The following is a 56,782-nucleotide window of genomic DNA, read 5'->3' on the forward strand; positions in this document are numbered from 1 at the left end:
TTATCCCTAAATTATACGCATCATATACAGCAAAGCCGTTGTCTAGTGAATCGTCAATTGAATGGTGATAAGCAAGTGACCAAGGAGGAATATGATATCCGAAGCTATTGAATACGTCCATCAAATATGCAATTGTCATTGAGGTTCCAGTGTCTGATCCTGTAGCAATGAATGCAGCAACTTTTCCGTCGACTAGGCTTTTACCAGTGTGGAAAAGCATGTTTTCTAAGCTTGTGAGCCTGTCTATAAAATTCTTCATTATGCCTGATACCATGTACCAATAAACAGGTGTTGCTATTACGACTCCATCACTCTCAATCAGTTTCCTTGCTAAAGAATTAAAGTCGTCATCGTCTATAACACAGGGGAACTTGCATGCCATTATATCATCTGATACGCATCCTGCACATGGCTTTATCTTATGATCTTTAAGGTAAATTATCTCAGTCTCGCATCCTCTTTTCCTTGCCCCAAGCTCTGCTACATACATAAGCTTCGTGCTATTTCCCCCCTTTCTAGCTGATGCATCAATAAATAGTATCTTCGCACTCATATTTTTCACCAAATGGATCAAAAATCAATAAAAACGATAAAGCAAAATCCCTTAATTTTATTTTTCATTTTGAAAATTCAAAAATGAGTATTATTCGAACAGAGGCTCAAGTATTGGCCTCATTTTCTGATATAACAGTGAAGTCCTCTCTTCTCCCAGTAATGCTCTCGATATCTCCTTAAGATCCTCTTTGGTGACTATCTTCTCTTTTATGTAAATTAAGTAGGAAGATGCCATAATTAGCATGCCAAGATACCAAGATAACCTTACAAAAAACAGTAGTACCGAAAAGATGAGAGGCACGCTTATTAGAATAGCTATTTCTTTTTTCTTAAACTGAACTTGAAGCTTGTATGCAATGTACAATAAATATAAAGCACCTAAGTAGGAGCCTGTAGTAAAGCTTATAGCAGCTCCTATTCCACTCATTTTTGGAACTAGGATAAAATAAAGGATTACTCTAGGCACGTTTGTTATTAGTCCGCTTTTTAAAATTGTGAGATAGTCACCATAAGCATACACAAGGCTTGAAACGAATCCGGAAAAAGCTACAGGTATACTTCCAAAGAGAAGAATTACCAGCGGAATCGAACCTGAGGACAGCTCTTTTCCAAATATATCCAAAAGCAGAGTTGGGTAGACCATTATATAAAAGCTCACTGGTAGCATTAGGGCAAGACTTATCCTGAAAACTCTAGAACCTACCCTTTTTCTCCCATCGCTCAGTCCTGAAAGTACAGGGAGGAGAAGGCCATTTAAAATATTTGATATGTTTAATACTACATTTGCTAGCTGAGATGCGATGAAGTATGAACCTGTCTCAAGACTTCCTATGGTTCCATAAAGCAATATTACACCGAACCACTGACCAATTGTGGAAATAACACCCGGAAGCCAGCTCGGAATGCCTGCCCTCAACAGCTCTTTGAGCTTATCCTTGCTGAAGTATATTTTAAATCCTGTGATTTTTAAAGAATGATAAGAATTTATTACGAATTGAACTACAGTGCTGACAAAGTATCCTAATGCCGCACCGACCCATCCGTAACCAAAATACACAAGCAGTACGCCCAATGTAAACTTGAAAATTGCAGCTGCAACTACAGATATAAAAATGTACTTTGTCAGCAGTAAGCTTTGAAGAAATGAGGTGAAGGATCCGGCGAAACCCACAAATACAAGCAAAGCTGCTATTGTTAACTCTTCAGTACTATAAGAACCTGCCCCTCCGAAGAACTTGCTGTAGATAAAAACGAGGATCCCGCCTATTATGTAAATTAAAAGGGAAAAGTAAACAGAAGTCCATAAATATTCACTTGCACATTCATTGCTTTTCTTTATCCCTATACACAGACCTGTATATCTTGATAACCCAGTAGTAATGCCTAAACTAATAAGCCCTGAAATTAGGCTTGATAGACCAACTATTGCTGAAACTGTTCCAACAACGCTTCCTCCTGCAATCCTTGAGATGATCAACCAATAGAAAAATCCCTGAAGATTACTAATTATGGTTGAAAGATATAGCCAAAAGCCACTTGAAATTACCTTACCGACATGACTTTCTCTGCTCAATTATTACCATCTTCTTTATTTTTAAGCTGAATTCTATTCTTTCCAAATAATTTTATATATAATTTATCTAGTTGTGGGGATAAAATCTCGACTAACAAAGAGGACTCTATTCCTAAAAATATTCCAAAAACTACATCGCTGAACCAGTGGACTCCCAGCATTATTCTAGATATAGCGATCAAAATTGTGTATATCCAACTTAGAATGCTGGCTATTTTCCCTTTTTTGCTTAAATAATAGCTTGCCACGGACGCTCTTGTAGAGTGTCCGGAAGGGAAGCTATAATAGTCACTTAAGAGCGATAAGAATCCAGCGGGAGGAGGGACAGTTGCATTTGGCCGCGGAACTTTAGTTACATCCTTCAAAATTAGTACAAGAACCGAACTTATAATAAACGCAGAAGCAAAATCCAATAGGTTTTTAGAGAACTTTTTTTTACGCGTGATTTGATAGATCGCAATTAAGCCTCCTATTATGACAAATGAATATATGCTCGCCGTTTCAGAAAAAATTTCAACAAATGAATTGTATTTTCCTCCATAAGAGCTATTAATGCTAATATCTAGAAAAGAAAAAAAGCCATAAATTCGTAAAATTAATAGCGCTAGAATTACAGCTGTATTAATAATCAGTGATACTTTAATTTTCTTATTTATATTTCTTCACCACACTATTAGAACTTAAAAATAATAATTCATTTTTTGTTAAAATTTTTTCTTATTAGTAATCAAAAAAGTGAACATTCTGATCATAACATGCATATGGTACGACTGCTTATAATAATTAATTTTAAGCATGAAAACTATTAATATTACTTTCAAATCAAAATAACTTCATTGAACAAACTGAAAGAGGTGCCTGCCATTAAGCTCATTCCGACTTGGGCATTTAAGGATGTCATTGGAGATGAAATGGGGAGAACACGGAATCTAGAATACATAAACACGATAAAAGAAAGATTGAAAAAGTTTGGACTGGAATTTGCTTTATTTCACGAAGTCCCTCTAACAAGCATTGCGATATCTTCAGATTCGGATTGCATTCAAACTTTTTCCCCCACTACAGGAGAGGAGGATTTAAGTCTAATAGCTACTTTTACGGGAAAAAGGATTATATTCTCTAATCCTTATTATTTTAACGGTAATTCAATCGTCTTTAAAGAAGATGAGCTTAAAGAAGAGGGATGCATGAGCTACGCTTCTAATCCTAACATACCCCTTGGTTTTTTCATGAATGAAGAGAAAATTGTAGAAATTGCAAAGAAACTAAACGGATTAGTTGTCGTAGATTCAACATATGATTTCCTTTTTGATAATGATCTCAATCAAATTATAATAAATGAAAAGCTTGCAAGATTACTAGACCAATTCAGAGAAGCTGAAGTTCTAGTAATTAAAAAACTTCATAAGATATTTGGTCTTTATGAGAACCCATTGATTTTATTGTACACTAATTCTCACAGAGTTTTTGAGACATTGAGCTTAATAACTAACAACGAAGAAAGACTATGCATTGATTGTCTTTCACTTTACGGAAGGATACTTTCAGATAATGAATTGCTAAACAGAATCAATATAATTAAAGAAAAGCTAGAAGAAAAGAAGAAAGAGCTTATTAACGTGATAAGATCGAATGGGGGAATAGTATTTGAATCACTAGCTCCGTATTTTGTCGCCAGTTCGTTAAATGAAAAGGTTTTAAAAGAGCTTTCAAAGAAAGCAGAGCTCGAAAAAGCTGGAGAGTACTTGTTTCTAGGAGAAAAGTATTATGTAATTTTTCCAAAATTATAATTTATCAACTTTTCTTGCTTTTTCTCGATTTTCTTATATGACCCTTTTCTTTTTTAACCACTTCACCGACGGCGTCCTCATTACCTTTTCCGCTATTGCTATCTTTTTCTTCATCTTTAAGTAGTGAAGAGACTTCTTTTTGTTCAACCGCTTTGGCTGTCTGATCACTATAATTGCCAACAATGTTTTCTTTCTTCTCTCCCTGTGCATTACCTTCGCTCCGCGTTTTCTGCTCCACATTCTGCTCCTGCTCTAATTTCTTAAGCTCCTCATCTATCTCCTTCTCTATCTCCTCTATAGGCTTTGGAGGAGGAGTTGTTGCGAGAGTGTATCCTATCCATCCAACGATTCCGAATATCCCTAATATAGCTATGAATGCCGTCAGCTCAATAAGTATTCCTGAGTAGCTCGTTAAAAATAGTATGTACCCGTAGAGAACTATTACTATTGCGGAAACCGCGATAAGTAGAATGCCTATATACTTGTCCTTTGACATGATAGCTTTACCATCTTAAAAATTATTTTAATACAATTTGTTATTTCTGGTAATATTAAGTATTTAAGCAAAATCGCGCGTTTAAACATAATTGATCTTTTGGAGATGTTTCGAAATAAAAAGATATTTAAAAAAGCGATTTATAATTATAAAATGCGATACGAATAAGCAAGGGAATCTATAATGAATAAATTGAACAAAATTTTTGAAAAATGGTACGAACTTGCAAAAATCGGGCTTGAAAAAGGACTTAACGAAGAATGCATAGATTTTTCGCCTAGGGAAATAGTGATTGTTGGAATGGGAGGCTCGGGAATAGTAGGGAATACTTTAGAAGATATTTCACATTTTTACGGTATGAATGCTAAAGTTACTACAGTAAAATCGAATGTTATACCATTCAAACCAGATGAAAGGTCATTATTTATTGTGATATCTTATTCAGGCAATACAATTGAAACTCTTTCTGCCTACAAGCAATTATTAGAAGAAAACGCTAAAACTCTTGTTATCACAAGCGGAGGCCTACTTGAGAAATTTGCAATAGAAAACAAAAGCTGTATGATAAAACTAACTCCCAAACTCCTTCCAAGGGGCGATTTTCCTGAGATCTTCTATAGCATCCTTGGGTTATTAGTGAAAAATAACGTTCTAAGAGCAATTAATAACGAAAAACTTCATTCTTCGATAGAAGTATTAAAGGAAGACCTTGAAAATTACGCTAAAAATATTGCTAACGAAGCAAAGGACAAAATCGTTATATTTATATCTTCTAAACCATACTTATCCGTAGCTATTAGGTTCAAAAACGATTTCGCTGAAAATTCAAAATCAATCTCCTTTGTCGAAGAGATCCCGGAGTTCTTGCATAATTCTATTGAAGGCATTAATAGGCTTCTGATGTTCTACAAAGATAGAATAAAAATTTTAAGCATAGGAGGAAAAATGCTTTTCAATAACATATTCTACGAGTCTTTTAAAGAGGCTTTAAATTTAAAAATAACTGAGGTAGACTTAGGAAGTGATGGTGTTTTAAATGAAATCGTGAGAGGATTTAAATTGTCTGGATTGGTAAGCTTAAAATTAGCATCAATTTATGACATAGATCCGGATGAAACCTCTTCTATAGATGTTTACAAGGAAAAACTTAGCTCTGTTTTAGGTAATAGAAGCTTCTAATATCTCCTTATAAAAATTTTATTCACTTTTTAAAAATGATTATTGCATATCCTTTCTTTTTTTCTATAATCTCAACGGATTTGTAAATTTTCTTTCCGACTTCTAATGCTCTTTCGTGCCCAACAGAAAGAACCATCTGGAGAACCCCTTTCTCCTGTAAATATTTAATCCCATCTGTAATTATTTTCTCAATTGTTTCCCAGCCGGCAGAGATAGGTGGGTTTGTGTAAATAGCAACAAAGAAATTCTCCTTAAACTTTTCGTATAAGTTACATTCAACAACTACAGTATTTTTCTCTACGTTATTTTCCTTTATGTTTTTCTTTGAAAGCTTAATTGCGATGGGATTGACATCGCTCATATATACGTGGAGTTTTGGGTTGGCTTTTGCTAAGTATATACCGATAATTCCTATGCCTGTGCCTAAATCCAGCACATTTCCTTTTTCAGGAATAATCAAATTTTTAAGCAGAAGGTCAGTTCCTGGATCTATTTCATCACTTGAAAAGACAGAAGGCGAAGAATAAAGTTTTAGCTGAATATTATTCAATGTATATGTAATCATATAATCTATGTAGGTGTATTTTTGCTTTTTTGAAAAATAATGAGGACTCAAATTTTTTTACCCCAGTTCTTAGGATATGAGTTTCTTTCCATAATTACTGCGAGAGGTCTTCCAACTACTTTTCCGTTTTTGTTCTTTTTTGGATTGTTTAAAATTTCATATATACCGATCAGCTCAATTTTTGAGGTAAATACTGCTGCAATTTTGTTTGTCTGCAGATCCTCGCTATAAGCTGCAACACCTCCTTTAGCGAGGGGCGCTCCATACAAAAGGGAAGAAATTGCGCTGTCCTTAACTAATATTTTTGGCAATATACATGTGCTTAATTCTACTGGTAAAATCATTTTCCTCAAAGCGCTGTCATTACCGTAGTTTTTCCACAAATAAATAGCCTCACTCAACTCCTGCATTCTTACTGCGTGATCTTCCGTAAAAGGTCCACTTACGGTTCTTCTGAGCTCTCTCATATGTGCTCCAACTCCTAAAAGCAACCCAATATCATGGCAAAGCTTTCTCATATATGTACCCGCATCGCATTTAATTCTCATCAGCACATGATTGCCTTTTCTTTCTAATAATTCTATATCATGAATCTTTCTAATTCTTATCCTTCTTTTAACGTTTGACCTCACCGGGGGTCTCTGATAAATTCTTCCCTTAAACATTTCAATTACTCTTTTTAGCTCCTCATTATTAACTTCATCATGAAGCTCCATAACGCATACATACTCTTTAACAGAATGAACCACATATGGCATTACTTTTGCTGACTTTTCTAATCCAACAGGCAGGACACCTGTGACTTTGGGGTTTCCCCGGGATCTCCATCGAGGAGCCCCTCTAGAGTACCCCCGTGCCCTACCTTTTTTACTCCAAGCATTCTTTTTACCCATGCAACAACCTCATGGCTAGTTGGACCGGGTGGTTTGTCAATAACTATAATTCCTCTTTCAATTAAAGAATTAATGTCCCTCTCAAAAGGATTAGAGGCTTTTCCCTCAATCTCAACAATTTCCTCTGCTAAGATGTTCCACCACTCGCTCTTTCCACAGAATTCCGAGATCCTATTTTCAATTTCATTTATTACATCTGCCGTCTTCAAATCTTACACCTTTATAAAATTTAAAAAATCAGCTAATTTAATGTTTTATTAAATTAAAAAGCAGAAATTTTCCCAAAAAATTTTCTTGAAACAAAGAAATCTTTATGTTAAGATGTCAGATAACCGCAGGAAGTTTAGAAATTTTAATCCTCTCTCTCATGAACTGAGTAAGTCCAGCAGCATTTATTGCCTTCTCTACTTCTTCATCGCTTGCACCTTTGTTTATCGGAACCTTGGCATCTAAAACTTCTATATGATTAATGTTGACTTTTCTTCTCCTAACTCCACTTATGTTCTTTGGACCAGTTACCAGAACAAAATTTTCGTCAACTATATCTATTATTACACATTTTCTACCAGCTTCTCTACCATACGTCTTTACACAAACCCTACCAATTTCTATAGCAGGCACCCTACACACCTCTTTGTAAAAAATTTTTGTATTATGTTCTTAAAGCCTACAAAATCTAATAAATATATTTTCAAACAAATTAATTTAAAAAACAGTTTAATATTTTTATTTTAAATGCTTGCAGGCTGTATTTTTTTATTCTCTATTGCATATTCAATAATTTGATCGACAATAAATTTTACCTGTTCTATTGTCAGTTTTTCTGTGCTTACAATGAAGTCGAAAATACTTAGATCTAGCACATCTATGCCATACATTTTTTTAAACCTCATTGCCTGGCTGTACTCTCTCTTTGCAGTTTCAATCAAAACGTCCTTCCAATTCCTCTTCTCCCTCTCAGCTATTCTCATAACCCTAGTTTTCAAAGAAGCATTGAAGTAAATTTTCAAGTCAGCTATATTTGAAACAATCCAGGGAGCTAAATGACCCTCTAAAACCACATTGCCCTTCATCGCTTCTTCCAAAGTCCTTCTGTCAATATAATAATCAATGCTACTATCCTTTTCAGCGAGTTCATTAAGCTCAGAAATGCTCAAGCCCCTTTCTTTAGCAATACTTCTAAATATCATTCCAGAACTAACATAGGAAAAACCCAGCTTTTTAGCTATATAAGTTGAATAAGTAGTCTTTCCGCTTCCAGCTGGACCACCTATAACAATGACGTTGTTAGGCAATTGCATCAACCTTTTAAAAATTAATAAAAGACAGCTTATTAAAAAATATATTTAAGGCCTCAACTGGTTGCGACTAACTTTCTTGCTTCATTTTTAATTATTTTTGCCAAGCATTCGGGACAGACCACACCGCCGAAAATTCTATTAGGTCTTTTCTTAGTTTTGCTTAATCTTTTAATCTCTACATAGCTACCATTTGGAGTACCGCCAAGCGGTCTTCCACAGTACATACATCTATGCAAAGACCTTTTCCTTTCCTTGTAATGGATTTTGTTTATTCCTCCTGGAGTTCTTATTTTAACTTTTGCTTTACTATTTGTCCTTTGAGATGGGCGAGGCAAAAAACCCACCTCTACGATTAAAAATTAACTTTTATGAAAATTTTGCAGAAAAGATTAAAAAATTTTGATCATAGATTCATAGCTAGCTCAAGTATTTTTTGTGCCGCTTCATTTGCTTTCCCCTGGGGATTTTCAACAATAAAAACGCTAGCGCCAACCAAGGTTGCACTGCTCATAGCAGCAATTCTGGCCATATTCATTAGCTCTACTAGATCTTGAATTCCTTTTCCTGAAATATCCTTTCTTTCCCTTGTTGTATCTTTAGCTTGCCTATCAATTATTTCCCTCGGTTCTGCTTCAATAAGAACTATTGAATCTGGATAGAGCTGTGTTATAACGTGTTGCGGCAGACCAGGCCAAAAACCAGTTTTAGTCTTTACTACAGCATGTGTATCTATTATAAGCACATCATTTGCTTTAAGCGAAACATTAGCTTCATCGATTATTTTCCGAGCTGCTACCTCTTGAAGTTGAAGTTGGACTCTATGTGGTAATTTTCTCAGCTCATCTCTGTTATTTACAAGCTTGCTTTTTTGCGCTTCAAAAAACATGTAATCTCCAAAGTTCAGTACTTTTATATAAATGCTTTTCTTTGATGCTTCTAATTTTAATTCATTCAATACTGTTGTTTTTCCTACACCAGGAACTCCGGTTACAATTATTGTTTTGAATGCATTTCTGGTAACCAATTAAAACACCTACTTAGTTATTAACCTGTTTTAACTTTGATTCCCAACTCAATCAAGCATGAGTTATGTTGAAAAAAGAAAAATTACTCTCCCATTATTCTCTTTAATAACGGATATGCTTCTAATGCCCTCTCTCTCGCTATCATCATATAGTATTGATTAATAATTCCAACTGCCAGGAGTATACCTGTTCCTGAGCCGTATGCTCCAAATATATCAGCTACTATTGCTATGAAAGCGACTATTAAACTGCTGAGAACAGTCAACGGATATATGTACTTTGCTAACATCTTCTCAAAGAATTTTGGGTTTCTTCTCACACCGGGGATGTCAAGCTCTCCCTTTATTAATCTATCTGCTTGCTCCTTAGGCCCTAGTCCTGCTATTTCGACCCACATATATCCAAATAATACGCTTAAAACCACCCAGCTTATAATGAAAATGAAAAGCTTTGTTAAGTCAGCAGTAGCAGAATATAAGCCTCTTGGAGGGCTAAGATAGTAAGATAGTTCATATAAAATTCTATATCCTAAATTCTGCGTTCCAGAAATCGAAGCAAAAGCGTTAGCAAACAGCTGGAAATCCGATACTATTATCCCCACAAGAAGTATAGGTATATTAGTAACGTACAAGAATTGCAATGGGATTTTGCTCCTTATCCCTCCGTATTTTTGGCTGGTAACAGGTATTTCCACTCTCATTCCTTGCAAATAGACCAACCCAATAATTGCTATAATAGTCGCCAATAATCCTACTACATCTGGAAGACCTTGCCTTACAACTATGCTGGTAAGATTGTTTGCTTCTGTAGCCTGAACAATATACGGTATGAGACCTATTTGCTGTGCATATTGTGGAGTATAACCGAAAAGATCCCAAAACATTGTCTTAGCTACTCCAGCAAGAATAAACAATGATATTGCACTTCCGATTCCCCAACCCTTTTGAAGCATCTCATCGAAAACCATAACAAGATAAGTAGCAAAAGTAAGTTGCAATAATACACCTATCCTTATTGCCCAGCTAGCCTGAGAACCGGTTATTGGATTACCTACGTATGGCCAATACCTGCTAGCAAGCACATATGCTAGCGCTTCAAAAATACCAAATAGAAATGAAAGAGTTTTTTGAGCCTCAGTAAACTTTCTCCTATCGTCAACATCTGAAAGGTCTAAGTCTATGAGTTTTGCTCCAACCAATATCTGGAGTATCAAACCGCCTGTGACGATAGGTCCGATTCCTAGCTCCATTAATGTACCTGTATTCGCAGCAAACAAAATCTGAAAAAGAGAAATCTGAGACTGAGAAGTATATGGCACACCGTATAATGGCGTGTCAGCCATAATTAAATATAGAACTAAAACTAAACCAGTAATTCCTAATCTTCTATACAATGACAACTTTCTTGAGGGTTTTTTCACAGTTGGAAGAATATAAGAAAATTTTGCTAAAGCATCTAGAAAACCCAAGTAATTGCTCACTCTCCAAAAATTTTCTAGCCTTCTGTTATAACCTCTCCGCCAACACTTTTGACCTTTTCAATTGCCTTCTCACTAGCCTCTTTTACCACTACTTTAATAGGCCTACTAATTCTTCCTGTTCCAAGAAGCTTCGTAAACCCCAGCTTATCTAGTTCAATAATCGGTTTCCCTGAATCTTCCTTTAGTACTCCCTTTGACGCCAATTCTTCTACTAGCTCGTCTAATTGTAACAGATTTATTTCATAAACCTTTTCTTTCTTTTCGTATGGACTTGTAAATCCATGCTTGCCAATCCATCCAGGAGCGTATTTCCTCATCCAGCTTTCTTTATGCTTCAGCATTCCAGCAGCTCCTCTTCCTCCTTTACTTCCTGTTTTTCTATGCTGTCCAATTCTTCCCCAACCCATCGTTCTGGTTCTTCCTCTAAGCTTCCTAACTTTTCTCCTAAATCTAACAACCATATTCTGCACCTCAGATCATTTTTTTCAAAAGTTCGTTGATTTCATTGCCTCTATAACCTAACTCTCCTCCTTCACTAAAAGTCTTCCTAGTGCTCCTCTTAAATCCCTTCTTTGGAGGTCTTAATCTAAATACAGGCTTTATCAATTCCTGTTCATGCAATATTATTTCTCCGTTAATAATTTTATCAGCCAACTCTTCTATGCTTTTAACATTCAATTTTTCGGAAAGAATTGACTGCGTGAACTTCTCTCCGCCTACTATTCTTCCTCTCTTTTTCAAAAGCTCTATTAGCATCTCTCTGCTGATCTCTCCCCATGTAGCGTAATTCTTTATTTTGTTCAGCATTCCGCTTAATCCTGGAAAATTTGATGGATAAATTGAAGCGTGATATTTTCTATATAGCCTGAAGAGCCTAAGAGTGTATTCTGCATCATGTCTAATATTTGTCCTTCCCTTCATCCGAATAATGACAATAAGACTATTCTTATTATTATCTATATTTTGGTTAACAGCTTGTATCTGCATCTTTAATTCACCTTTTATGCCTTCCAATCATCTTGTGTTACAAATGAATACGTATTCTTCAGAGCATTATACGTTGCCTTTGCAAAGTTATATGTTGACCTCGTTTCACCAAAACTCTTTGACCATACGTCCTTTATTCCAGCTAACCTCAAAACTATCTTAGCAATATCGCCAGCAACTAATCCTGTACCTTTCGGAGCAGGATAGAGAACGATCTCTACGCTACCACTTTTTCCTCTTGTTATAAATGGAACGCTGTGGGGGGAGCCACACATACACTCCCAGCTTCCGCAACCCCTCCTTATTGGAACGATATTCAGTTTTGCATTAGTAATTGCCTTTTCGATTGAATATCTTAGCTGTTTAGCCTTTCCAGTTCCTATTCCAATAAATCCATTTCCGTTTCCTATCACTACTACTGTTTTAAATCTAGAAAGCTCACCTGCGTCGGTCTGCTTTTGTACAATGCCTACATCAATTACTTCATGCTGAAGGTTTGGAAGAAGAAAATCAACAATTTCAGGTTCTAGTATAGGAAGGTTCATTTCAAATAGCTCATTAATGCTAGTAATTTTTCCCTCCTTTACCATCTTCCCTACTTTGGTTCTAGGAACCCATTCTTCTAAAGATACGCCTTGAGCTTCGAAAGCCATCCGTTTTCACCCCTTCTTTTCATTTTTTATTGCATTTAATACTGATTCGAAATGTGCTACATATTCTTCGGGCAATAGCCCACTATTTATAATCTTTGAAAATTGCCTATTATAGCGTTCAGGATTGCTTTCTTTAAGCATTTTTGCATAATTTGCTATATGCTCTCCTCTTATTCTTCCTTCCGAAGGAAGCATTTCCTCGGAAACTGGCACTTTTAAGCCTGCATCAATTGCACCCTTTACGACCGCAAAAAGCTTTGACTGCTTTACCACTCTATATAATCCGATGTCTAATACAGCATCTTTCAAGCCTTTCTCAATTGCCCTCTTTCCAATGAGATACCCTAGCAAGTAAGCGGCTGGTGTTGATTTACCTGAACCCTTCCACCCGTATTTTTTTATAAGTTCTATGCTATGAGCAGATACTTTCACTAAATCTCCTTTAGGATCGCAATCAACTATTTTCGCTTCGATATACTTATTCGTCTTTCTTACAACTAACCTTATCCTTCCAGAGAAAACATAAGTATACCTTTTTCTATAATTCGTTTTTCCCTCTCTTCTCCTCCGCCTAGCTACTTTGTATCTAGGTCCTCCTACTACCATATCACAATCACCTCTTCTGACCTATTTCCTTTTCTATATGCATTCTCAATACTGACAATGAAGAGAATGCTCCACCTTTCGCCAGCTTGTAGTATCTCCTGTACTGTTGCGTTGTTATAATTTTTTTGTCTCTAAGGTATTTCAGATATCTTCTCATCTTCCTAATGCTACTTATCCACCTTCTCTTAGGATCGATCCTTGCAGATGCCACACCTTTTCTTTTTCCAGGTCCCCTCCTCTGCCCTTTGCTTCTCTTCTCCTTTAGCTCTCTCCACCTTCCTCTGCTATTGCTTTTTTCAGGCTCTTCAGTGATTACCCCTCTTTTTATAAGCTTTTTGATATCTTCAGCAGTTATTGCATTTTCCAGATCCTCTCTATCGTCATCGCTTTTAATATATATCCTCACCCTGCTTTCGCCAATGCCCAAAATCTTCGAAGCAAGCCTTTTTTGCAGTGTATAATCACTCAATAACTTTCACCTCATTCGCAATCCTTAATCCCTTTTCTCTAGCCAATTTCATAAGCTCAATTTTTTTCTTTAATCCAAGCTTTGAAGATAAATAAACTATATGAATTTTTGGATCTAAATTTTCGAGCTGAGATCTGCTCTCAATGACAACTGGCCTCAAGCCAGAAGGATGTACTCCTCTTACTATTTCAGGATTCTTATATCCTATTTCCACTGGTTTCGCATAACCTTTATATTTTAGCCTCATTTTGTTATCAATTCCTTTTGGCTTTCTCCAGCTGTCTTGGTTTCTAAATTTTATAAACATGTGGAACAGATGCCTTTTGAATTCTGGCTTACTTTTTTTCAATTTCAATAGCAACTTTTTCATCTCCTTGCTCATTTAGCCTCACCTTTCTCGTAGATATATATACCATCCATGAACACTCTTCTATCGTATTCTTTAACTTTTGTAGCCTGTTCTAAATTAGCTGCAGTCTGACCAACAGCTTCAATATCTAATCCTTCAACAATTACGTCTTCCTTTTCAATCTTCACTTTAACCCCAGGCATGATTCTTGCTTTCCTGGGAGATTTTTCCCCTAAGAAATTTTTTACTAGGATCACATCTCCTTTCTGTTCAAGCGAGATAGGGAAGTGTGAAGATATGATCTTAAGTTTATATCTATATCCTTTCTGCACCCCTGTTATCATGTTTCTTATATGGGCTGCTATTGTTCCAACCAAAGCTTTTTGCTCCCTTCTAGCAAAATAACTTTCAACAACCACCTTTCCATCACTTAATGATATGGCTACATTCCTTGTATGTGAAAAATCTTTCTCGATTTTCCCCTTTGGACCCTCGACCACGACTTTCATTCCCTCAATACTAATTTTTACTCCCTCAGGAATCTCAACTTCCTCAACTACATGTACGCTCTTAACCAAGGACTCCACCTCTTCTTAGTAAACATATCCTAACAATATACCTCCAATGTTCTCTTTTATTGTCTGATGGTGTGACATGATCCCTTTCGATGTTGAAATTATTAGGATTCCGATCTCTCTAGAGGGTAATTTCTTCTTCAGCCATTCCGGCAAAGCGCTTAGTTCACTTACCTTCAAACTATACCTCGGCTTTATTGCAGCAGCTTTATTGATTCTTCCTAGAAGCTGTATCTTCAGCTTTCCCTGCCTGCCATCATCTATATATTCGATCTCTCCTATGTATCCTTCACTCTGCAGAAGCCTCATAGTTTGAATTATAAGCCTTGAAGCAGGTGATATGATTACCTCTTTTTTAGCTCTTCTGTCTGCATTGGTCAATTCATTCAAAGCATTTGACAGCGTATCTAACATTACCAATGAGGATCACCTCAACTATACTTCTTAAACCCCATTTCATAGGCCAATTCTCTAAAGCACTGCCTGCAGAGATAGAGGTTATATCTCCTAATAACCCCCTTCCTAGATCCACATCTTTGGCATTTAATTACTGCTTTTCCATATTTTCTTTCCCTCGGTTGAACATATTTTGTCAAGTATAAACACCTCATACAATTCTTACATTAAATTCATTTGAAAGAAGAGCTATTGCTTCTTCCTTTTTTACTCTATGCCTTCTTGGAATCCTTTTCGCTTTTTTAACCCTCCTTCTTTTTATCCTATATCCAGGTCTCTCTATTGTTATGCAGACGTCCATTCCAAAAACTCCTATCTCTGGATCATACTTAACTCCTGGAATGCTAATATGTTCTTTTATTCCAAATGAAACATTCCCGTTATCATCAAAGCTATCCTTATTAATTTTATTCCCTACAGCTTCAAGAGCCTTTTTTAAAAATTTTGTAGCTTTTTCTCCCCTAAGTGTCACCGCTACTGCGATATTTTCACCTTTTCTTATGCCGAAATCTCTTATTGTTCTCTTTGCTTTTCTAAGTTTTGGCTCCTGGTTGGTTATTTCCTTAAGAACTTCAGCAATTTTAGCAAGCCTCTCTCCTCCCTGACCTAAAGAAACGTTTACCGTTACTTTTGTTATTCTCGGCTTTAGCATAGGATTCTCGTTCCAAGCTTCTATGAATTTATTGACTTCCTCTGTGACTGTACTCAAACTTATCACCCTACATCAATTTTATAATGGGTTTTTCTCTTCCAATAGCTAGGACATAGTCTAAACTTGTTTGAGCGATAGAGCCGTCATCTGTTTCAATAACTACCAAGCTCCTATATCTTTTCATACCTTTTCTTATCTCCTTCACTTTTCCCATAATCCCCGTGTTCTTTCCACCGAATATAATTGCATATACTCCTTCTTCCAAAGGAATATAATCGATTATTTCCCTTTCTGGAATTTTCACTATAACAGTTGAAAGAGTTCTGTATGGAACTTCTGTTGGGTTCTTTGGATCTGAAACTTTTATCAATATATTGCTTCCATCGAACAAATTCAGCTGTATATGTCCATGATTTACCGTTGTCTTGTTCTCAATTCTCAATGGTTTTATCGAGGCCTCTTCCTTCGGGATCTCTACAAAGCTGATAAACTTATCCATGTTGGGGACTGCCCTAAAGAAGAGGGAAGACGGGACAATTTCGATTACGTCCATAGCTCCTACTGGGTACTTATAGTCCTTTCTTACTTTTCCATCAACCTTTACAAGTCCCATCGATAATGCTCTAATAACTTCCCTTTTTGTTCTAGCATATTTGAGATAATCTCTTAATACTATTCCTAACGGTATTGAGGATGAAAGGCTATGTGGGCCTGGGCTTGGTTTTATGGCCCAGAATCGCTCCTTTGTACTAATTGGCCAAAAATCTGGCGCAGAGTAACTTCTTAAATGTTTACTTCCTCCCATTCTAGCCATTACTTTCCAACCTCCTCAGATTTCTCAACTTTACTCTCTTCTTTTTCTTCTTTTGCTTCAGCTGTTTCGGTTTCCTTCTTTTCTTCCTCCTTCTCCTCTATTACTTTTCTACCAGTCTTTCTCTCAATTATTTGCTTTCTCTCTTTATCGCTAAGATCTAGCTTAGTAATCATAACCTTACTCGCATGAATTGGAATGAAAACAGGCGTTCCGTCTGCTCTATCTCTAGTAACTTTTTCAATATGCACTCTTCCAGTTTTTCTGTTTACTTTCACAACTTTGCCTTCTAAGCCTGCATTATTTCCTCTCATTATTTTTACTGTATCCCCACTTCTGACAGGAAGCCTTTTTATTCCATATTTGTTTCTTAGCTCCTTTGAAAGCGGTGATGTAACGAGTTTCTCTCTGATATGGAGTGGAGCATTAAATAAAATCTTCCTCTGTTTCTTAGGTTTTATGCTTTTTGTGAGCGACATCCTATATACACCTCCTAAATTATAATTGAAGCCATATTTGCCAAGCTTGGCCACCTTTCAGCAGCTTCCTTAGCGACAGGACCTCTAATCTCGCTCCCTTTTAGAGTCCCCTCAGGGGTGATTATTACTACAGCATTGTCCTCAAATGCTACCCAAGTTCCATCGCTTCTTCTATATGGTCTTCTCTGCCTTATCACAACAGCAGGAAGTACCTGCTTTCTGATTTCAGGTATTCCTTTTTTTACCGAAACAATTACCTTATCTCCAATTCCAGCCTTCGGTATCCTCCTCAACCTTCCCCTATAACCAGGAACTCCTATTATCATTGCTTCTCTAGCACCACTGTTGTCGGAAACAACTACTCTGGTTCCTACTTGAACACCATACGTGGTTTTTCTTCTGCTAAATGCTGTACCAGTTCTTTTTGCCATTTATTTCTCACCCTTGAGCAGTTGGCTTCCCTAAAACTACAAAGGAGACAGTCTTGCTTATAGGCCTGGTCTCTCCTATTATTACGGTGTCTCCAATTTTAACGTCTAGGCAAGGTGAAACATGTGCGTGTATCTTACTCTTTCTTTTTTCGTATCTTTTATATTTTTTGTCGTAATAGAGATAATCGTGTACTACAACTACTGTTCCATCCATCTTATCTGAGACTACTTTTCCAGTAATAAGCATACCTCTTACCTTTATAGTTCCATGAAAAGGGCAATTAGGATCATTACACTTTTTTTCCGGTATGGAAACGCCTGGAATACCTGGGTTCTTTACTTCTTTCTTAACACCCATTAGTTGCTCACCTCAAACCTATTTTTTTCTTTATTACTTCCTTTGTTCTATCTTCAGGTCTACCAACGATTTCATTCCCATATATTACTGTTTCGGAATTTTTTGACCTAATTTTAAAAACAATATAATCTTTAAAAAGTGTAATAGTTTTTTCATTTCTATAAATAGAAATTGTTTTTTGAGTTTCATTTTCAACTATACCAATTAAACCAATCACATTCCTATCTGGATACATTAAAACTTCAACCTCTGAACCAAACAAGTCTCCAAATGTTATATTTGATTTTTTCATTTGCCGCTACCCTTTTTTTCTCTTTTCTTCGTTTTCTATAGTCAAAATTCTGGCTATCGTCTTCCTAAGCACCTTTATCTTTCCAGGATTGTCAACTGTCCCAACATGTGCTTGCATTTGAAGTTTTGAAAGCTCAAGCCTAAGTTCATTGAGCTTTTCCTTTCTTTGTTCAGGAGTAAGCTTTCTAATTTCATCTGCATTCATGCTCATTGAGTTTCACCTTCTCCTTCTTCTTCTGTGCTTTCCTCTTGCGGCTGTAATACCTGTTGTGAACTAGATTCTTGCGCTTGAGTGCTAATCTGTTCACCCATTTCCTCCTTTTGTTCCTTTTCTTTTGCAGTGCTTTCTTTGTTTATCCCAATTTCCTCAGGCGACTTTATTATTATAGAATCCTTTGTTCTCTCCGGTTTTACGATAATGACTTTTACACCATAGATTCCAGGCTTAAGAAGTGCATGAGCTACTGCTTTATCAACTATATAAGTGGCTTGCTCTCCAGTCTTGTAGATCTTTCCTGCCCTAAACTTCTCATACCTTGCTCTTTCGCTTGTAATTTTCCCGCTTATTATTATTTCTGCACCTGCAGCACCTGCGGCCATAATTCTTCTTAAAGCCGCAAATGCGAGCTTTCTAAAGTGGAAACCTCTTTCAAGAGAGACAGCCAACCTGAATGCAACTACTCTTGCGTTCAGATCGGGATTTTCTACTGGCATAACTGTAATTTGAGGATTTTCAAGACCGAAATAATTTTCAAATACGTTGGAAAGAGTCTTTATTGTCTGACCTCTCCTTCCTATTATAAATGCTGGTCTTTCTGCACGAATAACTACTCTAGTGCCTAGCGGAGTCCTATATACATCAACACCAGCATAGCCAGCTCTATAGAACTGCTTAGCTAAGTACTCATCAACCTTCACAACGGACATGTTTTTTTCGATAAAATACCTTTTTATATTAACCATAATATCACCGTTTAAACCTCCTTTACTATTACTTCGATGTTAGAATATCTCTTAAATTTAGGTGTTGATCTTCCAAATGCTCTTGGCATATACCTCTTTAATGTATACCCCTGCTGAACGCTTAAGTGAATTATTTTCAGCTTTTCGGCATCCAACTCTTTGCTTTCCGCATTTGCTTCAACATTGTTCAATGCTTTCAGCAAAAACTTTGCTGCCTTTACTGGATACTTGCCCACAGGTATCCCCCATCTTTCACTTAACCCTTTGTGATGAGGTATTTTCTTTCTGTGAATGAAATGAGGGACTGCCTCCTCCTTTGCAATAACTCTTTCTAGGTATTTTTTCGCATCTTGAAGCATCATGCCGTTAACTGCCCTTGCTAAGTTATGGACCTTCTTAGGACTGATTGGAAGATCTCTCATAACAGCCTTTGCTATTTTGCTTTCATCCTCTAGTTTTAAGCTATAGTTCCATCCACCCATAAAATATCACCTTACTTAATTGCTGTAAACATTGAGCTTCTAGTCGCTTTAAGCCCGGGCTCTCCATGCTTTACTGACTTTGTAGTTGGAGCAAATTCTCCTAGCCTTTTACCAAGCATTTCAGGTGTGATCCTCACGGGAATGAACTCCTTTCCATTGTATACAGCGATTGTCAGCCCAATCATTTCTGGAAGTACTATCATATTTCGCAGATGGGTTTTTATGACCTTTTTACCTTCCTTTTTACCTCTTCTTATTTTCTGGAGGAATCTGATCTGTTCTGGTGTGAATCCCCTAGTTATGCTTCTTCTTTCTCTTGCTGGAAACAGTGAAACGAGCTCATCCATTGATATTTCTATAAGCTTATCAAACTTAATCCCTCTATATCGGAAATTTTTCCACTCGCTCTCTATCTCTGGCTTGCTCATGACAAAATCATTCCTCTTTGAGGTACGCATAAACTTTCTAAGCTAGATTTTAATCTGAATGCTATAATTGGTTTCTAAATTCCGGTTTATAAGCATTAACTATTTTTCTTGATATAGCTTAAAAGCTATAGAATAAGTTTCACATTCACAGAACTTGGAAAAATCTGCTTGAATATCTTAGCATATTCCTCAGAAGTGAATATGATCAGTCTGACTTTTTTCCGTATTAGTTTGTCTATTAATGATATATAAAATTCGTCTTCTACTGTTTGCTCCATGTCACTTATTATTATGACGGTATCTTTCGGTTTTGAAATTTCTATTACTTGCCTTAATGCCTTACTTATATTTGTATAGCCAGAGAAGTTCATCGAAAGAAGATCTTTAACTATGTTCCATCTCGAGCTCGATCTGCTTATTTTTTTCACCTTTACTTCGGTATCAAATAGAATCAAGGATTTAAGAAAGGGATAGTATTGAGAAGCTATTTTAATAACTGAAGTTGACCTCTTTCTCATGCTATCGCTTTTATCTATTACTAAAATAGCACCGTTCTCTCTCTTTTTCTGCTTAAATACGAGCTCTTCGGGGTGGTTTCTTGAAAGCTCAAACAGCGTTTTTCTAATATCAACCCTTCCATAGATATACCCTTTTTCATATTTTTTCCCTTTGAGAAGCCCGCCTGACCTCTTAAATATAGAAGCCGCAATTTTTTCAACCAAAAACGTTTTCCTTTTCTTAACAAAATATTTGATCGCTTCTATAGGTAAATCGCTCCCTGTAATTTTTGAAAGAGCCAATAAAGCATTTGCATTATCGGGATTCTCTACAATTCTAAAAAGCAACTTTTCTATTGCCTCATACCTGCTAGAAGCCGAATAAGAATCTTTACTTTCATAGCTTCCTTTCTTTTTTTGCGAAGCTTTCAGCTCACTTTCAAGTAAATCTATATACCCTCTGTTTCCTGTTTCATAGTATTTCTGTAAGGTGTTTATTTTTCTCGCAATCTCAAGCTTTCTCTTATTCTCCTCATTGAACTTTCCCATTTTTCTTAATTTTCCAACGCTTAGTTTTTGCATTCTAGCTATATCTAAACTTTCATGCTCTTCTTTTTCCTCTATCCTTTTTCCCTTCAAGAGTTTTTCCTTCGGTTTTTCTGAAGCTCTTATTTTCTCTCCATAAGAAACTTTGCTAATGTCCCTCCAAGCATCATTAAATATTTCCTCATCATATTTCCTCTTCACAAATACAGATTCAATCACTGGCTTCAACGGAAAATAGCCATATGGAGAAAGTTGAGTTGCAGTAATATATAATTTTACAGCATTTTCAATTTCACTTGTACTTACCAATACGTTTCTCTCTCTCAGCCTACCTGCAATTCCTTGTACAATACTAATTACTTCATCCAAATTAATTTCATCAGAAAGCATAATCTTACCCGAAGAATCTCTTTATAATTTTTATTACTGCTTCTTCCTCATCATTTCTCTTGAGTAGAGTGGCTTTTGCGCCTTCCAGCAGGTCTTCTTCACTGACTCTCTCATGCCCTCTCAGCATCGCGATCCTCGCGCTAATTCCCATCCATCTAACGCTATCAGCGATTCCTGGTTTGTACATCAAATCTGATTTTCGCAATACATTAATGGCTTCTATTCCCTTCATCATCATGTCTTCTGATATTAAAGAAGAAACTGTTCCAAGTCTTAATCTAATGATCTCAATCTCTTTGTCTGGTGGCGGATAGTCGAGCTTGATCCTCACTACCCTCCTCATAAATGCGTCGCTTAGCTCATTTTGTGCTAGGTCTTCAGGATTGCTAGTAAAAATCAGCTGAAAGCCGATTCCCTTAGCTTTATATACCTTTTTTAGTTCCGGGATGATTATTCTTCTCTTGTCTATGACGTCGAGCAATAGGTTTTGAAATTCTTCGCTACTCCTTCTAATCTCATCAATGAGTATTCCGCTGTCCAGTATTAAAGCAGCAAGCAGAGGCCTTGGAATAAAAGATTCCTCGTTAAATCCTTCTTTGTAAGCTTTCATAGGATGGAAGTCTCCTAGGACTCTATACTCATCATAGTTCTCGCTGCAAGGAAGGATAATGGCCTTTCTCCCAGCCCAAAGGCTTAAAAGTGCTTCTCCAATTTCAGTTTTACCTGTACCTGGAGGACCTTCAAAGAGAACGGGGAGACCATCAATAAATGCTGCAAATACAAGCGTTATTAGTCCCTCGCTTACGATCAGCTTGTACTCTTCTCTCAAAATTTTCTTTGCTTCAATAGGATTTCTTACTTCTCTTATTCTCGGATATGCCTGTTCATAAATGTCTCTTACTTTAACTTCTATAGGATCAGTCTCACTTGTAAGAGAATCAGCCATTTTTTAACTTCCTTTTTTTAAATTATATAAAAGCTCAATCAATTATTAAATAAAAGTTAAAGACTAATAAAATCAACTTTTATATAGGATTTCTTACCTAAAACTTCCTCTGCTATCCTCCTTATTTCTTCTTCAAGACCTGGCTTCAAAGATTCTGAACGGTATTCTAAATATCTGAATTCCTTTACGAACGACTTATGATCTAACGCTTCTATTCCTATTAATTCATTCAGCTTCTTTTTTACATTTTCGTGATCATCGTCATAAAAAGTTGTATAGAAAATTCTGTAAGCCTTCATCTCTTTCTAGCCTCCAGTCCCTGTTTGCACCCATCTACACCTATTTCAGATTAAAAATTAGGTCATCCTAGAGGGGAATTACTGCTGAACTTTTCCTTTTCTCCTTCCAGTTCTCCTAGCAGCAATATGACCAACCTTTCTCCCTGGAGGAGCATTCCTAGACACAGTAGTTGGCTTACTTTCAGACTGGTGGTGACCTCCACCGAACGGATGAGATACTACGTTCATAGCTACTCCTCTGACTTTTGGATACTTTCTTGCTTTCGGCTTCCATTTCCAATAGCTGTTTCCAGCTTTTAATAAGGGTTTTTCTATTCTTCCTCCTCCTGCTGCAACTCCTATTGTAGCTCTCGACCTACCATCAATTTCCTTTGACTTGCCGCTAGGAAGCACAACTGTCACTGTATTTACACCTTTACTTATTATTTGGGCATATCCGCCACCTGTCCGCACAAGCTTTCCCCCATCCATTGGCTTTATCTCAATATTGAATACCTGCGTGCCTTCGGGTATTGACTGAAGCGGGAGTATATTTCCATTTACAGGTTTAGCATTTGGTCCTATTTCGATTTCCTGACCAATATATGATCCTTCTGATGCTATTGTATAGAATTCAACCCCATTTTCTAGCTTCACTTTTGCCAGAGGAACCCATCTTCCAGGATCGTGAATGATCTCTACGATATGTCCTTTGAATGTCTCATCTTCTTTTATTGCAGGATATGCTGCAGGCGCTTCATGCAGATGCTTTCTGCTCCTAAATGTAGGTGAGCCTCTTCCGGCTCTCTGTTGCCTTATTTTCTTACCCATATTTTCCACCTCATAATAGTCCTAATCTTGTAGCTACTTCCTCAGCCTTATATTCTGGGGTAAGTTTAACAAAAGCTCTTTTCTCTCCTTTTGGAGTTATTTCTGTTCTGACCTTTTCAACTTTTACGCCAAATCTTTTCTCAACTTCCTCTTTTATCCTTAGCTTTGTTGCCTTTCTATCAACTACAAAGACGATTGTATTATACTTTTCTATGTAATTGAGCGCAAGCTCAGTGTGAAGTGGTGAAATTATTACAAATTCTTCGCTCATCTCAATACCACCCTAATATTTTTAAATCTTTCTTGAAGCTTTAATAGAGAATCTTTTGTATAGATAGTCAATCTGCCAGGAACGCCCCCAGGAGCTAAATGCAGTATTGACAGATTATCAGCGCTTACCACATCAACTCCAGGCAAGTTTCTCACCGCTTTTGCAAAAGGAGTATTGATTGAAGAAAGTACAAATAGCAAGCTTTTAGGCTCAATATATCTTCTTCCTCTCATTTTTCCCTTTCCTGACCTTATCCTTATTCTGCTATACGATCTTTCGACATCCTCCCAGACGCCTAATTTTTTCAGGAGCTCTTTTGCCTCTGAAAGTTTGGTGATCTCTTTTTCTATGCTACTATCTAGTACAATTGGAAGAGCAGTAGACGTGAACTTATGTCCTCTTTTCTTCACAAATTCTATCGAAGATGTTGCAGCAACTGCAGAAGCTGTGGCTAACAATCTTTCTTTTTTGTTTATTTCTTCAACTATTTTTTCCTCAGTCTTTATAGGATGAGCAACTCTTCCTCCGACCGTCATCGGAGCAAAGGCTCCTTCTGATGTTCCCGGTACTCTAGGTACTCTGGCCAACCCTCTTCCTACACCTAAACTTTCAGCTGGGGTTCTTTTTCCTGCCATCGGATCTCTTCCTTTCGGCTGTAGTCCCGCTGTAAACTCAGCATGAAAGGCTCTTCTTATTAGATCTTTTCTTATCGGAATGTAAAATACTAGTGGTAGTTCTGTTTTCTCCTTAGGCTGAGCATTTTTGTCAAATACATCGACCTCTATTTTTGCGCTATTATTAACAACTATAACCATTACTCACTCACCTCACAACTCACCAATTTTGTGGAGATAAGTTATCTTAGGCGCGCCCTCAGGTATCCAACTTGGAGGTCTCACAGGTTGCCTTAATATCACTGGTCTTTTTCTTGAACCAGGAATGCTTCCTGCAAGAATCACGAAATCTGTTCTGATTAATCCATATTTATGCCATCCACTGGAGGGGTTTATTTTTGCTAACAGTTCCTTATCTTTTCCTTCTGTATCAGCTATATACAGAATTCTTTTGTTGTAGTCCACTCTCTGGTGGAATCCCATTTGACCTGCCTGAGGAGCTGTAGAGAGAGCGCCCATACCTGGACCCCTAGCTCCAATTTTTCTCGCTGCCTTTCTATGCTTATGCCATCTCGGCAATACTTTTATTCCAAATCTTTTCACAGGACCTTGAAATCCCTTTCCTTTAGTTACTGCAATGATGTCGACAAATTTTCCAGGATTAAATATTTCAGAAATCTTAATAGTTTTCCCCAATTTCTCAACTGCATAACTGAACTGCGCCTTTAAGTCTTTTCCTGACAATCCAACTTCAATTAATTCAGGTTTCTTCTTTGAGATGCCTCCCGCTAAAGTCGGCTGAGATAAAAGAAGCGCTCTCAATTCGGCCATTTCGGAGAGAGATTTCTCTAGCTCTTCTAATTTTTGTTGTGTTGAATTTGGAGAAAAGCTTTTTATTAGCCTTTCTATGTTCGTGTTCTTTAAGGTATCACCGGTTGCCCATGCCTCAGTTAATGGTTGCTTGCCTTCATTTATATCAAAGCTGTAACCTCTTATTCCAGCCAGGATCATTGGAGGAGTCTCTAGCAAAGTCACTGGAGTGAAGATCTGCTTCCCGAATGTTATAGATGTTTTTCTATCATCTACCACAAGTGCATGTGTCATTCCTACCTTATATCCTATAAAACCTAAAGGAAAAATTTTCTTTTCTTCTAATACAGGCCAAGTCCTTACTCTTGGTACAATTCCTTCAAATCTCTGCCTTGGCCTTACCCCTAGAGTTCCTCTTCTAGGAGCGCTTTTCTTTCTATGACCCATCTTTCACCTACCATCCGAGAGTAGCCCGGTCAGCATGTATTTGCCAACTAAACTAAATATAAATATAAGTTTTACCGGGACTCTCTTTTATTTTCAAATAAGATAGGCATTTATAAAACTTATTCAAGAAGAAAGTACGTTCAACAGTGAAAGAGCTATAAACAATGCCTCTTCCATTCTGATCGTTTTAGTGCCCTGATCTCTTACAAGATTATAAATTCCGTGAAAGAGGTCATCGGTATTCCCACCAAGCTGCTTAAATATCTCAAATATTCCTCTGTAAGGCTCTCCAAACACGACTACAACTTTATCGCTACTCTTAAGCTTTTCTTCAACTTCTTTTAGATTTTCCCAAATAGGATCGCCGAACTTTGAAGTACCTATTACCAGTCCATCCTTCTTTTTTTCCTTTAAATAATCTAATGGGTTCTCGCATTCTCTTACTGAATACCCTACATATATATCGGGATTTTTAATGATTTCGAGCTCAGAAAGATCGCCTTTCTTCACCTTGACGAAAATGAGATCCCCCCTTTTCAATTCATAATTGCTATTTGAAATCTTAACCTGTTTTCCAACTCCGATGTCTGCGAATATTGCACTTTCCTTAACTCTCTCAACCAACCCTACTCTTATGTCACCTTCTTTTGCCTTTTTAGATAGGCTGTGCGTTGGTATTTGTAGAGGATACGCCATCCCAACGTATTTTAATTCTTTTCTCTTTCCAAAGATTTTCTTCTTAAGGTATGGAGGAGTGACAAAATACCTTAAAAGAAGCCCTAGAATTTCTTTCTGGTCTTTGCAAGATTTCTTGTCGCTCCTGCTTCTATAGAGGGTTATTCTTTCAACTTTAAAAATTGATGCTGCTCTTGCAATTATATTAGCTTTTAAGGTAATTCTTATTTGGTCAGGTTCGTTTTCCAAAGAACAATATGGCAATAAAATTTCAATGCTTTTCATTTTGCAAACGTCACCTTAAGTGAAGATCATCAGCTAAATTTTGCGTTTAGAAAAACTTGCAAAAAGTATACATTTAAGTTTTGCTCATTAAATAAAAAGCTTTTATCGAACAATTCCTAAGTAAGCATTCCGCCCTGAAGGTGACACCTTCGATTGTAAGAATATTAATTTGTATACTTAAAATGTTATTTGCTCTTTTTCTCTGCTTTCTTCCCTTTAGAGGCTTTTTCCTCCGTCTGAGTGCTTTCTGTCTTTTTTACTCTTTCTGTAGGTCCTCCTACGCCCATAAACAAAGTTGTTTTCTGTCTTCCTCCCATTCAAAACTACCTCCATGATGATTTTTATTTTTATATTCTTTTGTTTAAGGATTAATATTATTTGGGATGATGATTTTGCCGAGTACAGAAAAACAATGATGATGAAAAATTCCTGACCCTTTTACTTGGAAACCGATTCTAATTATTTTTTAATTTTTTTAAAAAATTATTTATAATCCAAATAAAATTTAATTTTATTTTGGTGATTTATTTTGAGTACTAAAAAATCCGTAATTTCTAAGGACGCAATAGTAAGAGAAGGCGCTTTAATATTAGGTTCTTCTATAATTGGAAGCAGAGCTTTCATAGATACTGGAACTGTAGTAGGGTACCCTATTAGAAGTAGAATTAAAATGCTTCAAGAAGGAAAAAAAGGGGAAATAGAAAGCGAAGGTGCTACTATTGGAGATAATTCTGTTATAAGAAGCAATTCTATAATATATGAAAGAGTAAAAATTGGGAAAAACGTTGAAACGGGACATAGAATATTGATCAGAGAAGACACTGAAATAGGAGACAACAGCATTATTGGAACAGATACAGTAATTGATGGTAGGGTGAAAATAGGGGAATTCGCCAGAATAGAAACTGGCGTTTACATACCTCCATATACAATAATTGGAAAAAATGTATTCCTAGGTCCAAGGGTAGTATTTACCAATGATAAGTACCCTGTAAGCAAGAGACTACTCGGAGCAATAGTTGAAGATAACGTAGCTATTGGTGCAAATGCTACAATCATAGCTGGTGTCAGAATTGGCAAAGGTGCTGTAATAGCATCCGGTGCAGTTGTTACGAAAGATGTAGAGCCTAACACTGTAGTCGCTGGAGTGCCTGCGAGAAAGCTGATGAGCAAAGATGAATATAATAGAAAGAGGGAAAAATATGAATCAGAAGCATGAATTTGTCAATCCCAATATTTTCTCGTCCTGAAGTAATTTCTTTCCTCTTCGTAAAGCGTTCTTAAGAACTCATTCCATCCTAATTTAAGCATGCTTAACGCCCTTGAGGCTCCTTTTGGGCCTACTCCATAGGGAGTCAAAGCCATAACTGCAGTCTTTCCATGCGTAATTACCAGTTTGGCTCTCTTTACAGCATCCTCAAAGTATTCCTTTTCTTTCCCCTTCAGAGATTTTTTCCCTTCTTTGAAGTATTTTCTGATAGCATTTACGAATTCTTCGTTACTCGGAGGTAACGGTGCTACAGCTCTTGCACCGCATTTTTCACATGAAATTATATCCGGCAGTTCAGAGACTTTTACTGACTTTTCCCAGCCGCAGTTCATGCACTTGAGGAGTACGGTCTTTTCCAATATCCTTTTTTCCAAAACTTTAATTAAAAGCTCTTGAGGAAGAGTCTCCAGTGCGTATCCTACAGGTCTCGGCGCGCTAGAGCTATTTACAACTAGGGGACTCAAACCTTCTATGGGTTGCGCAACGATTCTCACTTTACCGCTTTTAATATCTTTCAGCATTTCTATAACTGATCGGATATCAAGCTTTTCATAGAAAACTTCCCTAAAAGCCTCCTCACCTATTAAAGTGTCTTTATAATATTTAAGCACTTTTTTAACTTCACTAAGCGTTGCATTTTTAGATATTGCTCCCATTTTCTTTGCAACAGTAGATAGCTTATACATAAAAATATTTGATTTTTTGAGCTGGGATTTAATCATCTCTTCTATTTCATCTTTTTCTTTCAAAGAAAGACTGTACAGCGCTTCAATCAGATCATTTAGAGTCAGAGGAAATGTGGATTCCATGTAGATTCTATATGGGTCACTCGATGTAGAAACTGACCTCCCTGTTTTGGAAAAAATATAATTTGAAATGAGAAGTGAAAGGGTCTCGTTCCCGTTTGAACCTAGCGGATAAGTTAAAACTAATAATCCCGTTTTTGTCCAGTCAATTAAAGCGATGTTCTGGCTTGGAAACTCGAAGCCTTGTTTCCTTGTATCTTCGCAGACCTTCTTTACAAAATCATATGCTTCAATAGTTATAGATTGATACTGAGATTTAATTTTTTCATAGACTTCTCCTCTGCAGATTCTCGACAGAAGAGATATTGCTTCTCTTGCAACATTTCTTGAAACCGGGATCATCTCTCCTATCCAAGACGGCGGTGCACCCATCCTTTCGGTTACTTCTTCTACAACTAGCTTTTCATCATCAATTGATACGACAGACCACTCCCTACCCTGCAGGATGAAACTTGAGCCCTCATCAAGCTTTGATAAAACAAAATCAGAATCTAAATATCCTATTCTATCGCCATATACAGTTACAACAGGAATCTTCTGTACGTCTGGAATCATTGTTGTTGAATAATAATACTCTCTTGCTCTTCTGCTAGCTACAAGCTCTCCATTTTCTTTTCTAATAATCAGCTTGATGCCTTCGCAAAATTCAATCGCTTTTTTGAGCTCTTCCTCAGTGAGGTTTCTGAACGAAAAAGTTGCGTTCAGAAACTTTAAAATCTCTTCTTCTTTTCTCTGTTCAGCGGAAAGCAACATTCCTACTAATTGATGTACCAAAACATCAAAGGGCTTTTCATGAGGGATGAGGCTTTCAAGCTCACCTTTCAAGGTCCTCCTTGCTATAACAACAGACTCGATTATTTCGTCTAAGTTTTTCGTTGTAACTATTATTCCTCTAGCCTTCTTTACTATTGAATGTCCGCTTCTTCCTACTCTCTGGAGCATCCTTATAGCCTGCCTCGGCGAGCCGTACTGAATAACAAGGTCAACGCTACCAATATCAATGCCAAGCTCTAGACTTGATGTTGCAATTATCCCCTTTATTTCGCCTCCTTTAAGCTTTTTTTCGACGCTTTTTCTGACTTCCGTTGCTAAAGATCCATGGTGAATTTCGATGTCATCTCTACCTAATTCCCTAAGCTTATACGTAAGAAATTCTGCCATGTCCCTTGTATTAGTAAAGATGATAGATGATTTAGCTCTTTCAATTTCCTCATTTATTATTTTTAGAATTTCGCTGAATTCATCTTCTCCCTTGCTACTTGTTCCTGAACCTGGAATCCTCACTTTTATCTCAATATCCTTTTTAACATCATCCTCTATAACTTCGCAAAAAGGACATGAGTAAAATTTCTTTATTATAGATGCATCCGGAATTGTAGCAGAAATGCCAATGAACTGGTACTTTTTTACTATTCTTTTAAGCCTCTTCAAAACAACCTCAAGCGTATTACCCCTCTCGCTATCTATAAGCTCGTGAACTTCATCGATGACCACAAATTTAATATCTGTGAGCATATCTCTCGTAGCGCTATGAGTTATCAACATTGAAAGGCTTTCAGGAGTAGTAATAAACCAGTGATAAGAAGAACGAAGGAAATCACCCCTTTCTCTTTTACTAGAATCTCCGTGCCTGACTATGCTTTTCAAGCCAATTTTATTTGATATATCTTCGAGTCTAACGAAAATATCTCTATTCAATGCTCTAAGTGGAGTGACGTAGACCATCAGCGGTTTCCCATTCCAACTTTCATCCTTCAGCATTAGGGAAAAAATTGGAAAAACTGCAGCTTCTGTTTTTCCACTTCCAGTTGGCGCGGTAATTATCAGATCTCTTCCCTGAAGAATCTTAGGTATTGCCTTATTTTGAATTGAAGTAGGCTCGCGGTATCCATACTCCGTTATGACTTTTAAAAGCCTTTCATCTAGAAGATCGAATGCATTTTTTTCCATTTTTAATTGCTCCTTTTTAAATATCGAATTGTAAATCTTGTAAGTAAAGAGCACTTCTAAAATATCTAATTGTGGCGGTTTTTATAATTTTATAGATGAAGCTAGGAACTTTTTTGCTGATTAAAATGAAGACATCCCACAATAGATTTTAAATGTTTTTCTATGCAGGAATGAGTAAGATCTAATCATCTAAGTAAAACATTTCAAGCTATATTTGAGGTATAGGTTTAGAACTGATGTTTTTCCTACTCCTTTCAAAATAAAGCATGATCCATGTACTTAATCCCAAAGGAAGGAATACTATAGCTAAGATAAGCAATAAAGTTTCTAGTCCAAATACGTCATAAATTTTTCCACCGAGAGATTCACCTAATGCTATTCCTATACCCATACTCGTCACATATACACCTGAGGATGGACCCCTAATTCTAGATAAATCTGTAAAGTCTGCAAGCAATGAGAGTAAAGTAGGTGGTATCGATAAAGCTAGCACAGAAAAAATCAATAATATCAATGTAAAGAAAAACATGCTGATTCCCTTAATATTGCTGCCATAGCTTACGAGAATGGATAACATTACGAGAGTTGATGGAAGGGAAAGCGAGCCAGCCAATAGAGAGTTAACTTTTCCCAGAATGCTTGCAATATAGCTTCCTCCCATAACACCTAAGGACAAAATTATAAGTGCAAAAAGTAGCATAAAGCTTGAGAAGAGTTTCAAACCTGGGTTAGAAACTTCTATTGGACTGAAAAGCTCGCTTAGAAACTTTGGGCTTATGAACGCAACTCCCATCACAATAGAAAAACCGAACCACATAGGAACAAGCTTTAAAACCTTGCCCTCTATTTTAGCTTTAAGGTGAAAGGTTATCTTCTTGTTCTTAAATTCACTGATATTTCTTCTACCCATGCTTTTCGATAAAATAATGCTCGATAGGAATGCCAAAAAAGAGAACAGAAATGACGGGGAAAAACCCTTTATTGCTGAAGGAAGGATAAGCTGGAGAGTCCCAGCAAAAGTAAAACCAACAGCATAGCCTATTATATTTGACACCTCTAGCCCCCCGACTCCAAACAGCCTTCCCTTTGTTGATGCCTTTATGGTTTCTTCTGAAATTACCGCTAATGAAGACGTTAGCAAGAATGAAGCAGAAAGTCCTGCTAGAGCTGAGGGGATAGTAAAAGCTTCAGCACTGATGCTCATATCAGCAAAAACGGTCATAATAGCATAAGAAATAAAGAGAAGTGAAGATGAAAATATAATAGAAATTGAACTCCCCAAATATTCGTAGATGATCCCGCTGAATATTCCAAATAGTGCTTCAGTAAATGAATATGACGCTTGTATAATTCCCTGCATCCAAGCAGATATATCTGGAAATGCTGTAGTTAGTGAAATTATAAAACTCGCATTTGCTGCCCTCATTAGAACTACAGAAATGTAAATTAGTAGCGATGGCGTGAGCTTCATACCTGCTTTTTCTAAGCTCTTTTCTATCATTTTCAGCTCCTCTACTGCAACCACATCAGCGATGAAAGAGTACTAAGAATCTTAAAAAATGCTAGTCATAATAACTAAAATATTCATTTAATTAATAAAATTATATCTGAAGGCCCTGTCTTTCAGGATAGGGAGTAAGACCTATAAGCTTTTCTAGTTTTTTGTTGATAATGAATATTGAAACAGTGTATGTATTGAATGAATGGTTGTTCTAAGAAAAAAGATATTGGATAAATAGGCTCCGATAAATTTTCAAAACGAGAATCTCTGATTGCATTTACTTTCCCGCATTTATTTGGTTTTACATCTTTCATTTGCGGGGAATCTCCCACTCTTTAAGACTGGAAAAAGATCAGATATATGCAAAAATAATTTTTCCTTAATTAGAAACTTTAATGAATAGTGATAAGTTATGGAGAAAAAATGCTTTAAGAACATAGGATGCGTATCTGCCCTTGGAATTGGAACGTGGGGCATTGGTGGAGGATTCTGGACTCCTGATTATTCCCAAGATCTTGAAAACGAGAAAATTTTGAAATATGCAATAAGAAATGGTATAACTTTGATTGATACTGCTGAAATGTATGGAGGAGGACACTCAGAGGAAATTGTTGGGAATGCAATAAAGGGAGAAAGAAGGGATGAGTTATTCATAGTAACAAAAGTATGGAATGCAAATGCGAGCTACGATAGAGTTTTGAAGTCTGCAGAAATGAGTTCTAAAAGATTAGGTACATATATAGATTTGTACCTTTTGCATTGGCCTTCAGACACAGTTAATATTTGTGAAACTATAAGAGCTTTTGAAGAGCTTGTTGAAAGAGGAATTATAAGATACTACGGTGTAAGTAACTTCTCAGTTGAAAGATTGGAAGGAGCTATGAATTGCCAGAAAAAGTTTGAAATTGTAGCTGTTGAAAATCAGCTTAGCTTGAAGAACAAAGAAGATCTTTATAATGTCGTTGAATATGCTAAAAGGAAAGGAATGCTCTATTTAGCTTATACACCAATAGATAAAGGTACCATAGCTAATAGCGGGATATTAAAAGAGATCGGACAGAAATATAACAGAAGTCCTGTCCAGGTTGCTTTAAACTGGCTTATTTCAATTCAACCAGTTGTTCCTATACCAAAAGCCTCAAATTTGAAGCACCTCAAAGAAAACTTAGGAGCAGTAGGTTGGAGGATCAGCGAAGAAGATTGGAAATTGCTTGAAAAAGCTTATATATAGCAATTTTTTTATCTTCCTCGACTCTTCCTTATCAATCTAAGAAACCTTATTTCCATCCTCTTTATGAATAAAGTGAGGACGGCTAAAAGAAGAGATTGAAAGCCAGCAAGTGTTAGCATAATGGCTACTAAGCCTTTAACATAATAAGTAATATCAGTGAAAAAGTAATAGTATGCTACGTATAATCCAAGTGCTAATCCTGGTATCAATAGAAGAGAGCCCAAAATGAATATGAAGAAAGTTGGGTTGTAGTTGAGCATAAGTTTTATCATATCAACAAAAATGTGAAACCCGTGAAGAACTCCTAATTTCTTCTTTCCAATCCTCTTCCTGTATTCTATTTGAATCTCCCCCGCATATCCTCCTTCAGAAACTACATGAGCCAAAATCTCAGACTCAATTCCAAAGTTTTTAGAATTGAACGATATCTCCCTCAGTATATCTGTTCTTACAACGTACATTCCACTAAGAACATCTGAAATTCTCGTTCCGAAGAGTATATTAAATGTTAAAGTAAGGCCGAAATTTCCGATTTTATATATAAGTCCTTGTGCACCCTTCTCAAGCTTTTTTCTGCTACCTATAACTATGTCTTTTTCCTTCTTGATTTCTCTATACAAATCTACAATATATTTTGCAGGATATGTGTAATCGCCATCCATAATGAGAATATACTCTGTCCCAACGTAATTTAATGCTGTTTTTATTGCCATGGACTTACCTATACCTTCCTGCTCAATGACTTTTACCCCGTAGGATTTTGCGATCTCGACGGTCTTATCTGTGCTTTTTCCATCTACTATCAATATCTTATCCTTGGGTACTTTCGCCTGGTTGATTACTTCTTCAAGCACTTTACCGATTGCTTCCTCCTCATTCAAAACAGGAATAACAACAGTTAAATTTTTGTATTGTTCAGCTTCTTCCATTCCATCCAGCTCCAAGGCCATATGTTTTCATCAAATATGCATTATAATTTTAAAATTTAAAAAGATAAGTTATGCCTTTTTTTGAGAAGCAACAAGTAATGAATTTATGGAAAATTTTCTATATAATGCATAAACAGATAATATAATTATAAACATGGATAAGGAAGCGGCTATCGGCAGAAGCCTTATCCCGAAAGGAGTATAGTTGAGTAGGAGGCCTATAAGGGGGACGACAGCGAGAGAAAGCCCTATGCTCAAAGCCAATCTCTCCAAAGGAGATAAATCCCCCTCACCTGGATACAGGGCTTCAACCAATGAGTACCCAGGAAGGAAAAGCACAAAAATGCTTCCAAAGATATATCTCAGTGGCATTAATATGCTTAAAAAGTTTGTCACATATATCAGAGTCAAGGATACCAAAGTAAATGACAATACAGTCCAAAACCATAAAGAATATTCCATTCTAGTTATATAGTTTGAAAACTTAAGTGGGGGGTTAGGATCAACTAGATATATATTTCTGCTAGAGAACTCATTAAATACTTCTTTTTTTAATTCAAATTCAGTCTTTTTATTCTTCTTTTTCCTTGCAATATAATCCTCAAGTGTTTCTTCCAAGCTACCCACCTGGAAAAGTTATGTTTACATAAAGGTGATTCCAAATTCCTGTATACTGCCACTCATTTGTCGTTAAGTTGTATATCCAGAGCTCGAATATTAAGGCTACGCTCGTTTCATTATTATTAGCGTATACAGGTACACTCACGTGAAATGTTTCATTGTCATCATTATTGAGAACCCCCCTCCAATTCTTTATTGCTAGTGATGAAGATGGAGTAGTATTAGTCGGAATTGTAAGGTTGTTGCCTATTTTATAGACCACTTCATAGTATATAGGATGGCCCATATGATTATATACGAAAAGACAAAGGTTCACATTTGTTCCGTTAACTACAGTTGAGGGGTAGCTTCCTATTTGGCAGTTTTGGTCTAACAGGCCTAATGCAGTAAATGGCTCTTCAGATGATGGTCTTATTATCATAGCGACTCCAAGAACTGATCCTACTACGATTATAGCCAATATAACTGCAAAAACTTCTTCATCCATAATAAAGCTCATTTTTTCTTCACCAACCACTTTCTCCTACTGCGATACCAAATGCTCAAGTAGATCCGTGGCAGAAATACATAAGTCAAAACTGGTATAGATAATAAAAGGATGATTTCTATAATCTTCAATGCTATTATTTTATAATAATTGCTTTCTGCACTAGGCATAAGTGCTGATATGTTCTCCTGCAATTGAGATATAATTAAAGATGATGCCGTAATGTTTCCTTCCTGCTCAAGCTTTACTGCATAGTTCAGTTTATTTACAAGCTGAGATACATTCACACCATGATCATATAAGTAAACAATTTCACCCAGCAACTGAGTGATTGTACTATTTGTCCCGATTACATCTTCGCTACTTTGAGAACTTACAATAATAAAGGGAGAAATGATCACTATTAGTAATATAATTACGCTATAAACTTTGTAAGCTTTCATTTTTCTAGACCCTTCCAACTTATAACTTTCACGCCAAGCTTTTCAATTTTCTTTTTTGCTAGCGAATAGCTTGTAAATATCCTATAAGCATCCTCAATGTCAACCTCATCTTTCCAAGGCGAGTCTGGAGTGATAACAACAGCATTGTATCTTTTAATCCTGGATATTAAGTCTAAAATTCTTGAAGGGTCGTGAAATATATTTGAAACGAATATTGCAGTATCTGAACTACTACTGAGCTTTTCTCCTTTCTCATCAATAAGTAAAGAACCTTTATAGAACCTCGAAAGAATTTCATAAAGTTCTTGGAGCGTAAGCGGATAGACGTATTCGTGAAGCTTCATATCCTCTACTGGAACAATTTTCTTTTCTAAAATTTTCCCAGTCAAATAACCTAAAAGTTTGAGGGGACTATCGAATCTCATAACCTTACTGCTGTCGTTTTCATAAAGCTGAATATCATTAATTCCTTCTTCATATATAAGTTGAGAAATAGAGAGAATTGATGAAGCCAAAAGATCACAGTTTCTCAACCCTGCACATGTATAGTCAACCAGTAACATAACTGAGCCGTGAGGGTTTTCACCATATTCTCTAATAATAAGCCTCAAGTTTTTCATGCTGGACTTCCAGTCAATTCTCTTTGGAACATCTCCGGGCTCAAAGAATCTGTTTCTTATGTACTCCCCGCTTCTGACATTTGGAATTAGAGCGATACCTTCCCCGAGATAGGTCACTTCAAAATAAGATGTTTTTCCAGAAGAAGCTAACCCAAGCAATCTGAGTCCTCTAACAATCCATACAAGCGTCTGCGGGAGAACTTTAATAGCAAGCTCTCTTTCAAAGCTTTTTTCAAGCCTGAATACATCAAATATAGATGACTGAAATATGTTGCCTGAAATTATATCATACTCACCTGAGGAATTAAAAAGAAGCTTAGCAGAGATGCTTACCTTATCTCTAGCTTTCTTGATTTCTTCAACTTTAACAAAGCTGGAAAAAATTGCCTCTTTGAAATTTTTGCATTTATCTATTTTAATGTTTATTTTTGGAGTTTCGTAAACTAAAAACTTCTCACCAGCTTTAACATCCTTTATGTTCACTTCACATTTTTCTCTTCTCAAAAGGAAAGCTTGAAAAAGAGATGCTACGAGCAAAAAACAGAAAATGAGAAAAACTGAAAGAATAACTATCGATCGAGAAACTAAATACAGAGAGAAGAGAGATAGAGAAGAGAAGAAAATAGGAAAGAAGCCCTTACCGATTTTTATCTTCAAACCTTCGGCACCTCAACTTTTTCCAGCACAGAGGATATGATATTTTCAGACGTTACATTCTTCAGCTCAGCTTCTGGATTGAAAAACAATCTGTGCCTAAGTACATATCGAGCGATTTTCTTTACGTGATCGGGAGAAACATAATCATTTCCCTCTAAAAATGCGAGTGCTCTGCTTCCTTTGAAAAGCCAAACGGATGCTCTTGTGCTAGGTGCGATCACAAACATATCTTCTTTCTTTCTCAACTCTCCTACTATAGATGCTATGTACAGCTTAATCTTATCATCAACATAGACTTTCTTTATTTCCTCCTGTAGCATTAGGATGTCCTTTATTGAAAGGATCGGAGAAACGCTTGTGCTTTTTATCACTTCATCGATTGCATCTACTTTATCTAAAACCTCTTTCTCCTTATCTGTTTCCAAGTAGTTAGTTATATATGAAAAGGCGAACCTATCGAGCAGAGTGGGGGTAAGCGGATAAATTCCTACCTCGCTTTTGGTCATCTGTGTAGCTATGAAGAGGTTTGGCCTTGGCAACTCCTTTGTAACCCCTTCTATGCTTGCTCTGCCTTCCTGCATTGCTTCTAAGAGTGCGCTTTGAGTTCTCGGCGATGCCCTATTGAGCTCATCGATAAAAATTACGTTCGCAAAAATGGGTCCTTCTCTAAATATCCATTCTCCTTTCCCTATATCGTAGAAGAATCCCCCTAAAATATCGCTTGGAAGCATATCTGGAGTCATCTGGATTCTCTTAAAAGTTCCCCCTATAGATAAAGCAAGTAATCTAGCTGTCAGCGTTTTTCCAGATCCAGGAGGACCTTCGATCAGCACATGACCTCCGCTAAGTAATGAGATAGAAAGAAGTTCGAATAATTCTTCATATCCAATAATATATGACTTTAAAAATTCAATCACGTTCCTTAATTTTTCATCAATCTTCTTACTCATTTTTATCTGCCTCTTTCATGAGCTTGATTAATACATCCTTATTCCACTCAGGGTGCACTTTCAGGATTTTTTCTAAATTTGATTTTTTCTTAGTTCTTTTTTTAACTAAATTAATATATATGTAATTTCCAACGATATATGAAGCTAGTACTGAAATAAGAGCTAAAGGATAAACAATAGAGGGCAATATCTGGGAGAAAAAGTTAAAAGTATTTGTCCTCAATACATCATAATTGTTCACATACCATTTATCATCTATTAAATAGGGAATTTTTCCGCTTATAAGAATAGTAGCCAACTTATGGTTGTCGCCCAAGTTGAGCATAGAATTAATGAATGGGCTAGAATCCGAAAAAACATAGACTACTCCTTTTCCAATATTTTGCATATATGCAATACAGAAGGGACCTTTAGGGTAGCCGTTTAAATATTTTCCCGTGAGGTTGAGATCAAGATAGCTGAAGTAAGAGCTTTCACCTATGCAATTAAGGTTGCTATTTTGTGAGGTTATAACAGTAGCATAGTTGTAGTAAACATTCAGAGTTGTACCATTTACATTTACTTTTACTATTGGAAGCTGAAAGCTCTTATACATAAACAGCGGATCCCCTAATAAACTGCCATTCAATATTCCGTTTAAATTCATTATCTTAATAAGTTCATTTGATGTCCCAAAATCATCCATTATAACTAACTCTCCCCCGTTTTCCACATAGCTGAGAATTTCCATTCCTTCTTGCTCTGTAAAATTCTTGCTTGGACCTATTAAAAACACTACAGTTCCCTGCTTCAAATTGTTCAACGAATTTATAGGTATAAGTGTTACGTTAAATTCATGAACAAAGTCTGCTAAACCATTGTAAAGCGGATTGTATGGAGAAAAATCGCTGGTAGAAGGAATAATGTAAATTGAAAATAAAGCTATAATAAGGAATAAAACTGTCCCCAAGATGATGTAGTTTTTCATTTTTTCTTCCTCAGCAACTCGATTAAAGCTTTGACCTTTATTGAAACCTCTTCTTTCAATTGGGTATACTTAACTCCCCCATATATGACCTTTTCAATTTTGAAAATAAGTTCCTCAACTAGCAAGTACGTCTTTTCATCGATCCTCTCCTTGATTGCAGAAAGATACTCTCTAAGCGTCATCCAGCCTTCCATCTTCACTTTGCTTATCATTTCTAGAGCTTCGAAAAATTCTCCTACAATCCCTTTATTTCTCAGATTTGTCCCAGAGCTTGATTCTTCGGCTTTTTCCTTTTTATTTTCAGCTTTTCTCACAGAAGATGTCGATCTAGCTAAAGGAATTGCTACTGCAAAGGCTCCTGCTAAGGTTGAAAAAATCGCCAGTGAGTTGTAAGAAGGTATGCTCTCTTCTAGATATACTTCCTTATATGAAGGATTTTCGGGGTCGACTATAATATTCACAACAACTTTGCTGTTAATATAGGAAAGCGGTATTCTAAGTATTATACTATTTCCTTGAACTGTTGCATTTATTCCAGGTGAAGCTACAACGTATATGTCAAATGGTATTGTGCTATTGATTCTTATTTCGTAAGTCTTTCCAGAAAAAATTTGCTTAGGAATAGAAATGTTTAATTGAAGCGATTCTTTATAAACGGTCAGATTAGTAGACCAAGAGGTAGGCGCTAATTCCCCGTTAGGTAGAGAGTTTACGATAAGATTGTATATTCCCTCTTTAGCAGTTGCTGGTACTTCGAGAAGAATTCTACTCTCTTTTTCATTAGTAAAAGTAAGGTTCCATAAGTTTGAGGTTAAATTAAACTCTAAGATATAGTTGCTCTTAACGTCCAACTCAATAGTGCTTCCTGGAGTCACATATGTAGAATTTAAGGTTATAGAAACTTCAGGAACTATATAGCTTACTGTAACATTATATATTTGAGAAGAAGAGTAAGCATAGATATATTTATCGTTGCCAGAAGGTATAAACTCTGAATATATTTGCACGCATGGCTGATAACTAGTGATTTTTTCATCTAAATTATATTGACCTGAACTGTTGGTATAAATAGTATAGATCTTCGCTCCAATATGAATCAGCACTTCTCTATCGCTTAAAGGATTGCCGCTCTCTTCAGTTAGAGAGCCCTGTATTGAAACTTTTTCTCCCCAATTTACGTTTAAAGGAGAAACATTAATTGAAATTTTCGTTGGAATCAAATTTTGCCTGTTTTCTATTTCTTCTTTCAGAGTCAAGATCTTCTCAAATAATAAATTTATTGCGGAGCCTATTCCATTGAAAGTATTGGTAACTCTAGAAGATGATATCGGAAGAGAAGAATAAAGTTCTAGCAGCTGTATATAGGTGGCATTTGCATTTGCGAGAGTAAATAAAGCCTGTCCCAAAAGGTTATCAGCATCTGAAAACCTATTATTCTGTATCAAAACAGTAGCATTGCTTATCATAAGCTTGGTCAGATTTAAAGAGTCCAGTATATTGCTTAAGAGTTCGTTTCCTCTCTGAAAAATGTACATATATGTTGAGGGAAAGCTAGATTGCAAAATATAAGTTAAATTTTGCTCAGCAGAAGAAAAATCCAAGCTTCCTATGCTATTAGAAATAGTCGAATATGCATTTAGAAGATCAGGTACATTGCTGTCCTCAGAAATAGTCGCAGGATCCACCTGTCTTGGAATACTCTCCGCGATAGGAGAAAGAGAAGTAATAAATATAATAAGCATCAGAAACATAGATAGCTTCTTCATATTATCACTTCATATATTCTTATTGAAACAAATATAGCAAAGACTGCTATGAGAATTATAAAAAGCCAATCTCTTCCCTTTCTCCTAGGCCTAACTACAGCCTTGAGAACTGCATACTCCAATACAAACATAGATATATATGCATCTATTCTCGTTTCCCCTAAATAAGAAAAGGAGAATACTGTGAGGGTTATGAATAAAGATAGCAATGTGTTAAAGATGCGGTCTCTGCTTATCGTTCTATGCTCACCTTGATTATCTTATAGTTTTCGCTCTCGTCAAAAGAAACTACAGAAGCCTCTCCTTTCAATATAGAAGCAATTGATCCTAAAATCAGACCGTAAAATCCTCCAAATGCCTTCGCAGTCCTCAAAGGATCCTTTATAAGTGTCCCGTAAACTTTAACAGAATATATATCATTACCCTCAGCACATTCTATCTTATCAGCAACATTAAGCTTTTCAACTAACACAAAATCAGCAGCTGAACAAAAAGAAGTATTACCCTCTATAATTTCTCTATTTATAGGAGATTCTAAAGATAAGACCGTTTTTCCATCAAGCACTGAAATTAGAAAATTTGGAGGTTCATCGGGCGCTTTCTCTAAAGATCCTTCAGAAAGAAATAAGTATACTTTTTCTCCGTATGCTACAAACTTATTAAAAGAGCTTATCCTGAAAGTCTCTAGCAAAGATGCTATGTTAGAAAATTCCGAATATAGCATAAGCGATAAGTCTTTTGAGACCCAGCTTTCTTCTTCAGGAGTAAGAAACATAGAAGCTCCTAATATTGAGATTCCAACGAAGAGAGCAGTGAAAGGTGTATTTCTTGTGAGCAAAAATATAAAGATAGCTGCAGGTATTCCGCTGATCATCAAAGATAAGCCTATTCCCCTATATATATTCATTACTTTACACCGACTATCTTAGGTATGCTGTTTATTTAGAATAGATTTTTGTTTCTAATTTAATATCAAATAAAAAATTCTTCCGCTTTTAAAACTATTCTTAAAATGGAGTTACCTTATTTTTCTTCTCCCTGTGCATTACCTTCGCTCCGCGTTTTCTGCTCCACATTCTGCTCCTGCTCTAATTTCTTAAGCTCCTCATCTATCTCCTTCTCTATCTCCTCTATAGGCTTTGGAGGAGGAGTTGTTGCGAGAGTGTATCCTATCCATCCAACGATTCCGAATATCCCTAATATAGCTATGAATGCCGTCAGCTCAATAAGTATTCCTGAGTAGCTCGTTAAAAATAGTATGTACCCGTAGAGAACTATTACTATTGCGGAAACCGAGATAAGTAGAATGCCTATATACTTGTCCTTTGACATTTTTCTAACCTCATTAGGTATATTAATTTTAAATAAAAAAATAGTTTGTTTTATTATTTAAAATTTTATTTTAATACGAAAAGAAGCCAAGGCATTCCGATTGCAATAAAGATTACATAATAGATAATCCCAAAAATCAGCCCAAGTTTCCAGAAGTCGTTTCCTTTTATGTATCCACTGCCGTAGTAAACAGGGGCAGGACCTGTAGCATATGGCGAGATAATCCCCATTATCCCTAGTGTATAGGACAGCGCGTATGCCGCAACGACTGGATTCATGCCGGAGATCCCCATTGCAGTAGCTAAAAATATTGGAAATAGAGCTGTCGCATGTGCAGTTAGGCTTGCAAACATGTAGTGGAGCCAATAAAATAGAGACACTATAACTATTAATGCTATTGTTGGACTCATCCACCCAATGCTGGTAGCTATTTCTTTTCCGACATAGCTGACAAAACCTACCCTAGAAAGCCCATCAGCCAATGTAAATAATGTAGCGAACCAAACGAGCGTGTTCCAAGCTGATTCATACGTAAGTACATCCTTCCATGAATATACGTTTGAAAGCAGCGAGAGAGCTACAACTAGTAAAGCAACTGCAGTCGCATCTATGTAATTTGATCCAACTATCCACAAAACTAACGCCAATATAACTTCTATCAGAAAGGCAATTTCTCTTCCTTTAATCTTGCCCATCTTGTTTAGCTCTTCCTGTGCCCATTTTGGAGCTTCTGGAGATTCCTTGATCTCGGGGGGGTATATCTTGAAAATCAGATAAGGAGTTATAATAAATAGAAATATACCTACAGGGGCAAAGCCAATGAACCAGGTGATCCAGCTGAATTGAATTCCTTGCTTGGCAGCCAGAGACTGAACTAATACGTTTGGTGCAAGCCCTGTTAGAAACATGCTGCTAGTTATACATGTAGCAGCAAATGCGGTCCACATAAGATAGGAGCCAATTTTCTTCTCTGTTCCTTCACGTGGGCTTGAACCATACATCGGAGGAATATTGGATACTATGGGGAATATTGTCCCACCACTTCTAGCCGTATTTGAAGGCATAAAAGGTGCTAAAACTAAATCGGAAAGTGCTATAGCGTAGCCCAAGCCTAATGGTTTTTTTCCGAGGTATTTTATGAAAATTAGGGCAATCCTTCTTCCTAAGCCTGTTTTTGAATACCCTAAAGCGAAAAGGTATGCTGCAAATATCAGCCAGACAATGCTATTGGAAAAACCTGTGAGCCCCCAACTAATGCTACTGCTCGGACTAGAATAAACAAGCCTTGCAACTACGGCTACTACTACTCCGATCAAGCTTATAGCAGCTATAGGCATAGGCTCAAGTATGGTCGCCGCGATAACTGTGGCAAAAAGGGCGAAGTAATACCATGCATTAGAGGTGAGCGCAGATGGATGCGGAATTATTGCAATAATTATTCCAATTATAATAGGAATAATTGCTTTAAGTAATTTTTCCCTATCCACTAAAACCACCATTTAATTCTTGGAAGATAATTATAATTATAAAAAGCCCATCTCTTTTAATTTTTTCTCTAATTTTTCTCCGGTAACTCTCCCATTCATTATAGACTCTTCAAGGATTGCATCAGATAAGTTATTTCCACGCGTATCTATAGAGACAATGAGCGGACCGAACTCTTTTACTTTCAATATCCAAAGAGCTTCAGGCATTCCCAGATCTTCCCATTTAACGTCTATTACTTCCTCGACCTCGCTTGCTCCCAAGACCCCACAGCCGCCTGGAAATATCGCATAAATCGCTTTATGCTTGCTACATGCATCCGCGGTCTTTTTTCCCATCCCGCCTTTACCTATTATTATTTTTACCCCCGTTTTCTCAATGAACTCGTCTTCATAATACTCCATTCTCCTGCTTGTAGTTGGGCCTATTGATATGCACTGCCATTTCTCTCCTACTTTTTTCATAACAGGTCCTGCATGAAGAATTGCGAGGTCTTTTAAATCTATGGGCAATGACTCGCCATCAATTAAAAATCTCTTATGCACTGCATCCCTTGCCGTTACTAATATTCCGCTAAGGTAAAACATATCTCCTATTCTCAATTCTTCTAATTGAGAAGAATCAATAACCGGAGTTTTTATGATTATTTTACTTTCAGAGCTCAATTTTCACACCTCTATGCGAATATATTTCATAAGAAAGATCTGGCATTATTCTGATCCAACCTTTTCTAAGAGCCCAGCAGGATGTGCTTACACCAACTGCTAATGTTGCAGGATGCCTACCTGCGTATTCCACGTGAACTTCACCGATACTTGTTTTCCCTCCAAGCCCTTGAGGACCGAAGCCTAGATTATTCAACTCTTCTTCCAGAAACTCTTCAAATTTAGCTATTTTAGGATTGATATTTCTTTCTCCCATTTTTCTCAGCAACGCCTTTTTAGAAAGCATTGCCGCTATTTCGGATGTCGCACCTATACCAACTCCTACGACCATAAGCGGGGGGCAAGCCGGCGGTCCATAACTAGAGACTACATCTATGACATACTTGGCAATACCGCTCCATCCTTCAGCAGGGTCAAGCGTTCTCGCGCTACCTGGCCTGCTCGCTCCCCCACCGGCAAGATAAAGCTGAACATCAGCATAATCGGAATTTTCCTCTATTTCTATTTCAATCCATGGAATTTTAGGTCCAGTATTATCTCCGCTGTTCTTCTCTGTTGAAGGATCTACAACGTTAGGTCTCAGAAATCCGTTCTTAGTACTAATAACTGTGCCTTCCCTTATTGCTTTAAGAAGCATTGATTTATATGGGAAGTTTTCTCCAAATTTGACAAAAAACTCCAAAACACCGGTATCTTGGCAGAGAGGAGCTTTCCTCTCCAATGCCAAACTTAGATTTTTCTTTACAGCTTCATAGACCAACTTTCCAACATCGCTCTGCTCCTTCTCAATTAGCTCGTTAAGCTTTTCATTGACATCGTCCGAAAGCTTTATAGCGACGACATTTATGAAGCCGCTGAGTATTTTTACAAGCTTATTGAAACTCTCATTTAATTCCATGCTCGCTACTCCCTCCTATCTTCTATTATTCCATTTTTAATTGCAATATTCATGTATTTTTTAGGCCTTTCTATCATCTCTCTTATTTCCCTTTCGAGCTCATTTTTTGAAATCTTTCTTCTAGCCAAACCCAGATCAATAGCTTTCAGGGCAACTGCCAAAGCCTCTTGAACGTAAAGCTCCATCTCATCCATTGATGCAATTATTCTATCCTTGCTCAGACCGGTCTTTTCCGTATAATCAGCGATAGCATACGCTGCAGCTAAGAACATATCATCGTTCATCTTCTTTGCCCCAACTGAAAGAACACCTCTAAATACAGCGGGAAAGCCAAGGCTATTATTTACTTGATTTGGAAAGTCGCTCCTCCCCGTAGCTACAATTTTCGCACCTGTCTCTTTAGCTTCCCAAGGCCATATTTCAGGTATTGGATTGGCCTCAGCAAAAACTATAGCATCTTTATTCATCTTGCTGACCCACTCCTTCTTTATGGTTCCGGGTCCAGGAGCCGATGCCGCTATTACTACATCTGCACCATTCATGGCTTCTGGGATTCCTCCCCTAATTTCAGGAGAGGTCTCCTCTGCAACTTTGAAAAGCCATGGATTCCTATCTTTTTCCCTTTTTATGTCGTCTCTCTCAGGATGAACTATTCCGTTTTTATCAACAGCTATGATGTTTTTTGGATTTGCACCAGCTACCTTCAAATATCTATATGTAGCCATGTTTGCAGCTCCAATTCCTACAAGCACAATTTTTGTATCCTTTATTCTTCTCCCAGTAAGCTTCAAGGCATTTATTAAAGCGCTAAGTATTACCAAAGCCGTCCCTTGCTGATCGTCATGCCATACAGGTATGTTTAATATTTCCTGCAACCTTTCAAGGATGTAAAAGCATTTTGGAGATTCGATGTCTTCTAAATTAATCGCCCCAAATGTTGGCTCTAAAGCCTTCACAACTGCTATAAATTTCTCCGGATCTCTTTCTCCTAAAACCAATGGTATTGCATCTACTCCTCCAAGATACTTAAATAAGAGGGATTTGCCCTCCATTACAGGTAAGCCTGCACTAGGACCAATGTTACCCAATCCAAGAACCCTGGTCCCATCGCTTATGACTGCGGCATAATTCCACCTTAAAGTATATTCATAAGAGAGATCTTCGTCTTTGTTTATTCTTTTGCACGGTTCTGCTACGCCAGGAGTGTACCATATACTAAAATCATCTAGGCTAGTAATAGGAACCTTAGGCAAAACTTCAATTTTTCCCCTATATGACTTATGAAGCTTTTCAGAAATAGAAGCCCAATCTTTTTTCTCTCCTCTGCTCATTTTAATACACTTCAAAGTTTTTTGATTACAAATTATTATAACTTTTTAAATATATATTTGTATCAAAAATTTTCTGGAACCTCGTAAAAACAACCGAAAGCCCAGCTTTTCAAGGCAGAATGATTTTTAAATATTTTTAAGATTTTATCTTTAGAAAAAAGATCTCTGACCGCCCTCTCTGTTCCGTATATGTAAGATGTAAAAACGAATAGATGCAAGGAACCTCTCGCTCTTTAGGACAGGGAAGAGGAGAGTTTTTGATTATGGTGGAAACAGCGAAAAGGTTATCTTAAAAACAAAACAATTTTCTAGTTTTTTCATTAATTTTTAAGCGTGGAGGTAATACGATAATTATAATACTTTCTCAATAAATAAAAAATACATGAATTTAACGAGGCAATTGCCATGAAAAGAATGAGAAGGGGCAGAGGCTGCTGGAGAGGACGACCTCCTATAGATATAAGGAGTTCAATGAAAATTGAAGAAATTACTTTTCTTCCCATAAAAGAGGTAAAGGGCCTGAGCGAAGAAAATGCTGTAGAAATTTATGATTATGAGCTTGAAGCTTTAAAGCTTATTCATATCGATAACCTAACTACAGATGAGGCTTCTTTAAAAATGGGTATATCGAAAGCGACCTTCTGGAGAGTTCTTGAAGACTGCAGGTTTAAAATTGCAATGGCTTTATTGGAGCAAAAACCTATTAAAATTGTTTCAAAATCGCTTGAAGAAAAGGCATAAGTAATAGCAAAAAATTTATTAACTTTTGAAATATATTTCACTATTGGTGATAAAAAATGGCATGGGGAAAAAGATTTGGAACATATCCTGGTAATGGTCCTTGGAGCAATTTACCTCCATGGGAGAGGCCCGGATGGAAGTACGGAAGAGGATGGTGTTGGCAAGGATACGGAAGAGTAGCCTGGCCATACTCTGAATCACCTTTGAGTAAAGAAGAAGAAATAAGATATTTAGAAGAGCAGAAGAAATATTTGGAAGATTCACTGAAAGAAATTGATGAAAGATTAAAGGTCTTAAAAAACCAGTAAATTAAAAAGTTAGACTTCTAAGCACTATTTCTTTTTATCCTTTTTCTAAAATCTTGAACTTGTTTTTCTAAACTCTCAAAAGGCAGGACTTTTGGGACTCCTGCGACTTTGCTAAGTATATATACTTTCGATATTCTCTCGACCAGAACCAAAATTTCTAAAGCTTCATCGATAGTTTCTCCACAAGCAACTATGCCATGATTCGCAAGAAGAACTGCTTTTCTTTCATGTAAAGCTTTAACAGCATTTTCAGCGAGTTCATCCGTACCAGATGGAGCATATTCTGCAACTTTTACGTCTCCGCCTGTGAGAGAGACCATTTCCTCAACCAATGGAGGAAGAGGTTCTCGAGCGACTGCAAGTGCTGTAGAGTATATTCCATGCGCATGTATTACGGCATTTATGTAGTCATAATTTTTATATATCGCTAAATGAAGTGGCATTTCAACTGATGGCTTTCTCTTTCCCTCTATTGTTTTTCCCGACAGATCCACAACAGCTATATCATCTTCAGCCAGAGCTGATTTTTTCACACCCGTTGGTGTTATAAGAATATGTCCCGTGTCCTGAATTCTAATGCTCACGTTTCCAGATCTTCCATAATTAAGCTCATGCTGTTCCATGAATTTCATTACTTCTACTACTTTCTTTTTTAAATCATCATACATTCAGAACACCTTTTTATTATGAATTTTTTCGAAAAAATATTTATCATTACTGTTTTTAACAAATATATAAGAAATTTGAAAGAGGTTCTTTCCTTGGTTGTTATTCCAAGAGAGGAGCAACCAGCTTTAAAGAAAGCGTGGTTCACCTATTCTCTAATTCTAATCAATATTATTGTATATGTTTACACGAGCTACAACAACTTACTATTAACATCTACAAATGAAAGCATATATAAGCTAGGATTCATACCGCAGATACTTCTGGAGGATCCTGTCCAGGGAGTATTGAGAATTTTTACAAGCATGTTTACACATGCTAACATCTTCCATATCTTTTTTAATATGTACTTTTTATGGATATTTGGAAGAAGCGTTGAAAATGCTATTGGACATAAAAGATTTTTAATCCTTTATCTTCTCTCTGGAATAGCAGCTTCGATCTTTTACTTTGCGTTCATTCCAATAGGTGGATATGATTCGCTTGTTATACCAGCCATAGGAGCATCTGGTGCAATAAGCGGAATCTTAGGCGCATATCTATTGCTTTTTCCTAACACTAAATTAATGTTCTGTCTTTTCTTCATATTTATACCAATTTGCATTCCTGTATCATCGATTATATTTCTAATTATATGGTTCTCTGAACAAGTTATTTATGGCTTTCTTGAGCTCGGAGGAGTGGCATATTTTGCGCATGTTGGAGGGTTCATTACAGGTATTTTTTTGTCATATGTTTTCTTCAAAGATAGCTCTGTAAGGTTGAATTATCATTTATTGATGGAATATTCCAGCATGATGGAAAAAATAGGCATAAAGGGTATGCCTCGTAGAATTGGAAAATGGACTAAATATTTTTTGACGTTTCTCTTCATTTTAATATTATTGGCATTTTCTTCGGGAACAGCTGAGGTATATGCGACAAATACAAATATTTACTTTCTGAATGTAACCGCGAATGGACAAAGCGATGTTGTTGTCTTGAAGCTATATTCTGGTAAGGCAGAGGTTTCTCAAAGTAGCGTGGATGAAGTAAGAATTCTGTTAAACAGAATTCCAGAAAGTTTTATTTGCAATAAAGAGCTTGCTAACAAAAACATAACATATAGAGAATTCTATAATGTAACCATTAATGGAGTCAGCGTCCCCGTTTTTCTAGATGCGGTTTTTTCTTACCGATATGATGGGATCGTCGATTATGCCAGTGGAAACATTTCCACTTATATAGTGTTAACGGATATATACGGAAATTCGAACCTAGATGGAAAAGTAAATATCAGCTTTAATATGACATCTCAATACACAAACATAAAGGAACCTCTTGTTATATCCTCATCTGCATCTATACTTTTAACTATCGGCGCTATAATATCACTTTTCAGGATAGAAGAAGCTTTAAGCGTTTCCTTCTATGATTTATGGAGAGAGCGTTGGATATAAAGAACGGAAGTTGAGATAAAAAAATTATTTTAATGTATAGTACATTCTTTTTCTATTTTTGCCTTTATTTTCAATCTTTGTAATAACTATTTCGCCTATTTCACCGGTATTTTTAACATGTGGTCCTCCATCTGCCTGGATATCCACTCCCGGTATCTCCACTATTCTAAGTTTTTTCACATTAGGGGGCATTCTAGCAGCTAGCTTTACTATTCCAGGAATTTTCATAGCTTCTTCCCTATCTAGCCAGTATATTTTTAATTCGATATTCTTTTTAACAACTTCATTTGCCTTTTGTACGACTTTATCAAATATGCTCCTATCTGAACTCTCTAAGCTATAATCATCATAAGCGTATTCTGGAGTTATGTTACCCCCTGTTATGAGCGCGTTGTAGTCGTTGTATATTATTGCTGCAATTATGTGAGATGCCGTATGCAACTTCATCATTTTATACCTTCTCTCCCAATCAAGAGCCAAATGAACTCTGTCTCCTGGATTCAGCCCATCTACTGTATCAAGTTGATGTAAAACATCTTCGCTGTCTTTCTCTTGTAACACATTTAGTACTTTATATCTCCTTCCATTTACCTCTAGGAATCCCGTATCAGATTCAAGACCACCAGCCCTTGGGTGAAAGATTGTTTTGTCCAATATTATGCTATTATCTTTAATGCTTACTATTATCGAATCATATTCTTTAAGATAAGAATCTAACTGATAAATATGCTCAGTCATGTTTACCACTTTTTTATTATAATAATAATGCATCAATATTAAATATTTTTGTTAAAAGAAATTTAGATAATTAGCTAAAAATAATAAATAAAAATTATTCGGTATCTATAATGAAATCGCTGAAGACTGATTCAAATAGCTTTCTGTCAAATATGCTTTTGCCATTTACTTCAATTTTGGTTGTTCCTGGGCTAATGCTTGGATAGCTTTTAATCACATTTTTAAGCCTTTCTTCATATGTTGGCAATAGAGAGTTTTCATAGAAAATGCCTACTGGTATCTTTTCCTCTTCGAAAGACTTTCTTATAGCGTTAAGAGCCTTTTCCTCAATATCTTTTGGATCCCTTACTACGGGATCCCACCCTTCGTCTTCAAGCTTGTATATTTTCTTCTTGAAGTAATCAGCGGTATGTATATCATTGAATGTTACACATGGTTGTAGAACATCGACTAAAGAAACTCCTCTATGCATTATAGCTTTTTTAATTATTTCCTTCAAATGCTCGCTATCGAAAGCATAAGCTCTCGCAACAAATGTATATCCGGATGATATAGCTAGTGCTATGGGATTGATATCGGTATATATATTTGGAATGGCTAATGCTTTAGTCTTTACGCCCAATGGCAAAGTAGGAGCTGCTTGCCCTTTAGTCAGTCCATATACCCTGTTGTCATGGAGTATTATTGTCATTTGTAAGTTCCTTCTCCCTAAAGCTACGAAGTGGCCAGCGCCAATTCCCAAAAGATCGCCATCTCCTCCATTTACTATGACAGTTAAATCTGGTCTGACTAGCTTGATTCCTATAGCAAAAGGAATAGCTCTACCGTGAAGCGAATGAACGCCGTTTGCATTTATATAGTGTATTATTTTCGCTGAGCATCCTATGCCGGAAACTATTGCTATTTTTGACGGCTCCAGATTCAGCTCCTCAAGTGCTTTTATTTCCGATGCAAGTATGCCAAAGTTGCCGCAACCCGGACACCAATCAATCCAAAGATCCGTTCTGTATTTTCCAGGATTATGCTCCATGCTCTAACACCACTCTTTTTTCTCTTTTCTCCAAAATCAACTTTATTGATTTCTTTACTTCATCAATTGTAATAGGTCTTCCATTATATTTCACAATAGATTTTTCAATATTTATACCGCTGCTCATTTTTACAAGCTTGCTTATTAGAGAATCATACGTATAATCTATTGCAATAATATCTTCACTAATTTTTAAGTATTTTTTGACCTCCTCAGACGGGAATGGCCACAGCATCTTCACATTGATATAAGCACCATTCATTCCCTCGCTCTTGAGCTCTTTTATAGCCTCAACAGAAGCTCCCTTTACACTCCCCCATCCTAATAGAAGGAAGTCAAAATTTTCACTTCCGTATATGCTTAGTTTTTTATCTTCAGGAGTTTCTTTACTGACGAGCTCAAGCTTCTTAATTCTCTTCTCATACATTTTCTTCCTGTTTTCAGGATCTTCAGATATATGTCCAATTTCGTCGTGCTCATCGCCGGTGTACCACATAACGGAATTTGATCCTATGAAAGCCCTTGGTGATATAAGGCTACTTAAGTCAAATCTCTTGTAGTTTTTGGTATCGTTAACTATGATTCCCCTTTCAATACTGACTTTTTCAAGTTCTGGAATCGGTATTACGCTAAGTGTATTTGCTAAAAATTTATCTAGAAGATGTATCACAGGCAACTGGTATTTTTCAGCGATGTTGAAGGCCTCAATAGCGTCATAAAATGCTTCAGTATGATCCCCAGATGAAAGCACAACTCTTGCGAACTCTCCATGTCCGGAGAATATCGCAGTGAATAAATCTCCTTGACCTCCTCTAGTAGCCATACCAGTGCTTGGACCAGCCCTCTGATAGAATGTTATGACAAGAGGAACCTCATTCATTCCAGCAAAAGATATAGATTCCGCCATCAAATCAAAACCTGGACCGCTAGTTGAAGTAGAGCTTCTAACTCCAGCTAAAGCGGCGCCTATTGCACTAGTTGCTGCAGCAATTTCGTCCTCTGTTTGCAATACAAGTAGGTTCCCTAAATTATTATCTTGGAACTTTGAATATGCGAGCCTTTCAAGTAGAAGGCATTCGTCTACTGCAGGAGTTATAGGATAATAGCTTTCGAACCTCTCTCCTCCTACGATTTTCCCTATTGCCACAATGTCATTCCCTGAAACAATAAGCCTTTTTGAACCTTTTAATTTTCCCGGTTCTAACTTAATATGAGCATTATTGGTTTTGACTATTTTACCAACTTCTTTTACAAGCTCTATATTGTGCTGAACTCTATCTGACCTTCCTTTGAATTGAATTGAATAAGAATACATCAAATCGTCGAGATTTAATTCGAGAACTGACCAAACAGCTCCTACCAATATAGAGCTGAGATATCTTGACATGTAGCTTAAAGGTAATTTATGCATCTCGGCGATTCTTCTTAAAATTTCATTGTAATTGAAGCTTACAAGCTTTATTTTTCTCTCATTCTCAAGAAAACTCAAAAGGGAAGAGACTTTATCCGAAATGCCCTTCTCTTCAAGCTCCTTGCTAATTTTTTCTCTTATGCTTTCTTCCAAGCTTACTATTTCGCTCAATTTTTTTTCTTCATCACTCTTATTATAGATTAAAATTCCTCCTTCTTCAACATCTTTGTAGTGTACAAATATTGTTTCTGCATCCAAAGAAGCTAGAAGCTGAACTGGATACCTTATACTTAAAGGGATTTCTGATGATTTTATTCTTATATGCGCATAGCTGTGTCTTCCAGCAATATTTGAAAAGTACTCCCTTTCCGCAATGACTCCATAGCCAGATCTACCCAATCCTCTTACTATCACACTCATCGATGTATCTATTCCCCCTCCTTGAGGACCCCCCAAAATTATATTTATCTCGTCATTCATCTTAGATGCCCTCTTTTATGTGTTGTGCGTTTTTTCTCTAACCTTAGACAAAGATTGAAAAGTAGCTTTTATAGATTTTTTTCTATATGTATACAATCATTACCACCAACATTTCGCTACGGCAACCTTATTTTGCATTCCTGATTTTTTTGAAGGACATTAATAAATAAATTTATATTCTGAACTAAGGATAAATTGAAAAATAATTTTTCATCTTTTTTGTTAAAAAATAGAAAATTTTTCAAAAAAGAGATTATTTGAGATGTATTTTATTTTCAATTTTCAGAAAAAGAAGCTTTCGTGTTTTAACAAGGCTCAATAGTGCTTGGCGGCTTAGAAGTTATTGCATATGTCACCATCGTCACGCTTTTAATAGATCCCGTGATCTTCTTAACAATTTCATCTAAAATTTCATATGGCATCCTAACATAGTTAGCCGTCATGCCGTCAGTGCTTTCTACTATTCTTATAGTCACTATATAGCCGTAGCTCCTTGAATCGCCTTTTACTCCAACCCATTTATCCTCGCCAACTGTAGCAAATGCCTGCCAAACTTTTTCGTAAAGTCCATACTTCTTCAACACATCTTCTACTATTTTTGAGGATTTTTTTGCCACTTCTAGCTTTTCCCTAGAGAATTTTCCGATCACCCTTACCGCAAGTCCTGGACCAGGAAAAGGATGTCTCTTGATTAAAGTCTCAGGCACTCCGAGAATAGTTCCAATTTTCCTGACTTCATCTTTGTATAGGAATTTTAAAGGCTCTATGATTTTTACCTTCTCTTTAAACCAATCAGGTAATCCGCCTACGTTGTGATGGCTTTTTATCACTGCAGCTGAACCCTGAGTCTTTCCGCTTTCAACTACATCGGGGTATGTTGTTCCCTGCACGAAATATCTTATCCCTTCTTTTTCAATGATCTCTTCAAATATCTTCGCAAATTCTTCCCCAATGATCCTTCTCCTTTCTTCACAGTCTGAAATCCCTTCAAGCCTATTTAGAAATCTCTCCTCCGCATCTATCACTAATGGCTTAAGCTCTAAAAAATTGAGCATTTCGATGACTTCTTCTTTTTCCCCTTCTCTTAAAAGTCCATGGTCTACAAAAGCAGTGATCAGCCTGTCACCGAATATTTTTTTAGCTATTATGGCAGAAACTGTAGAATCTATCCCGCCACTTACAGCGACCAAAGCTTTACCATCGTCACTAACTTCCTTTCTCAAGCCCTCAATAATGCTATTTACGTATATCTCAGGTCTCCAATTTCTTTCGACCGATGAGAGCTCCAGAAAGTTCTCAAACAATATTACGCCTTTAGGAGTATGTACTACTTCTGGATGAAACTGTACTCCATAGATAACTTTTCCGTTTAAATCTAGCTTTAATGCAGCTATATATCCATTTTCAGAAACAGATATTACTTCTGAGTTCTGAGGGGGTTTAGATACGCAGTCTCCGTGACTCATCCAAACTTTTTCCTCATTGTTCCATCCTTTAAACAGAGGATCATTTTTAAGGATTTTTACCTTTGTCTCTCCATATTCACCGCAATCGTGGTTCACTTTGCCCCCGAAGTAATAAGAAAGGATTTGAAGACCGAAACATATTCCTAAAACAGTTCCATTAAAAGATCTTATAGCATCAATCGCCTTTTCAAGACTTTCTTTGCTGAAATTTTCAATGCTCATGTGACTGCCTGAGAGGATCATGGATTTAAAGCTATTAATTTCGATGTCATTCAGCCTGTTATACGGCACAATAATCGTAAATGCTCCAAGTTCCCTGATCCTTCTTGATATTAAATGCGTATATTGTCCTCCGAAGTCTATAATAAGCACGCTACTTTCTTTTGTGCTCAATTTCGCCCCACTCATGAAAAAATGCACTATTCCCTTTAAAAAAGAAAATCATGCTTTTTTTCAGATTTATAAAGGTTTTATAATTTTTATAATTATATAAAAACAGAACCGGCTTCATTTCTTTTCTAAGCCCTTTTCACTTTAAAATTATAATTTTGTATTGTCGACTTTTCCTCAATATGTCCAACAAAATGTTTTTAAATACAATAAATTTCTATGTTTAATGGTTTGAACTTTAAAAGAGGAAGAAGAATATGCTGACCGTTATCGTAGGGGGATTTTTCGGTGATGAAGGTAAGGGAAAAATAGCTGCTTATCTAGCTATAGCTGATAATTGCAGGTATGCTGTAAGAACAGGATCTATCAATGCTGGGCATACAGTTTACTTTGAGGGAAAAGCATACAAGCTCAGGAGCATACCATCTGGCTTTGTGAATAAAAGCACAGAGCTTCTCATAGCTCCTGGAGCGCTGATAAGACTAGATGTGCTTTGGAATGAGCTGAAAGAGCTTAATGTAAAAGAAAGAACCAAAATAGACTATAACGCAGGAATAATTGAAGAGAAGCATATAGAATTGGAGAAAAGGGACTCCGTGCTTACATCTATTGGTTCAACTTTCCAAGGCGTAGGTGCGGCAATGTCTGATAGGGTTCTCAGAAAGCTTAAACTGGCTAAGGATACAGAAGAACTAAGAGGTATGCTAATCGATGTCTCTGAAAAAGTTAACTATGCTGTTGATAGCGGGGAAAATGTAATAATTGAGGGCACACAAGGGACTTTCCTATCGCTTTATCATGGAACATATCCTTATGTCACGAGCAGGGATACTACCGCATCAGGAATAATCTCTGAAGTTGGTATAGGTCCGAAAAAAGTAGGCGATGTGATTTTAGTTTTTAAATCTTTTGTAACAAGAGTTGGTGAAGGCCCTCTAGAAAATGAGATGAGCAAAGAGGAAGCCGAGAAGTTGGGTCTTGTTGAAAAGGGGACGGTGACGGGAAGGATGAGGAGAGTGGCCCCATTTAACGTAAACCTCGCTAAAAGGGCGATAATGCTTAACTCCGCTACACAAATAGCCATAACAAAAATTGACTGGCTGTTCAAAGAGGCATATGGTGTAAAGGAGTGGAGCAAACTTCCACCTGAAGCGAGGAAATGGATAGAGGGCTTAGAAGCTGAGCTGAAAGTGCCAATTACATTAGTTGGTACAGGAGAAGACACTATGCAGGTAGTTGACAGAAGAAAGGAGGTCGGCTTGTAACATGAATGATTTTGATGTTGCGATTGTTGGAGCGGGTCCTGCAGGCTTGTTTGCTGCAATAGAGCTGGTAAAAACCGGAAGCGGAAAATTAAACATAGCTCTGATTGATAAAGGATTTAAGGTGGAGAAGAGAATATGCCCAATTACTGTGAAAAGGGAAAAGAGCTTAGTATCTAACAATGACAGAAGCATTAACTGTCAGGCATGTCCAATTTGCCATATAATGTACGGCATTGGAGGTGCTGGCACGCTTAGCAGTGGGATCATTAATTTGAGGCCCGATGTAGGCGGAGATCTTGACAAGCTTCTCGGAGACTGGATGAAGGCTGAAGAGCTTATAAACTATATTGACAAGCTGTTCATGGAGTTCGGCGCACCGGAGGACAGCTTGATTGTTCCGAATGATAAAAAATCAAGGATAATAGAAAGGCTCGCAGCGAAGGCAGGAGCAAAATATATCCCGACGCCGCAGAGAGTTCTCGGAACAGATGTAATGGTAAAG

At 36.8% G+C, this 56,782-nt stretch carries 70 protein-coding genes and 1 pseudogene (2 of these 71 running past the window's edge); 9 read left to right on the forward strand and 62 right to left on the reverse strand.

Annotated elements, in window-relative coordinates; translation table 11 throughout:
- From FFONT_RS02380 to FFONT_RS06970, 3 genes are all read right to left on the reverse strand, one after another.
- Positions 1-553 carry the 5' portion of a flavodoxin family protein gene (locus tag FFONT_RS02380; RefSeq protein ID WP_148683543.1) on the reverse strand. 167 nt of this gene lie to the left of the window's left edge, so 553 of the gene's 720 nt are visible here — the first part of the coding sequence; its start codon is at positions 551-553; the stop codon falls past the left edge of the window.
- Between the two features lie 90 nt (positions 554-643).
- Positions 644-2,128 carry an oligosaccharide flippase family protein gene (locus FFONT_RS02385; RefSeq protein WP_014557624.1) on the reverse strand — a complete coding sequence of 495 codons (1,485 nt, stop codon included), beginning with the start codon at positions 2,126-2,128 and terminating at the stop codon, positions 644-646.
- Entirely contained in the window at positions 2,125-2,541 is a 417-nt protein-coding gene (locus tag FFONT_RS06970) for a phosphatase PAP2 family protein (RefSeq protein WP_158308293.1), read from the reverse strand. Before FFONT_RS06970 ends, FFONT_RS02385 begins: the two co-directional genes overlap by 4 nt.
- Before the next feature lie 441 nt (positions 2,542-2,982).
- Here FFONT_RS06970 and FFONT_RS02395 point away from each other — a divergent pair, with 441 nt between their 5' ends.
- The gene (locus tag FFONT_RS02395; protein WP_148683545.1) at positions 2,983-3,918 is read left to right on the forward strand and encodes a PLP-dependent aminotransferase family protein; all 936 of its coding nucleotides are present in this window, start codon (positions 2,983-2,985) and stop codon (positions 3,916-3,918) included.
- Between the two features lie 223 nt (positions 3,919-4,141).
- Here the strand turns inward: FFONT_RS02395 and FFONT_RS07285 are convergent.
- Positions 4,142-4,414 (reverse strand): annotated as a pseudogene (locus FFONT_RS07285) (transcriptional regulator); the annotation flags it as partial.
- Between the two features lie 183 nt (positions 4,415-4,597).
- Between FFONT_RS07285 and FFONT_RS02405 the strand changes: the two are divergent.
- Positions 4,598-5,593: an SIS domain-containing protein gene (locus tag FFONT_RS02405; RefSeq protein ID WP_014557628.1), complete on the forward strand. Its 996-nt coding sequence runs from the start codon at positions 4,598-4,600 to the stop codon at positions 5,591-5,593.
- Positions 5,594-5,615: 22 nt separating this feature from the next.
- On the opposite strand, the gene FFONT_RS02410 is transcribed toward FFONT_RS02405, so the two are convergent.
- The 36 genes from FFONT_RS02410 to FFONT_RS07190 form a co-directional block, all read right to left on the reverse strand.
- Positions 5,616-6,209: a class I SAM-dependent methyltransferase gene (locus tag FFONT_RS02410; RefSeq protein WP_014557629.1), complete on the reverse strand. Its 594-nt coding sequence runs from the start codon at positions 6,207-6,209 to the stop codon at positions 5,616-5,618.
- Positions 6,206-6,916 carry an RNA-guided pseudouridylation complex pseudouridine synthase subunit Cbf5 gene (locus tag FFONT_RS02415; protein WP_014557630.1) on the reverse strand — a complete coding sequence of 237 codons (711 nt, stop codon included), beginning with the start codon at positions 6,914-6,916 and terminating at the stop codon, positions 6,206-6,208. Before FFONT_RS02415 ends, FFONT_RS02410 begins: the two co-directional genes overlap by 4 nt.
- Positions 6,917-6,933: 17 nt before the next feature.
- Entirely contained in the window at positions 6,934-7,260 is a 327-nt protein-coding gene (locus FFONT_RS02420; protein ID WP_014557631.1) for an H/ACA RNA-protein complex component Cbf5p, read from the reverse strand.
- Positions 7,261-7,375: 115 nt separating this feature from the next.
- Entirely contained in the window at positions 7,376-7,672 is a 297-nt protein-coding gene (locus tag FFONT_RS02425; RefSeq protein ID WP_014557632.1) for a 50S ribosomal protein L14e, read from the reverse strand.
- A 110-nt stretch (positions 7,673-7,782) separates the two neighbouring features.
- Positions 7,783-8,352, reverse strand: coding sequence for a (d)CMP kinase (gene cmk / locus FFONT_RS02430; protein WP_014557633.1), 570 nt, complete (start codon positions 8,350-8,352; stop codon positions 7,783-7,785).
- 53 nt (positions 8,353-8,405) lie between these two features.
- Positions 8,406-8,687, reverse strand: a complete 282-nt coding sequence (locus tag FFONT_RS02435) for a 50S ribosomal protein L34e (protein ID WP_148683547.1) — start codon at positions 8,685-8,687, stop codon at positions 8,406-8,408.
- Positions 8,688-8,755: 68 nt separating this feature from the next.
- Positions 8,756-9,376 carry an adenylate kinase gene (locus FFONT_RS02440; protein WP_014557635.1) on the reverse strand — a complete coding sequence of 207 codons (621 nt, stop codon included), beginning with the start codon at positions 9,374-9,376 and terminating at the stop codon, positions 8,756-8,758.
- A gap of 83 nt (positions 9,377-9,459) precedes the next feature.
- Positions 9,460-10,845, reverse strand: a complete 1,386-nt coding sequence (gene secY, locus FFONT_RS02445; RefSeq protein ID WP_148683548.1) for a preprotein translocase subunit SecY — start codon at positions 10,843-10,845, stop codon at positions 9,460-9,462.
- Positions 10,846-10,871: 26 nt separating this feature from the next.
- Complete coding sequence (locus tag FFONT_RS02450) at positions 10,872-11,318, reverse strand: uL15 family ribosomal protein (protein WP_014557637.1); 447 nt, start codon at positions 11,316-11,318, stop codon at positions 10,872-10,874.
- 10 nt (positions 11,319-11,328) lie between these two features.
- Entirely contained in the window at positions 11,329-11,844 is a 516-nt protein-coding gene (locus tag FFONT_RS02455) for a 50S ribosomal protein L30 (RefSeq protein ID WP_148683549.1), read from the reverse strand.
- A gap of 14 nt (positions 11,845-11,858) precedes the next feature.
- The gene (locus FFONT_RS02460; RefSeq protein ID WP_014557639.1) at positions 11,859-12,497 is read right to left on the reverse strand and encodes a 30S ribosomal protein S5; all 639 of its coding nucleotides are present in this window, start codon (positions 12,495-12,497) and stop codon (positions 11,859-11,861) included.
- Positions 12,498-12,503: 6 nt separating this feature from the next.
- Positions 12,504-13,103, reverse strand: a complete 600-nt coding sequence (locus FFONT_RS02465) for a 50S ribosomal protein L18 (protein WP_014557640.1) — start codon at positions 13,101-13,103, stop codon at positions 12,504-12,506.
- Positions 13,104-13,110: 7 nt separating this feature from the next.
- A complete protein-coding gene (locus FFONT_RS02470) occupies positions 13,111-13,572 on the reverse strand; it encodes a 50S ribosomal protein L19e (protein WP_014557641.1) in 462 nt (153 codons plus the stop codon).
- Positions 13,565-13,954, reverse strand: a complete 390-nt coding sequence (locus FFONT_RS02475; RefSeq protein ID WP_014557642.1) for a 50S ribosomal protein L32e — start codon at positions 13,952-13,954, stop codon at positions 13,565-13,567. Before FFONT_RS02475 ends, FFONT_RS02470 begins: the two co-directional genes overlap by 8 nt.
- Entirely contained in the window at positions 13,951-14,499 is a 549-nt protein-coding gene (locus tag FFONT_RS02480) for a 50S ribosomal protein L6 (RefSeq protein WP_148683550.1), read from the reverse strand. The genes FFONT_RS02475 and FFONT_RS02480 overlap by 4 nt, the downstream gene beginning before the upstream one ends.
- 15 nt (positions 14,500-14,514) lie before the next feature.
- Positions 14,515-14,916 (reverse strand): 30S ribosomal protein S8, encoded by a 402-nt coding sequence (locus tag FFONT_RS02485; RefSeq protein WP_148683551.1) that lies wholly within the window; start codon positions 14,914-14,916, stop codon positions 14,515-14,517.
- A gap of 11 nt (positions 14,917-14,927) precedes the next feature.
- Positions 14,928-15,092: a 30S ribosomal protein S14 gene (locus FFONT_RS02490; RefSeq protein WP_014557645.1), complete on the reverse strand. Its 165-nt coding sequence runs from the start codon at positions 15,090-15,092 to the stop codon at positions 14,928-14,930.
- An 11-nt stretch (positions 15,093-15,103) separates the two neighbouring features.
- Positions 15,104-15,661, reverse strand: coding sequence for a 50S ribosomal protein L5 (locus FFONT_RS02495; RefSeq protein WP_148683552.1), 558 nt, complete (start codon positions 15,659-15,661; stop codon positions 15,104-15,106).
- 10 nt (positions 15,662-15,671) lie between these two features.
- On the reverse strand, positions 15,672-16,418 hold the full coding sequence (locus tag FFONT_RS02500) for a 30S ribosomal protein S4e (RefSeq protein WP_014557647.1): 747 nt from the start codon (positions 16,416-16,418) through the stop codon (positions 15,672-15,674).
- Positions 16,418-16,894 carry a 50S ribosomal protein L24 gene (rplX, locus tag FFONT_RS02505; RefSeq protein ID WP_014557648.1) on the reverse strand — a complete coding sequence of 159 codons (477 nt, stop codon included), beginning with the start codon at positions 16,892-16,894 and terminating at the stop codon, positions 16,418-16,420. Before rplX ends, FFONT_RS02500 begins: the two co-directional genes overlap by 1 nt.
- A 14-nt stretch (positions 16,895-16,908) precedes the next feature.
- Entirely contained in the window at positions 16,909-17,325 is a 417-nt protein-coding gene (locus FFONT_RS02510; RefSeq protein ID WP_014557649.1) for a 50S ribosomal protein L14, read from the reverse strand.
- Positions 17,326-17,332: 7 nt separating this feature from the next.
- Positions 17,333-17,683 (reverse strand): 30S ribosomal protein S17, encoded by a 351-nt coding sequence (locus tag FFONT_RS02515; protein WP_014557650.1) that lies wholly within the window; start codon positions 17,681-17,683, stop codon positions 17,333-17,335.
- A gap of 7 nt (positions 17,684-17,690) precedes the next feature.
- Positions 17,691-17,975 carry a ribonuclease P protein component 1 gene (locus tag FFONT_RS02520; RefSeq protein WP_014557651.1) on the reverse strand — a complete coding sequence of 95 codons (285 nt, stop codon included), beginning with the start codon at positions 17,973-17,975 and terminating at the stop codon, positions 17,691-17,693.
- A gap of 6 nt (positions 17,976-17,981) precedes the next feature.
- A complete protein-coding gene (gene rpmC, locus FFONT_RS02525) occupies positions 17,982-18,185 on the reverse strand; it encodes a 50S ribosomal protein L29 (protein ID WP_014557652.1) in 204 nt (67 codons plus the stop codon).
- Complete coding sequence (locus FFONT_RS02530) at positions 18,182-18,937, reverse strand: 30S ribosomal protein S3 (RefSeq protein WP_014557653.1); 756 nt, start codon at positions 18,935-18,937, stop codon at positions 18,182-18,184. Before FFONT_RS02530 ends, rpmC begins: the two co-directional genes overlap by 4 nt.
- Positions 18,938-18,948: 11 nt before the next feature.
- Complete coding sequence (locus tag FFONT_RS02535) at positions 18,949-19,419, reverse strand: 50S ribosomal protein L22 (RefSeq protein ID WP_014557654.1); 471 nt, start codon at positions 19,417-19,419, stop codon at positions 18,949-18,951.
- Positions 19,420-19,430: 11 nt separating this feature from the next.
- Positions 19,431-19,847, reverse strand: coding sequence for a 30S ribosomal protein S19 (locus FFONT_RS02540; RefSeq protein WP_014557655.1), 417 nt, complete (start codon positions 19,845-19,847; stop codon positions 19,431-19,433).
- Between the two features lie 125 nt (positions 19,848-19,972).
- Positions 19,973-21,280, reverse strand: a complete 1,308-nt coding sequence (locus tag FFONT_RS02545) for a vWA domain-containing protein (RefSeq protein WP_014557656.1) — start codon at positions 21,278-21,280, stop codon at positions 19,973-19,975.
- Positions 21,281-21,284: 4 nt separating this feature from the next.
- Complete coding sequence (locus tag FFONT_RS02550; protein WP_014557657.1) at positions 21,285-22,226, reverse strand: AAA family ATPase; 942 nt, start codon at positions 22,224-22,226, stop codon at positions 21,285-21,287.
- Positions 22,227-22,282: 56 nt separating this feature from the next.
- Positions 22,283-22,525, reverse strand: coding sequence for a hypothetical protein (locus FFONT_RS02555; protein WP_014557658.1), 243 nt, complete (start codon positions 22,523-22,525; stop codon positions 22,283-22,285).
- 78 nt (positions 22,526-22,603) lie between these two features.
- Complete coding sequence (locus tag FFONT_RS02560) at positions 22,604-23,335, reverse strand: 50S ribosomal protein L2 (RefSeq protein ID WP_148683553.1); 732 nt, start codon at positions 23,333-23,335, stop codon at positions 22,604-22,606.
- A 10-nt stretch (positions 23,336-23,345) separates the two neighbouring features.
- Positions 23,346-23,606 (reverse strand): 50S ribosomal protein L23, encoded by a 261-nt coding sequence (locus tag FFONT_RS02565; protein ID WP_014557660.1) that lies wholly within the window; start codon positions 23,604-23,606, stop codon positions 23,346-23,348.
- A complete protein-coding gene (gene rpl4p, locus FFONT_RS02570; RefSeq protein WP_014557661.1) occupies positions 23,603-24,421 on the reverse strand; it encodes a 50S ribosomal protein L4 in 819 nt (272 codons plus the stop codon). Before rpl4p ends, FFONT_RS02565 begins: the two co-directional genes overlap by 4 nt.
- Positions 24,422-24,433: 12 nt before the next feature.
- Positions 24,434-25,477, reverse strand: a complete 1,044-nt coding sequence (locus FFONT_RS02575; RefSeq protein ID WP_014557662.1) for a 50S ribosomal protein L3 — start codon at positions 25,475-25,477, stop codon at positions 24,434-24,436.
- Between the two features lie 123 nt (positions 25,478-25,600).
- A complete protein-coding gene (locus tag FFONT_RS02580; protein WP_014557663.1) occupies positions 25,601-26,437 on the reverse strand; it encodes a putative RNA uridine N3 methyltransferase in 837 nt (278 codons plus the stop codon).
- Between the two features lie 185 nt (positions 26,438-26,622).
- Positions 26,623-26,754 carry a hypothetical protein gene (locus FFONT_RS07190; protein WP_014557664.1) on the reverse strand — a complete coding sequence of 44 codons (132 nt, stop codon included), beginning with the start codon at positions 26,752-26,754 and terminating at the stop codon, positions 26,623-26,625.
- Between the two features lie 212 nt (positions 26,755-26,966).
- Here FFONT_RS07190 and FFONT_RS02585 point away from each other — a divergent pair, with 212 nt between their 5' ends.
- Positions 26,967-27,656: an acyltransferase gene (locus FFONT_RS02585; RefSeq protein ID WP_014557665.1), complete on the forward strand. Its 690-nt coding sequence runs from the start codon at positions 26,967-26,969 to the stop codon at positions 27,654-27,656.
- A 5-nt stretch (positions 27,657-27,661) separates the two neighbouring features.
- On the opposite strand, the gene FFONT_RS02590 is transcribed toward FFONT_RS02585, so the two are convergent.
- Positions 27,662-30,463, reverse strand: coding sequence for a DEAD/DEAH box helicase (locus tag FFONT_RS02590; protein ID WP_148683554.1), 2,802 nt, complete (start codon positions 30,461-30,463; stop codon positions 27,662-27,664).
- A 208-nt stretch (positions 30,464-30,671) separates the two neighbouring features.
- The gene (locus FFONT_RS02595) at positions 30,672-31,964 is read right to left on the reverse strand and encodes an MFS transporter (protein ID WP_148683555.1); all 1,293 of its coding nucleotides are present in this window, start codon (positions 31,962-31,964) and stop codon (positions 30,672-30,674) included.
- Between the two features lie 412 nt (positions 31,965-32,376).
- Between FFONT_RS02595 and FFONT_RS02600 the strand changes: the two genes are divergently transcribed.
- Complete coding sequence (locus FFONT_RS02600; protein WP_014557668.1) at positions 32,377-33,195, forward strand: aldo/keto reductase; 819 nt, start codon at positions 32,377-32,379, stop codon at positions 33,193-33,195.
- 8 nt (positions 33,196-33,203) lie between these two features.
- Here the strand turns inward: FFONT_RS02600 and FFONT_RS02605 are convergent, their stop codons facing one another.
- From FFONT_RS02605 to FFONT_RS02670, 15 genes are all read right to left on the reverse strand, one after another.
- Positions 33,204-34,124, reverse strand: a complete 921-nt coding sequence (locus FFONT_RS02605) for a glycosyltransferase family 2 protein (RefSeq protein WP_211206254.1) — start codon at positions 34,122-34,124, stop codon at positions 33,204-33,206.
- A 69-nt stretch (positions 34,125-34,193) separates the two neighbouring features.
- Positions 34,194-34,751: a DUF1616 domain-containing protein gene (locus tag FFONT_RS02610; protein ID WP_014557670.1), complete on the reverse strand. Its 558-nt coding sequence runs from the start codon at positions 34,749-34,751 to the stop codon at positions 34,194-34,196.
- Entirely contained in the window at positions 34,744-35,244 is a 501-nt protein-coding gene (locus FFONT_RS02615) for a DUF1616 domain-containing protein (protein WP_148683556.1), read from the reverse strand. The genes FFONT_RS02610 and FFONT_RS02615 overlap by 8 nt, the downstream gene beginning before the upstream one ends.
- On the reverse strand, positions 35,241-35,675 hold the full coding sequence (locus FFONT_RS02620) for a hypothetical protein (protein ID WP_014557672.1): 435 nt from the start codon (positions 35,673-35,675) through the stop codon (positions 35,241-35,243). Before FFONT_RS02620 ends, FFONT_RS02615 begins: the two co-directional genes overlap by 4 nt.
- Entirely contained in the window at positions 35,672-36,952 is a 1,281-nt protein-coding gene (locus tag FFONT_RS02625) for a DUF58 domain-containing protein (RefSeq protein ID WP_148683557.1), read from the reverse strand. Before FFONT_RS02625 ends, FFONT_RS02620 begins: the two co-directional genes overlap by 4 nt.
- Positions 36,949-37,902, reverse strand: coding sequence for an AAA family ATPase (locus FFONT_RS02630; protein ID WP_014557674.1), 954 nt, complete (start codon positions 37,900-37,902; stop codon positions 36,949-36,951). The genes FFONT_RS02625 and FFONT_RS02630 overlap by 4 nt, the downstream gene beginning before the upstream one ends.
- Positions 37,895-38,869 carry a DUF4350 domain-containing protein gene (locus FFONT_RS02635; RefSeq protein ID WP_014557675.1) on the reverse strand — a complete coding sequence of 325 codons (975 nt, stop codon included), beginning with the start codon at positions 38,867-38,869 and terminating at the stop codon, positions 37,895-37,897. The genes FFONT_RS02630 and FFONT_RS02635 overlap by 8 nt, the downstream gene beginning before the upstream one ends.
- The gene (locus tag FFONT_RS02640; protein ID WP_014557676.1) at positions 38,866-40,635 is read right to left on the reverse strand and encodes a hypothetical protein; all 1,770 of its coding nucleotides are present in this window, start codon (positions 40,633-40,635) and stop codon (positions 38,866-38,868) included. The genes FFONT_RS02635 and FFONT_RS02640 overlap by 4 nt, the downstream gene beginning before the upstream one ends.
- Positions 40,632-40,766 (reverse strand): hypothetical protein, encoded by a 135-nt coding sequence (locus FFONT_RS07195; RefSeq protein WP_014557677.1) that lies wholly within the window; start codon positions 40,764-40,766, stop codon positions 40,632-40,634. Before FFONT_RS07195 ends, FFONT_RS02640 begins: the two co-directional genes overlap by 4 nt.
- 101 nt (positions 40,767-40,867) lie before the next feature.
- Positions 40,868-41,542: a hypothetical protein gene (locus FFONT_RS02645; protein WP_014557678.1), complete on the reverse strand. Its 675-nt coding sequence runs from the start codon at positions 41,540-41,542 to the stop codon at positions 40,868-40,870.
- A gap of 116 nt (positions 41,543-41,658) precedes the next feature.
- The gene (locus FFONT_RS02650; RefSeq protein WP_014557679.1) at positions 41,659-41,967 is read right to left on the reverse strand and encodes a transcriptional regulator; all 309 of its coding nucleotides are present in this window, start codon (positions 41,965-41,967) and stop codon (positions 41,659-41,661) included.
- Between the two features lie 65 nt (positions 41,968-42,032).
- Complete coding sequence (locus FFONT_RS02655; protein WP_211206256.1) at positions 42,033-43,454, reverse strand: anion permease; 1,422 nt, start codon at positions 43,452-43,454, stop codon at positions 42,033-42,035.
- 36 nt (positions 43,455-43,490) lie between these two features.
- The gene (gene ttdB / locus FFONT_RS02660; protein ID WP_014557681.1) at positions 43,491-44,117 is read right to left on the reverse strand and encodes a L(+)-tartrate dehydratase subunit beta; all 627 of its coding nucleotides are present in this window, start codon (positions 44,115-44,117) and stop codon (positions 43,491-43,493) included.
- Positions 44,107-45,015, reverse strand: a complete 909-nt coding sequence (locus FFONT_RS02665) for a fumarate hydratase (RefSeq protein WP_014557682.1) — start codon at positions 45,013-45,015, stop codon at positions 44,107-44,109. The genes ttdB and FFONT_RS02665 overlap by 11 nt, the downstream gene beginning before the upstream one ends.
- A gap of 5 nt (positions 45,016-45,020) precedes the next feature.
- On the reverse strand, positions 45,021-46,346 hold the full coding sequence (locus FFONT_RS02670; RefSeq protein WP_014557683.1) for an NAD(P)-dependent malic enzyme: 1,326 nt from the start codon (positions 46,344-46,346) through the stop codon (positions 45,021-45,023).
- A gap of 405 nt (positions 46,347-46,751) precedes the next feature.
- Between FFONT_RS02670 and FFONT_RS02675 the strand changes: the two genes are divergently transcribed.
- The gene (locus FFONT_RS02675; protein WP_014557685.1) at positions 46,752-47,087 is read left to right on the forward strand and encodes a DUF134 domain-containing protein; all 336 of its coding nucleotides are present in this window, start codon (positions 46,752-46,754) and stop codon (positions 47,085-47,087) included.
- Positions 47,088-47,143: 56 nt separating this feature from the next.
- Complete coding sequence (locus tag FFONT_RS02680; protein ID WP_014557686.1) at positions 47,144-47,395, forward strand: DUF5320 domain-containing protein; 252 nt, start codon at positions 47,144-47,146, stop codon at positions 47,393-47,395.
- A gap of 17 nt (positions 47,396-47,412) precedes the next feature.
- Here the strand turns inward: FFONT_RS02680 and FFONT_RS02685 are convergent, their stop codons facing one another.
- A complete protein-coding gene (locus tag FFONT_RS02685) occupies positions 47,413-48,063 on the reverse strand; it encodes a class II aldolase/adducin family protein (protein ID WP_014557687.1) in 651 nt (216 codons plus the stop codon).
- A gap of 93 nt (positions 48,064-48,156) precedes the next feature.
- Between FFONT_RS02685 and FFONT_RS02690 the strand changes: the two genes are divergently transcribed.
- A complete protein-coding gene (locus tag FFONT_RS02690) occupies positions 48,157-49,500 on the forward strand; it encodes a rhomboid family intramembrane serine protease (RefSeq protein WP_211206257.1) in 1,344 nt (447 codons plus the stop codon).
- Between the two features lie 24 nt (positions 49,501-49,524).
- Here the strand turns inward: FFONT_RS02690 and alaXM are convergent, their stop codons facing one another.
- The 4 genes from alaXM to guaA form a co-directional block, all read right to left on the reverse strand.
- Entirely contained in the window at positions 49,525-50,238 is a 714-nt protein-coding gene (gene alaXM / locus FFONT_RS02695; protein WP_148683558.1) for an alanyl-tRNA editing protein AlaXM, read from the reverse strand.
- Positions 50,239-50,332: 94 nt separating this feature from the next.
- Complete coding sequence (locus FFONT_RS02700) at positions 50,333-51,268, reverse strand: 2-oxoacid:ferredoxin oxidoreductase subunit beta (RefSeq protein WP_014557690.1); 936 nt, start codon at positions 51,266-51,268, stop codon at positions 50,333-50,335.
- A complete protein-coding gene (locus tag FFONT_RS02705; protein WP_014557691.1) occupies positions 51,258-53,159 on the reverse strand; it encodes a 2-oxoacid:ferredoxin oxidoreductase subunit alpha in 1,902 nt (633 codons plus the stop codon). The genes FFONT_RS02700 and FFONT_RS02705 overlap by 11 nt, the downstream gene beginning before the upstream one ends.
- A gap of 305 nt (positions 53,160-53,464) precedes the next feature.
- A complete protein-coding gene (gene guaA / locus FFONT_RS02710; RefSeq protein ID WP_014557692.1) occupies positions 53,465-55,033 on the reverse strand; it encodes a glutamine-hydrolyzing GMP synthase in 1,569 nt (522 codons plus the stop codon).
- A gap of 239 nt (positions 55,034-55,272) precedes the next feature.
- Between guaA and FFONT_RS02715 the strand changes: the two genes are divergently transcribed.
- Positions 55,273-56,280 (forward strand): adenylosuccinate synthetase, encoded by a 1,008-nt coding sequence (locus FFONT_RS02715; RefSeq protein ID WP_014557693.1) that lies wholly within the window; start codon positions 55,273-55,275, stop codon positions 56,278-56,280.
- A 1-nt stretch (position 56,281) separates the two neighbouring features.
- A protein-coding gene (locus FFONT_RS02720; RefSeq protein ID WP_014557694.1) for an NAD(P)/FAD-dependent oxidoreductase crosses the window boundary here: on the forward strand, positions 56,282-56,782 show its 5' end (the start). Its footprint extends 924 nt past the window's final position; 501 of the gene's 1,425 nt are visible here — the first part of the coding sequence; its start codon is at positions 56,282-56,284; its stop codon lies off the right edge, out of view.

The organism is Fervidicoccus fontis Kam940, from assembly GCF_000258425.1.
Lineage (GTDB): Archaea > Thermoproteota > Thermoprotei_A > Sulfolobales > Fervidicoccaceae > Fervidicoccus > Fervidicoccus fontis.

Coding starts and splice junctions, on each gene's coding strand:
- FFONT_RS02405 (WP_014557628.1), top strand. CDS start 4,598: ATGAATAAATTGAACAAAATTTTTGAAAAATGGTACGAACTTGCAAAA.
- FFONT_RS02415 (WP_014557630.1), bottom strand. CDS start 6,916: ATGCCATATGTGGTTCATTCTGTTAAAGAGTATGTATGCGTTATGGAG.
- cmk (WP_014557633.1), bottom strand. CDS start 8,352: ATGCAATTGCCTAACAACGTCATTGTTATAGGTGGTCCAGCTGGAAGC.
- FFONT_RS02450 (WP_014557637.1), bottom strand. CDS start 11,318: ATGGTTGTTAGATTTAGGAGAAAAGTTAGGAAGCTTAGAGGAAGAACC.
- FFONT_RS02455 (WP_148683549.1), bottom strand. CDS start 11,844: ATGCAGATACAAGCTGTTAACCAAAATATAGATAATAATAAGAATAGT.
- FFONT_RS02460 (WP_014557639.1), bottom strand. CDS start 12,497: ATGGCTTTCGAAGCTCAAGGCGTATCTTTAGAAGAATGGGTTCCTAGA.
- FFONT_RS02465 (WP_014557640.1), bottom strand. CDS start 13,103: ATGGTAGTAGGAGGACCTAGATACAAAGTAGCTAGGCGGAGGAGAAGA.
- FFONT_RS02475 (WP_014557642.1), bottom strand. CDS start 13,954: ATGAGCAAGGAGATGAAAAAGTTGCTATTGAAATTGAAAAAAAGTAAG.
- FFONT_RS02500 (WP_014557647.1), bottom strand. CDS start 16,418: ATGGCTAGAATGGGAGGAAGTAAACATTTAAGAAGTTACTCTGCGCCA.
- rplX (WP_014557648.1), bottom strand. CDS start 16,894: ATGTCGCTCACAAAAAGCATAAAACCTAAGAAACAGAGGAAGATTTTA.
- FFONT_RS02510 (WP_014557649.1), bottom strand. CDS start 17,325: ATGGCAAAAAGAACTGGTACAGCATTTAGCAGAAGAAAAACCACGTAT.
- FFONT_RS02515 (WP_014557650.1), bottom strand. CDS start 17,683: ATGGGTGTTAAGAAAGAAGTAAAGAACCCAGGTATTCCAGGCGTTTCC.
- FFONT_RS02520 (WP_014557651.1), bottom strand. CDS start 17,975: ATGAAAAAATCAAATATAACATTTGGAGACTTGTTTGGTTCAGAGGTT.
- rpmC (WP_014557652.1), bottom strand. CDS start 18,185: ATGAGCATGAATGCAGATGAAATTAGAAAGCTTACTCCTGAACAAAGA.
- FFONT_RS02530 (WP_014557653.1), bottom strand. CDS start 18,937: ATGGTTAATATAAAAAGGTATTTTATCGAAAAAAACATGTCCGTTGTG.
- FFONT_RS02535 (WP_014557654.1), bottom strand. CDS start 19,419: ATGGGTGGATGGAACTATAGCTTAAAACTAGAGGATGAAAGCAAAATA.
- FFONT_RS02540 (WP_014557655.1), bottom strand. CDS start 19,847: ATGAGCAAGCCAGAGATAGAGAGCGAGTGGAAAAATTTCCGATATAGA.
- FFONT_RS02545 (WP_014557656.1), bottom strand. CDS start 21,280: ATGCTTTCTGATGAAATTAATTTGGATGAAGTAATTAGTATTGTACAA.
- FFONT_RS02550 (WP_014557657.1), bottom strand. CDS start 22,226: ATGGCTGATTCTCTTACAAGTGAGACTGATCCTATAGAAGTTAAAGTA.
- FFONT_RS02555 (WP_014557658.1), bottom strand. CDS start 22,525: ATGAAGGCTTACAGAATTTTCTATACAACTTTTTATGACGATGATCAC.
- FFONT_RS02560 (WP_148683553.1), bottom strand. CDS start 23,335: ATGGGTAAGAAAATAAGGCAACAGAGAGCCGGAAGAGGCTCACCTACA.
- FFONT_RS02565 (WP_014557660.1), bottom strand. CDS start 23,606: ATGAGCGAAGAATTTGTAATAATTTCACCACTTCACACTGAGCTTGCG.
- rpl4p (WP_014557661.1), bottom strand. CDS start 24,421: ATGGTTATAGTTGTTAATAATAGCGCAAAAATAGAGGTCGATGTATTT.
- FFONT_RS02575 (WP_014557662.1), bottom strand. CDS start 25,477: ATGGGTCATAGAAAGAAAAGCGCTCCTAGAAGAGGAACTCTAGGGGTA.
- FFONT_RS02580 (WP_014557663.1), bottom strand. CDS start 26,437: ATGAAAAGCATTGAAATTTTATTGCCATATTGTTCTTTGGAAAACGAA.
- FFONT_RS07190 (WP_014557664.1), bottom strand. CDS start 26,754: ATGGGAGGAAGACAGAAAACAACTTTGTTTATGGGCGTAGGAGGACCT.
- FFONT_RS02590 (WP_148683554.1), bottom strand. CDS start 30,463: ATGGAAAAAAATGCATTCGATCTTCTAGATGAAAGGCTTTTAAAAGTC.
- FFONT_RS02595 (WP_148683555.1), bottom strand. CDS start 31,964: ATGATAGAAAAGAGCTTAGAAAAAGCAGGTATGAAGCTCACGCCATCG.
- FFONT_RS02600 (WP_014557668.1), top strand. CDS start 32,377: ATGGAGAAAAAATGCTTTAAGAACATAGGATGCGTATCTGCCCTTGGA.
- FFONT_RS02605 (WP_211206254.1), bottom strand. CDS start 34,124: ATGGAAGAAGCTGAACAATACAAAAATTTAACTGTTGTTATTCCTGTT.
- FFONT_RS02615 (WP_148683556.1), bottom strand. CDS start 35,244: ATGAGCTTTATTATGGATGAAGAAGTTTTTGCAGTTATATTGGCTATA.
- FFONT_RS02620 (WP_014557672.1), bottom strand. CDS start 35,675: ATGAAAGCTTACAAAGTTTATAGCGTAATTATATTACTAATAGTGATC.
- FFONT_RS02630 (WP_014557674.1), bottom strand. CDS start 37,902: ATGAGTAAGAAGATTGATGAAAAATTAAGGAACGTGATTGAATTTTTA.
- FFONT_RS02635 (WP_014557675.1), bottom strand. CDS start 38,869: ATGAAAAACTACATCATCTTGGGGACAGTTTTATTCCTTATTATAGCT.
- FFONT_RS02640 (WP_014557676.1), bottom strand. CDS start 40,635: ATGAAGAAGCTATCTATGTTTCTGATGCTTATTATATTTATTACTTCT.
- FFONT_RS07195 (WP_014557677.1), bottom strand. CDS start 40,766: ATGTTTGTATTGGAGTATGCAGTTCTCAAGGCTGTAGTTAGGCCTAGG.
- FFONT_RS02645 (WP_014557678.1), bottom strand. CDS start 41,542: ATGAATATATATAGGGGAATAGGCTTATCTTTGATGATCAGCGGAATA.
- FFONT_RS02650 (WP_014557679.1), bottom strand. CDS start 41,967: ATGTCAAAGGACAAGTATATAGGCATTCTACTTATCTCGGTTTCCGCA.
- FFONT_RS02665 (WP_014557682.1), bottom strand. CDS start 45,015: ATGGAATTAAATGAGAGTTTCAATAAGCTTGTAAAAATACTCAGCGGC.
- FFONT_RS02670 (WP_014557683.1), bottom strand. CDS start 46,346: ATGAGCAGAGGAGAGAAAAAAGATTGGGCTTCTATTTCTGAAAAGCTT.
- FFONT_RS02675 (WP_014557685.1), top strand. CDS start 46,752: ATGAAAAGAATGAGAAGGGGCAGAGGCTGCTGGAGAGGACGACCTCCT.
- FFONT_RS02680 (WP_014557686.1), top strand. CDS start 47,144: ATGGCATGGGGAAAAAGATTTGGAACATATCCTGGTAATGGTCCTTGG.
- FFONT_RS02685 (WP_014557687.1), bottom strand. CDS start 48,063: ATGTATGATGATTTAAAAAAGAAAGTAGTAGAAGTAATGAAATTCATG.
- alaXM (WP_148683558.1), bottom strand. CDS start 50,238: ATGACTGAGCATATTTATCAGTTAGATTCTTATCTTAAAGAATATGAT.
- FFONT_RS02700 (WP_014557690.1), bottom strand. CDS start 51,268: ATGGAGCATAATCCTGGAAAATACAGAACGGATCTTTGGATTGATTGG.
- FFONT_RS02705 (WP_014557691.1), bottom strand. CDS start 53,159: ATGAATGACGAGATAAATATAATTTTGGGGGGTCCTCAAGGAGGGGGA.
- guaA (WP_014557692.1), bottom strand. CDS start 55,033: ATGAGTGGGGCGAAATTGAGCACAAAAGAAAGTAGCGTGCTTATTATA.
- FFONT_RS02715 (WP_014557693.1), top strand. CDS start 55,273: ATGCTGACCGTTATCGTAGGGGGATTTTTCGGTGATGAAGGTAAGGGA.